Here is a 40,717-nt window from a genome sequence, read left to right on the forward strand (position 1 = left end):
TATCAGGCCGGCGCCTGGCAGAAGAACAACGGCATCCGCATCGACCACCTGCTGCTCTCGCCCGAAGCCGCCAACCGCTTCTCGTCGGCCTCGGTGGAAAAGCACGTCCGCGCCTGGGAAAAGCCGTCCGACCACGTGCCGGTCGCTATCGACCTGAGCCTGCAGCCCGCCTGAGACGTTGCCAGGCACCCGGACCCAGTATCGCCACAAATCCCGTCTTTGATGCGGCTTGCTGTGGGGGTTGAATGGCGATCCGATTTCTTTTCTGGCCAGCTGGCCTTGCCTTGGCGCTTGCCGCGCCGGCGCCGTTGCTGGCGGCGCCAACCTGTCTTGCCAACGGCAAATCCTTCAACGTCGGCGAGACGGCGTGCCTGACGCTGGCCGGCGAGAGTTACCTCGCCCGCTGCGACATGGTTCTCAACAACACGTCCTGGACCAGGATCAAGGACGAATGTCCGGGCGAAGCGCCAAAGCCGCACCCGACGTCGCTTTCCACCCCGACGCCCGGCCAGACGCCGACGGAGCCGACCGAGAATTGAGGCTTCGTTGATCTCCCCACCATCCAGGTTACGCTATGCACACATCTTCTGAGACTGGCGCGACTGATCAGGCCGAGGCTTGATTGCCAGGTGGTTCCCCCAATCCGTCGCTGCTTCGCAGCGCCACCTTCCCCCTCCGGAGGGAAAGGAAGGGAGCGTTGCTGGACGGACGTTGACGGCAAAGCTTGGCGCCTTTCCTCTACCCCGTCGATCGGGGGAGAGGTGGCTCGGCGAAGCCGAGACGGAGTGGGGGGTCGACCAGCGCTACATTAGCCAATGCATGCGCCAAGCTGCCATGCACGCTATCGCCAACCTGCGCTTACTGGTCGCCGTTGTTGCCCTTGGTCAGGATATCGTCGGCGAGCGAGATCGCGGTCCTGCGATCGGCCTCGCCGGCCGCGGCGAAAGCCTCTTCCTGCATGTTGCGGATCCAGGGCTGGTCGGCCGCCGGAGCCCGCGCCAGCGCCGCCGTCATCATCGCCAGGCCGCGCACGACCTTGCCGCTCTGGAACAGTAGATTGCCGAGCGTCGCCTGCGCGCCGGCATGGCCCTTCTCGGCCGCGAGTTGCAGCCAGCGGCCTGCCTGCTTGACGCTGGCTTTCACACCGCCCTCGCCCTTGAGGAACATCTGGCCGATCTCGAACTGGGCGTTCGGGTTGCGGTAGTTGGCGGCGGCGCGCATGTAATATTCCTGCGCCGCGACGTCGTTTTCCTCGACCGGGGTGCCGGGAATGCCCTTGCGAAGATAGTCGCCGAGCGCCACCAGCGCGTCCGACACATAGCTTTCTTCCGGCGAGCCGGGCTCGACATCCTGATCGACGATTTCCGAGAAGAACTTGAAAGCGGCGTAATCGTCGCGCGTCACGCCGTCGCCTTCGGCATACATGCGCGCAAGCTTCCAGGTGGCGCCGATCTGGCCGTTCTCGGCGGCGTATTTATAGGCCTCGACCGCCTGATCCTTATGGCCGCTCTTGTAGGCGGAGAACCCGAACTGGAACACCGCCCAGGGGCTCGACTGCGGCTTCACGCCGGTCTTGTCGTCGAACACCTTGTCGTCGAAGGCCATGGCCTGCCCGACGGCGCCCAGGGTCGCCAGAGCGACCAGTGCCGAAAAGACAGACGACCTCAACACCTCAGATGTCCGCATAGCAGTGCGTTTCTTTGGCGGCGCCCGGATGGGTCACCGCGCCGTCGCGGGCCGACCCTACGGCCTGCGCATATTTCCAGATCGCGCCGGACTGATAGTCGGTCTTGCGCGCCTTCCAGTTCTTTGCCCGGGTCGCCAGTTCGGCGTCCGACAGGGCCACCTCGATCGTGCCTTGCACGGCGTCGATCGAGATCACGTCGCCGTCCTGGATCAGCCCGATCGGCCCGCCGACCGCCGCTTCCGGCCCGACATGGCCGATGCAGAAGCCGCGCGTGGCGCCGGAGAAGCGCCCGTCGGTGATCAGCGCCACCTTCCCGCCCATGCCCTGGCCGTAGAGCGCCGCCGTCGTCGACAGCATCTCGCGCATGCCCGGACCGCCGCGCGGCCCCTCGTAGCGAATGACGAGAACCTCGCCTTCCCGGTAGTTGCGCTGCGTGACCGCCTCGAAGCACTCTTCTTCAGAATCGAAGCAGCGCGCCGGACCGGAGAATTTCAGTTCCGACATGCCCGCGACCTTCACGATCGCGCCTTCGGGGGCAAGGTTGCCCTTCAAGCCCACAACCCCGCCTGTCTTGGTGATTGGCCGATTGGCGGGACGCACAACATCCTGGCTTTCATTCCAGGAAACGTGCTCCATATTTTCGGCCAAAGTGCGGCCAGTGACCGTCAAGCAGTCGCCATGCAGATAGCCGTGGTCGAGCAGCGTCTTCATCAGAAGCGGAATGCCGCCGGCCTCGAACATATCCTTGGCGACATATTTGCCGCCCGGCTTGAGGTCGGCGATATAGGGCGTCTTCTCGAAGATCGCCGCCACGTCGAACAGGTCGAACTTGATGCCGGCCTCATGCGCGATCGCCGGCAGGTGCAGCGCCGCGTTGGTCGAGCCGCCGGTGGCCGACACCACGGTCGCCGCGTTCTCCAGCGCCTTGCGCGTGACGATGTCGCGCGGCCGGATGTTCCTGGCGATCAGTTCCATGACCTTTTCGCCCGAGGCGAAATTGAAGCGGTCGCGCATCTCGTATGGCGCCGGCGCGCCGCAGGAATAGGGCAGCGCAAGACCGATCGCCTCGGCAACGGTCGCCATGGTGTTGGCGGTGAACTGGGCGCCGCAGGAACCGGCCGAAGGACAGGCCGCCTGCTCGATCTCGAGCAATTCGGCGTCGCTGATCGATCCGACCGAATGCTGGCCGACCGCCTCGAACACGTCCTGCACGGTGATCTGCCGGCCGCGATAGCTGCCGGGCAGGATAGAGCCGCCATAGATGAAGATCGACGGCACGTTGAGGCGCACCATCGCCATCATCATGCCGGGCAGCGACTTGTCGCAGCCGGCGAGCCCGACCAGCGCATCGTAGCAATGGCCGCGCATGGTGAGCTCGACCGAATCGGCGATGACCTCGCGCGACACCAGCGACGACTTCATGCCCTGGTGGCCCATGGCGATGCCGTCGGTGACAGTGATGGTGCAGAACTCGCGCGGCGTGCCGTTGGCGGCCGCAACGCCCTTCTTGACCACTTGCGCCTGGCGCATCAGCGAGATGTTGCAGGGAGCCGCCTCGTTCCAGCAACTGGCGACGCCGACCAAAGGCTGCGCGATCTCGGCCGCCGACAGCCCCATGGCATAGAGATACGAACGATGCGGCGCCCGCGCCGGACCTTCGGTCACGTAGCGGCTGGGCAGCTTGGCCTTGGAGATTGCCTTGGCGTCCATCATCGTCCTTGCCGCACACCCCGCGGCCGGTCCCATCGCCGCGCCAACCTGGCACGCATCCCGGGACATATCTCGGGTGCTCCGGGTTTATGGCGGGAAATGGGCAGTTCCCTCGGCAAGTCTTTTAGCGCGGGGGTTGTTCATAAACTGTTGCCAAAACGTCACAATCGTACGAGGCGCCGGTTGTGACGCGAAACTGCAACAGCGAGCGGAGAGACCGGGTTCATCCGCCGTCAGCTCAACGAAAAAGGCCGGGGGATGCCCGGCCTTTTTCGTTGAATTTTCATAAACTTAGAACTTGATCTTGATTCCGCCCGAAATCGCCGTGATCAGATCGTTGCCGACGTCATAGGTAGCGTCTGGGCCTGCAACATAACCATTCTCGTCGCTAAGCGTCCCAGAATGGCCGCTGGTCATGACGCCGATAGCACCGGCCAAGCGAAGCTCGATATTTGGCTGAGGCGTATAGGCAACGCCGCCGCCGAGCGTCCAGGTATCGGTTTGGACACCATAGCCATGCGAAGTGCCGCGATCCCAAGAAAGCTGACCAGCAGCGCTCCATTCATCATTGAACTTGTGACCGATACCACCGGAAATGGTCCAACCGTCACGATACATCAGATCAAGAGAAGTAAGCCGAACCGGGAAGGGCGAAACCGTCGTGCACGCAGCCAGACCTTTGGTCTGCTCGGAACAAATCGGAACACTCTGCAGTACACTCCAGTTGACCCACTTGATCGAGCCGAACGCAAGCCAGCCGGGCGCGATACCCGACTGAAGCTTCAACTCCACAGAGTCCGGCATATGTTGCGTGCTGCCGTAGATCGCCGCAGAGCCCCCGGGTAATGACGCCGCAGTCAGTGTGCCGGAGATATTGTCAAGCTTAACTTGTGAATTGTAGACCAAGCTGGCCCGAAGTGCGATCTCGGGGATTTCGTAGGCAACGCCGGCGCGCCAGCCCCAACCACTTGCGTCCAGATCGACGCGACCAATCGGTCCCGTTCCGGTTAACGGGTTGAAACCAATCAAGCTTTCCTTGAAGCCTGAAATATCTTGGTAGAACAAGCCGCCGATAAAACGGAGCTGACCTTTACCTACATCGAACTTATAGGAGCAGGTTCCAGCGTAGTTATTGCTCTTGATATCCGTTTCAACATTGGAAAACGCGCCATTCCAGGACGCGCCCGGGGCTGTGTGGGCACCCCAAGGCTGCGAATAGTCAACCATGCAGTCGACGCCCTGAACGACTTGAGCCTTCACCCCGATGCGCGGCACCCAATAAGGCTCCGCCCCGTCGGCAGTAGAACTGAGAAAATTGAAGCCGGCCGGCCCCCTCGCGTTCTTGTACTTGCGATCCGGCATCACGTAGGTGGCTTCCGCCTCCGTCGCGACCGGCGCCGGATCGAACAGCAAATCGATATCGTAACCGCCGCGCTCCAGGCCGCCGGCATGCGCTGGGACGACTGCGGCGCCGACCAAAGCGATCGAAAAGCAGCCTGCCCCCAGCAGCGCTTTGACTCGCAAAATGTTCATGGAAATCCCTCCCCAAAATACAAGTGGCTCAAGCTAGAACCAATTCGGGTTAACGACGCAACAACGATTTCAGGAGCTGTACATGTACATCTGGACAGCACCTATTTTTGCCATGGTCATCGACGCCGCAATCGGCGCCCAAGTCGCGCGAACCGGCGTCAAAGGATCGAAAAAATCCGGGGAAACTGCCAAAAACGGGGCAAAAACAGCCGGTTTTGGGCTGACGGCCCCCATTGTTACATTATGGCAACAATGGGGCGCAAACTTTCCGTTTACGTCAAAATTAACGTAACGGCAGCCGCATTTTCGAGGCAGCTAACGTACCGGAAAGTCCCTCTCCGCCGACGCCGACTCTTGCCGTTCAGCCGGCGTCGCGCACCCTGGTCAAAGCCACCGAAAGCTTCTCCTGCGCCTCGCGATATTCGGCGAGTTTCTCGCGCTCTGCCTCGACCACTTCTTCCGGCGCGTTGGCGACGAACTTTTCGTTCGACAGCTTCTTGTGCAGGCGGGCGATCTCCTCGGTGACCTTCGCCAGTTCCTTCTGCAGCCGCGCGGCTTCGGCCTGGAGATCGATCAGGCTGCCGAGCGGCAGGCTTACCGTCGCCTCGTTGATCACGATCTGCGCCGAGCCTTGCGGCGGCGCATCGGCGAGCGCGATGTCGCCGACGCGCGCCAGCCGCTTGATCGCTTGGGCGTGGCGCTCCAGCCGCTCCTGCGTCAGCGTGTTGGCGCCGATCACCGTCAGCGGCGCGATTGCCGCCGGCGGCACATTCATCTCCGAGCGCACCGAGCGGACGCCCGAGACGAGATCGACCAGCCAGTTGATGTCGGCGGCGGCCTCCTCATCCTCGAAGTCGGGCGAAGGCCATGCGGCATGGCAAAGCAGCGACGAGCGCTCCTTGCCCTCGCCCGCGGTCTGCGCCCACAATTCCTCGGTCATGAACGGCATCATCGGATGCAGGAGCTTGTAGATTTCGTCCAGCACGAAGGCGACGCAGGCCCGGCTCTCGGCCTTGGCGGCCTCGTCCGTGCCCATGAACACCGGCTTCAACAGTTCCAGGTACCAGTCGCAGAACAGGTTCCAGACGAAGCGGTAGGCAGCGCCCGCCGCTTCATTGAAACGATAGCTGGTGATGCCTTCAGTGACGGCGCGCGCCGCCCGCGTCAGCTCGGTCAGGATCCAGCGGTTGACCGGCAGCTTGGCGTCGTTCAGCCAGAACTCGTCGTTGCGCGCGACGTCGTTCATCTCGGCGAAGCGCGTCGCGTTCCACAGCTTGGTGCCGAAATTGCGGTAGCCGGCGATGCGCGCCGGATCGAGCTTCACGTCGCGGCCTTGCGCCGCCATGACGGTCAGCGTGAAGCGCAGCGCATCGGCGCCATATTCGTCGATCAGGTCGAGCGGATCGATGACGTTGCCTTTCGACTTCGACATCTTCTGCCCGTTCTTGTCGCGCACCAGCGCGTGTACATAGACGGTGTGGAACGGCTCCTCGTCCATGAAGTGCAGGCCCATCATCATCATGCGGGCGACCCAGAAGAAGATGATGTCGAAGCCGGTCACCAGCACGTCGGTCTGGTAATAGGTCTTGAGCTCCGGCGTCTGGTCGGGCCAGCCGAGCGTCGAGAACGGCCACAGCGCCGACGAGAACCAGGTGTCGAGCACGTCCTCGTCGCGGGTCAGGATCTCGCCGGGCTGGAAGTTCTCGAGCTTGTCCTCGACCCAGGCCTTCCACGGCCCTTCCAGCGCCAGGTAATATTCGATTGCCGCAGCAAGCGCCTCTTCCTCGGTCTTCTCGACGAAGACGTGCCCGTCCGGTCCGTACCAGGCCGGGATCTGGTGACCCCACCAGAGCTGGCGCGAGATGCACCAGGGCTGGATGTTCTCCATCCAGTCGAAATAGGTCTTTTCCCAATTCTTCGGCACGAAGTTGGTACGGCCCTCGCGCACCGAGGCAATCGCCGGCTTGGCGAGCTCGGCGGCGTTCACGTACCACTGGTCGGTCAGGAACGGCTCGATCGGCACGCCGCCGCGGTCGCCATGCGGCACGGTGTGCCGGTGCGGCTCGATCTTGTCGAGGAAGCCGCCGGCCTCCATCAGCTCGACGATCTTCTTGCGGGCAGTGAAGCGGTCGAGCCCATCCAGCTCGTCCCATACCGCCTGGCGCCCCGGCGTGACCTCTAGGCCGGCCAGGAAGTCCTCATTGTCCTTCAGCTTGATGGCCGCTTCGACCGTCAGGATGTTGATCGCCGGCAGCTTGTGGCGCTTGCCGACCTCGAAGTCGTTGAAGTCATGCGCCGGCGTGATCTTGACCGCACCGGAGCCTTTTTCCGGATCGGAATACTCGTCGGCGACGATCGGTATCTTGCGGCCGACGATCGGCAGCACGACGTTGCGGCCGACCAGACCGGAGAAGCGCTCGTCATCGGGATGCACGGCCACGGCCGTGTCGCCGAGCATCGTCTCGGGACGCGTCGTGGCGACCGTGATGAAGGTCTTGGGGTTCTCGGGGTCGAACGCCTCGCCGTCAATCGGATAGCGGAAGTGCCAGAGATTGCCGTTCACCTCGTGCTGCTCGACCTCGAGGTCGGAAATGGCGGTGAGCAGCTTCGGGTCCCAGTTCACAAGGCGCTTGTCCTTGTAGATAAGGCCTTCCTTGTAGAGGGTGACGAAGACTTCGAGCACGGCCTTGGACAGGCCTTCGTCCATGGTGAAGCGTTCGCGCGACCAGTCGGCCGAAGCGCCGAGCCGCTTCAGCTGGTTGAAGATCGCGCCGCCGGATTCGGCCTTCCACTCCCAAACCTTCTCGATGAACTCTTCGCGCGTCAGATCGCGGCGGTGGATCTGCTTTTCCATGAGCTGACGCTCGACCACCATCTGCGTGGCGATGCCGGCGTGATCCATGCCGGGCTGCCAGAGCACGTTCTTGCCGCGCATGCGCTCGAAGCGCACCAGAATGTCCTGCAGCGTGTTGTTGAGCGCATGGCCCATATGCAGCGAGCCGGTGACGTTCGGCGGCGGGATGACGATGGTGAAGGCTTCGGCCCCTTCCTCCGCGCCGGCGCCCGCTCGAAAGGCATCGGCCTCTTCCCAGATTTTGGCGATCTTCGGCTCGACGGCTTTGGCGTCGTAGGTCTTATCAAGCATGGAGGAGATCCGAACTGTCGGGAACAAGCGTCCGGTGTAAATCGGAAGGTCTTGGCCGAGTCAACCGCGAGCGCTGCGATCGCTTCCACAGATAGGTCTGCCGCGGCCAGCGGCAATGCCGGCTAAGCCAGGACAGGCGCGTTCATCCAGGCACCTTAAACAAAAGCGCCGCCCCAAGGCGGCGCTTGTCAGCCTGCATGTTGCGGCGGTTACTGCGCCCCGCGCGCCACGCGCTCGATCTCCTCGCGTACCAGCCTTTCGACCAGCGTCGGCAGGTTGTTGTCGAGCCAATCCTGCAGCATCGGCCGCAGCATCTCCTCGGCCATCTCGTCGAAGCTTTTCTTGCCGCGGCTGGCAAAAGCATCGGAAAGCTCGCCAAAGGCTGCTGCGACCTGCCGGCCCGTATGCTCGGAAAGGATCGCGGGCCGGGCCGGCTGCGCCTCCGGTTCGGAGGCCCGGGAGCCGCCGGCTTGCGCGGAAGCTTCCGCCGCCGACCGGACCTCTTCCTTTTCGGCCTCGACCTTCTCGATCTCGACCCGCGGCGCGGCTTCCGGCGCCCGGGCGGTCGGCTTCGCGGTGACCGTGCTGCCGCCCGCCGCGGCGATTTCCCGCCGCCAATCGGTGACGATGGTCTCCGCGGTCTGCGGCGCGTTTGCCGCGGCGGGCTTGCTGGCCGCCGGCGACACACTCGGCTGAGCAGCGCTGCGGGCCCCGAGCTCCGACAAGGTCGTCGGCGTGGATGTCGCCCTGACCGGCTCGTGGCGAGCCTCGGCACGCGCCGACGCGGGATCGGTCGCCGCAAGCTGCGCCTGGACCTCCGCCAGCGTCGGCGGCTTGCGGACGTCGGCATGCAATTCGGAACGAAAGGCATCAACCTCGACAGCCGGCGCGCCAGCCGCGGCCGGCTCCAGATCCTGGCGCAGCTCGCCGGCCTCGGCCGGTTGCTTGCGCCCGGTGTCGCTGTCTTCGATGATCCTTCGGATGGAAGCCAGTATCTCTTCCATGGAAGGTTCGCGCTGCGCGCTGCTTGCCGTCGCCATCGTCACATCCGCCGCCCTAGTGACCTGTCCAAGAACTTGACCTGTTCCAGAACCGACCGTTCAAGAACTTGACCCGCCCAAGAATTCCGTCCTGCCCGGGCCGGAATTCGAATCAATGGAAACAGCGTAACCGACCGATCGTCATCCGAGAATCCCCAATCTGGGGACACGTTGGATTTCAACAGATTAGGCGGCGCGCAGCCGAATGAGTCTCCCGGAAAGACAAACGCCGCGCGTCCATCGGACACGCGGCGCTCGCAGGAAGCATGCTGTCGGCAATCAGCGCCCGTCGGGCGTGCGCAGTCCGATCCACTTGTCCTTGACGGCGTTGTAGTGCTCTTCCGGCCGGTATTTGGCGACTGCCAGGCCAAGACGGTCGACCGACAGCCGGCCCATCGCCGACAGGATGGCATAGCTCGCCACCACCACGTCGCGCTCGGAACTGGCCTGGTTGATCTTGGCAGTAATGACCGCGTTCTGCGCGTTCAACACGTCCAGCGTCGTGCGCTGCCCGACATTGCGCTCCTCGATGACGCCGTTGAGCGCCAGTTGCGCGGCATCGATCACCTGCCTGTTGGCATCCACGCTCTGGCGCGCGGCGACATATTGCGTCCAGGCCGAGACCACGGCCTGGCGCACCTGGTCGCGGCTGACATCGACCTGGATGCGGGCCTCGCCCAGTGATTCCTTGCTCTGCCGCACCAGCGCCGAGGTCCGGCCACCCGAATAGATCGGAATGGTGAGCGAAGCGCCGATATTGGCCGATGTCGAACTACCGTTAGGACTGGTGATGGAACTGGGAACGGTGTGGGTGTAGTTGTCCGAAACGCCGGCGGAAGCCGTAAGCTGCGGCAGCAGCGCGCCTTCCGATGACTTCACCGCAAAGGCCGCGGCATCGACGAGATGCTGTGTTGCAAGAATGGCGGGATGTTCGGCGGAAGCGATAGCCAAGGCGGAATCGACACTACCCGGCAACAGCTTGCCAAGCGGCGAGGCTGCCTTGAGCTTGCCCGGCTCGTCGCCGACGATCTGGTGATACGTGGCGGCGCTCGCCAGCGCCGTCGCGCGGGCGGCGCTCAGCTGCGCCACGGCCGTCGCGCGCGAGGCATCGGCCTGGGCCACGTCGGTGCGGGTGCCCTCGCCGACCTCGAAGCGCGAGCGGGCGGCGCGCGCCTGCTCGGTCAGGAACTGCAGGTTTTGCTCGGTCAACGCCGCGACCTGGCGGTCGCGAATCACGTCCATATAGGCGCTCGCCGCATTGAACAGGATATTCTCTTCGGTGTTGCGCAGGCTTTCGACCGAGGCCTTCACCTGCGATTCGGCGGCGGCGACATTGTTCTTGGTCTGAAACCCGTCGAACAGCGTCTGGTTGATCTGCACTCCGAAGCTGCCCGTCGTTAATCTCCGGCTGGTGCCAAAGCCATGTATGTTGGTGTAGTCGATGTTAGCCGAACCGGTGACGGTCGGGCGCCAGCCCGACTTGGCGATGGCCACGCCCTCATCGGTGACGCGAACGCCAGCGCGGGCCGCGTTGAGCTGTGAATTGTACTGATAGGCTTTGGCGAGCGCGCCCGTGATGGTTTCGGCGGAGGCGGCCAGCGGCGAAAGCGCGGTGGCCGAAACAAGGATAGCTACTAAAATACTCTTGCGTAGAGGCGGCACGTTATATCCCTCATTCGTTTTGCATGGGAACCACGCCACGCCAACCTACCCTTACGGATCGGCCAGCGCCGCGTTGTTGATCGTTCCCCCGCTGACGGCCTCCCAAAAACACCCGGTTAACCAAATCAGCAACGATTGTCAGGCGCAAGCGATCATGACAGCGCCTTCGCTGCAAGGCAAAAACGCTCAGAATTCAAATGCGTGAGCACGTTCGAAGCCCGGTAGTGGCTTAATTGCCGCATTAAAGGCACGCCTTCCGGTTACAACCCCCCCTGCCTTGACAAACAGCCGGGCCACGCCAGAGTTGCCACGCCCTTCGACCGCAACCAGGCGTCCATCTTCCGCGAGCTGGTCGAGCAATGCCTGCGGCACTTCCTCGACGCTGCCGCCGATGAAGATGACGTTGTAGGGCCCTTTGGCGGCCTGCCCTTGCGGCAGCGGCCCGGTAACGACCGTGACGTTTTGGCAGCCAAGGCTGGAAAGTGTTGATTTCGCGGCCTCCGCCAGCGCTGCATCGCTCTCCAGCGCGACGACGGAACGCGCGAGCCTGGACAGCAACGCGGCGGAATAGCCGGTGCCGCAACCGACATCGAGCACCGAATCGCTCGCGTCGATCTCGGCCAGCTGCAAAAGCTTGGCGAGCGGCGACGGCTCCATCAGGTAGCGTGCGCCGCTGCCATTGGCGCCGTCGGAAATGCGGATGTCTTCGTCGATATAGGCCAGATCCTGCTGTCCGGCGCCGACAAAGGCCTCGCGCGGAACGGTCAGCATCGCTTCGATGAGCGGCGCGCTGGTCACGTCTGTGGTGCGGATCTGGCCGTCGACCATCTTCACGCGGCGTTCGGAGAAATCAGCGTTCATGTCCCAACAATCCGCTCCCCGCGCCAGGCGCGCGGCCAAAACTTCAACCGGAACCCCGCTCCGGCGCGATTGCGCTGGAGCCCGCAAGCATCTGGAGGCCTCGCCCGGAATCGAACCGGGGTGCAAGGATTTGCAGTCCTCTGCGTAACCACTCCGCCACGAGGCCTCGCAATGCTCCCGGCGTTCCGAGCGAACTCATTATGTTGGCGCTCAAAGGTCGTCAAGCGCTCGCGCATCATTCCCGGCGCTTTCGCATCGAGCGCCAAAGTGGTGATTACCAATCGGTTTCATGGGTCCGGAATCACTGCGGCGGAGGCCGCCCCGTGCTCTCAGTCGGGCCGCCGCCGGCGTTCCCACCAGACGACGAAACGCCGCCGGTGGCGTCGGATCATCGCGAATTCATAGGATAGAACCAGGAGACCGAGCGGAATCATCCAGAAACCGAGAATCGGCAGAAAGCCCAGAAGCCCGCCGAGCGTAAGCAGCATGCCGATCGCGATTCGCCAGCCGCGCGAGCGCGGCATGGTGAACTCGCGGCCGAAGATCGAAATCTTCCGCGCCGGGGCGTTGTCATCATCCGCTGCGGTCATTCAAGCCAGATCCCATCTGCTGCCTAAGCCATATCAAGACGACAACCGGCCGCCTTGTTCCGCGCCGGTGTGAAGCCCTTCATATGTGGGCGCGCCGGACGATGGCACAAATAGCCGCATCAAAAACTGGAGAAAAATTGCGAAATGCTTCTTTGCAAAGCCGAAAGGTGTTTGCTATAGGCTGCGCCACTCACGTCAGAGCCTCCGTTCCCCGGTAGCTCAGTGGTAGAGCAACCGGCTGTTAACCGGTTGGTCGCTGGTTCGAATCCGGCCCGGGGAGCCAAGTTCCACTCGGAACGCCTTGTATCTCGACGTTTTCAAAGCCCGGCCTTCAACCTCAAGGTAATGTCCGTCAAGCGCATCCACGACTGTACCGAAACCGTCTGATTGTTGTCTGTTTCCAGATGCTGGCGATGCAGAATTGAGGGCAGGCGCCCGCCAAAAAAACCCGCCGCCCCATGGCAAGCCAGCGGGTTTTAAACGGCGGCCGCATCCATGCGGAATCGACCGCCTCAACCCGTCCACCCGAGCGCATTGGGATCATTCCCTAGCGGGAGAACGGTGTGATGTGCTCATAGAGGGGAGGCTTCAGCCTCCCATCTTCTTGGCCATCGCGCAGAAGTCCGCGTGCGCCTTGTTGATGGTTGCGTCGCCGCAGTCTTTCAAAATCGCTGTACGCTCATCCGGCTTCATGGCCATCCAGGCAGTCTTGAAATCCGCCTCGGTTCTCAATGTTTTCATGCCAGCGTCGGTGAAGAACGGCGACATCTTGGCCGGGTCGTCGAGCGCAGACGTGCCGGTGCTACTACCGGCCATCGCGGCACTACCCATCATTGCGAGCGCAACTGCACTCATGCAGAGCATCTTGATTTTCATTTGAATATCCTCCGGTTAGGTCCCAATGAAATGTGACCGTGACGAAAGAACGCGCAGTCATTCGAGACGTTCCCACGCGTTGCAAACAACCAAGGCGGTTGCGCCCGAATTACAGTGACGGTGCAGCCTCACATTGCTCCAGGAGCGCTGGCTCTGATCATTAGCCACCGTAATTCCGCCAAATCTGAAGCCTGGCATCTCGATTGCCCACCAATTGAACTAACGCAGACAACGACGTTAGGCCCAACGGAATGGGCATTCAGTCCAAATTGCTGGTCTTCACGAGGCCAAATAACCTTGCGAAGGAAAGGCAGGGGCAAATGGCCTGGAAACGAGCGATTGCTGTCAAAGACTGGTCTTGCGCCATGAGTGACGAGATTGGCCGCGTGGTCTTGGCCATAAACTCGACCGAAGGTGAAACGACCTACGTTCTGATGACAACCTTCCAGGCGGCGAAAATGGCTCAGGAGCTGCGGTCGCCGAAGATGGTCCCCCGATACGACATGTAGCCAGGCCAGCGGGGTTCCTAACGCATGATTGTTGAATTCGCAGGTCCGGCTGGGTCAGGCAAAACGACATTTGCGCATGCGCTTTATGAACAGTTGCGGGCTCACGGACACCCTGCACGGATCGTTCTCACTGACCGGCGGGTTGTTCACCGATCGATGCTGGACCCCGGCGGCATTGTCACTGCGATGTGTCGAGTCGCTCGCGCGGCTGCACGCTCGATTGGCATGGCCTGTCGCCCATCCGCAAATGCCGTCGACTTCAGAATTCGCGCAAACCTGGTGCACACACTGCCTCCCAGAAACGTGATCTGGCGCATCAGGCTAAGTCAATACGTTCTCCGCCTTGCCCGCGCATGGCGCCAATCTGCCGCCAGCGAGGAAATTCTTATTTTCGACGAAGCCTTCGTTCAGGCGGTTTCGATGCTCGCCTGCTTCAGTGGAACAGCAGATGAGACGTGCCTTGCACACGCGCTGGATTTCATCCCGGAGTCGGACGTGGTGGTTAGAATCGACGCCTGCGAGCAACTTCTCATCGAGCGGCTTGACCGGAGACAGAAGAGCCACACCTTTGCCGAGCGTTTGTTCGAAACCGGATTGGACAAAAGGCTTCAGTCGGCCACCGTCGTGGCGCGCGTATGCGGCTTGCTGACGGCACGCGGCCGGTCGATCATTGACGTCGACGCCAACAATCAACGTGCACTAACGCTGGCGATCGACGAAATCGAAGAGGAAATCTTGGCGAGGTACAAACGCAGCTTGCACTCAGCAGCCTATCCGCCAATCCCGTTGGATTGAGTGGCGGCCTACAACGGACTTCCATTCACCGTCGGCGAAGACGGCTGCAGCCGCCAAACGTCTACACCCGCACGGGCAGTTCGGTCACCGTAGTTCCAGGAACAACCGTCGATTTATTGGCAAGGCGGGTCTTGGTTCCCACTGGCTGGCTAGGCATCCTCCATTCGTATGGCAAGAATCTTGGGTCGGGCTGATAGGCTCGATCTCAGCCGGAGCGTTGCGAGCCTTGCTGGTCAGGCCCGGCCTGACTGGTTCTACCCCGCCAGCCTTGCCGGGCCGCTTCGCCGAGGTGACGACCCGCTGTCGTCGCCGGCTAGGCCTCGTCCTCTTCGATCCCAATGCTGTCCCCATCGCCATGGACCTTGTTCCGGTCCCATTCGTTGGTGCTGTCGGGCGGCAGCATTTCGGATTTCGCGTTGCTTGTCCTTGCACGGCTTGGGACCTGTCAGATCGCGCGATGATTTAGGGTCGATTGAGCTTATCCCCGCGGTCGAACAGAATGCCAACGGCAGGCGGGCTCGAATGTCCTGCTGTGGGATGCAGCCGCCTGACTTGTAAGCGTTCGCCGCTGCTTGCCAGGGCCGGCGGCCCCGGTGCGAGGCTAGCAAGCCAGGTGGCTTGGGAGCGCGGCGGTTCGCCGTCGATGTCCGTCGTTGCCTTCATTCAACAGTTCCAGCAGCGCGGTACAATCGATCAGATCGTGAAACTGGGCGCTTGGGTCAAGCCGAAGGCAGGAGCCGTAAGATCGCAGGCTTCGCAGCCCCTGCATTTTTTGCAGCCTGGCCCGACGTTCCGCTTCTCCCGGCAATGGCCGAGTTGAGCTTTTGTCCTTTTCCATCGGAGACTGCATGAGCAGCCCCTCCCTGAGGTTTCGGTCGCAGCGACGATCCTATTACTCGCGCAGCGACGCTGCCATCATCCATTTGCAGGCCAATGCCTCCGGCGGGACTGAGGTGAACCCGGCATCCGGCGACAGGAACCTTTGCGGAAAACACCCGTTGACCCTGCTGCGAGAGGGGTCGACGATATCTGGGATCCGTTGCCTTGGACGCAAAAACTGCCAGAAAAGAGCGCGAAACCGCTCCCGCCGAAGAATCGCGTGCTCAGCCGCGGTCCGATCGGCAGCAACGCCCGCCGGGCGACGACAAGCGCGTCGAAGACAGACCCGTAGAAGACAAGCGCGACGACGAGCAGGCGCAAGACAGGCAGGCGAATGACGGTTCGCCCGACGGCAACAAGCCCGGTCTCATCAAACGCCACCCCTACATAGCGACGCTCATCGCGATCCTCGTCTTGTTGGTCGTCGCGGCGGTGGTGATCTGGTGGATCAACGCACGGCACTATGAATGGACCGACGACGCCTTCATCGACGCGCGAACGGTAACGGTCGGCGCGGAAATTGCCGGGCGCATCACCGACGTTGCCGTGACCGACAACCAGCCGGTCGAGGCCGGCGCCGTGCTTCTGCGCATCGACGACAGCGACTACCAGGCCTCGCTCAAGCAGGCACAAGCCGGCGTGGCGGCGGCGCAGGCCGAGATCGCCAACGTCCAGGCCCAGACCCAGGCGCAGAACGCCAAGATCGATGTCGCCGGAAAGCAGGTGGCCCAGGCGCAGGCCGCGTTCGAATTCGCCAAATCCGAGGACCAGCGCAACCGCGAGCTGCTCGCCAAGGGCACGGCGACGCAACAACAGGCACAGCAGGCCGCTTCGACCTTGCGCCAGGACCAGGCAGCGCTCGATGCCGCCAACGCCAATGCCGAGGCGGCGAAAAGCCAGGTTGCGGTTCTGCAGGCACAAGGCAAGAGCGCCGAGGCCAAGCTTCGGCAGGCTGAAGCCACCGAGGATCAGGCCAGGACCACTCTCGCCCGCACGATGATCACGGCGCCCGTGGCGGGCCATGCCACCAACATCACGGCGGCGAAAGGCACCTATGCGCAGCCCGGCCAGGTGCTGATGATGTTCGTGCCCAAGGACGTCTGGGTGAAAGCGAATTTCAAGGAGACGCAGCTCGACCTGATGCGGCCGGGCCAGCCCGTCGACATCGCCATCGACGCCTATCCGGAAAAGACCTTCCATGGCCATGTCGACAGCGTCCAGGCCGGCAGCGGCACGGCGTTCAGCCTGCTCCCGGCCGAAAACGCCACCGGCAATTTCGTCAAGGTGGTGCAGCGCGTGCCGGTCAAGATCGTCTTCGACCAACCGCCGGGCGTCTATCTCGGTCCCGGCATGTCTGTGGTGCCGACGGTCAAGGTCAGATGAGCGATGCCGCAACAGTCCAGGGCGACCAAAGCCGGTCGGCGGCCGGCGGGCGCAACCCATGGCTCATCGCGATCGTCGTCTCGATCGCCACCTTCATGCTGGTGCTCGACACCTCGATCGCCAATGTCGCGCTGCGCAACATTGCCGGCAGCCTGGCCGCCGGCATGGATGAAAGCACATGGGTGATCACCACCTATCTCGTCGCCAACTCCGTCATCATTCCGGTCAGCGGCTGGCTCGCCAGCGTCATCGGCCGCAAGCGCTATTACATGATCTGCGTGGCGACCTTCACGCTCGCATCGCTGCTGTGCGGGCTGGCCCCCAATCTGCCGACGCTGATCGCCTTCCGCATCCTGCAGGGACTCGGCGGCGGCGGCATGGCGCCGAGCGAGCAGTCGATCCTCGCCGACACTTTTCCGCCGGAGAAGCGCTCCCAGGCTTTTGCCCTCTACGGCATTGCGGTCATCGTTGCGCCAACGGTCGGCCCGACCATCGGCGGCTGGCTGACGGACAATTTCTCGTGGCATTGGATCTTCTTCATCAATGTGCCGTTCGGCATCATGTCGCTGGCGCTCGTGCAATGGCTGGTGATCGAGCCCGACATTCTCGAGCGCGAGCGCCGCGAGCGGCTGAGCAAGGGGCTGAAGGTCGACTGGATCGGCTTCATCCTGGTGGCGATGGCGCTCGGTTGCCTCGAAGTCTTTCTCGATGAGGGCCAGCGCAACGACTGGTTCGCCTCGACCTTCATCACCATCTTCGCCGTGATCTCGGCGGTGTCGTTCCTGCTGCTTGTTCCTTGGGAGTGGACGAGGCGCGATCCGATCGTCGACATCCGCCTGCTTTTCAGCCGTCAGTTCGGCATGTCGTTCCTGGTCATGATGGCGGTGGGCGCGGTGCTCTTCAGCACCACCCAGCTTTTGCCGCAGCTGCAGCAGACGACCTTCGACTACACCGCCACCCTATCCGGCCTGTCGATGATGCCGGGCGGCATCGCCATGCTGATGCTGATGCCGATTTCGGGCTTTGCCGCCGGTATCGTTCAGCCGCGCTATCTCATCATGCTGGGCATGTCGGTGGTCGCGGTCGCGCTCTGGCACACGACTTCGCTGACGCCCGATGCCAGCTTCGGTTTCTTCGCCTATGCGCGCGTCTATATGATGATCGGCCTGCCGTTCCTGTTCATCCCGATCTCGACCGCCGCCTATGTCGGCCTGCCGCCGCAGAAGACCGATCAGGCGTCCTCGCTGATCAATGTCGCGCGCAACCTCGGCGGCAGCATCGGCGTGTCGCTGTCCAACACGGTGATTGCCCAGAACGCCCAGTTCCATCAGTCGGTGCTGGTCAGCCACACTGCACAGTCGAGCGACACCTATCAGCAGACGCTTCGCCAGGTAACCGACCATTTCGTCGCCGAAGGCTCGCCGCTGGCCGAGGCCAGGCAACAGGCCGTGGGTTGGATCGGCCAGGAGATCGGCCGCCAGGCTTCGCTGCTCGCCTATGTCGATGTCTTCTTCTATTGCGCGGTAGCGACGGCGCTGCTCGTGCCGCTCGCCCTGCTGCTGCGGCCGCCGAGGCCCGGGCAGCCAAACGGCAGGACAGTCCCGCCGTGTGACAGAGCCGCTTGCAAAAGGATGCTTGTGCGTCAATGTCGGGCGATGGTGCGGCAAATTTGGAGGGGACTATGCGCAACATCACAATATCGGCACTGCTGGCGATAGCCGCCGTCTACGCGACCGCGGCCAACGCTTTGGACAGCGGCAACACGCCGGTCGTGGTGACGCCGCTGGCGGCGAAGACGACGACCGCATCGGGCCAGCCGATCACGCTGCCGCAAAAGAATGTCGAGGTTCAAGTCTCGTCATACCAGATAGCCCCCGGCGCTACCCTGCCGGTGCACAAGCACCCCTTCCCGCGCTATGCCTATGTCGAGCAAGGCACGCTCAGGGTCGCCAATGTCGAGACCGGTGCCGCCAACACCTACAAGACCGGCGACTTCATCGTCGAGATGATCGGCCAGTGGCACCAGGCCACCAATATCGGCACCGATCCGGTAAAGCTGCTGGTGATCGATCAGGTCGAGCAAGGCGCCAAGAACACGATCCTGAAACAGTAGCCGGCGAGAGGCCCGCTTCGGAGCGGGCGCCCTCCTCCCACCTTATCCCCAGGCGCCCACGGGTTGCCGCGTGGTGGCGTTCAGGCGGTTGAACGCATTGATCAGCGCGATCTGGATCACCAGGGCGGCGAGCGCCTTGTCGTCATAGTGGCGCGCCGCTTCGTCCCAGACGTCGTCCGGCACCGCATCGGAACGGTCGGCCATGCGCGTCGCGGCTTCAGCAAGCGCAAGCGCCGCGCGTTCGGCTGCGGTGAAATAAGGCGTCTCCCGCCATGCCGACACGGCGAAGATCCGCTCGTCCTTCTCGCCGGCCTTCTTCAATTCACGCGCATGCATGTCGACGCAGACGGCACAGGCATTGATCTGGCTGGCACGCAGATGAACGAGCTTGCGCGTCACATAAGGCAAGCCGCCGGCTTCGGTCGACTTGTCGAGCGCCAGCAGCGCCTGCAGCGCGCCGGGAATGAGCATCACCGGATTCTTCAATCTTGCTTCCATCGTCGGTCTCCTCGGGTTCTTGCGGCCGGCAGGGCACGCAGAAATCAATAACCTTACAGTTATGAGTTATCCATAACTTTGCAGTTATGCATTGTCAAGCGGCTTCCATGGCTGGACCGATGGTTGCGGCTTTCGCGGCGGCGCGCCCGGTGCTAGGGCTGCCCATCTCATCGAAAGCACGGATGGAAGCCGGTGGCGGACACGCAAAGACCCCCCCTGATTGAAATCTGCGTCGAAGGCATTGACGGGCTGCTCGCCGCGCAGGCCGCCGGTGCCGACCGGGTCGAGCTCTGCGCCAGCCTGATCGAAGGCGGCATCACACCGAGCATGGGTACGGTGCGCGCCGCGCTCGAAAGCGCGACCATTCCCTTCCATGTCATCGTGCGCCCGCGCGGCGGCGATTTCCTTTACAGCGAGGCCGAATACCGCTCGATGCTTGCCGATGTCGAAACGCTGCGCGAGCTGGGCGTCGCCGGCGTCGTCGTCGGCTGCCTGACCGCCGACGGCGCCATCGACGAGGCGCGCATGAGCGCACTGGTTGAGGCTGCCGGCCCGCTCAACGTCACCTGTCACCGCGCCTTCGACATGACGCGCGATCCGGCCGAGGCGCTCGAAGCCCTGATCCGCTGCAAGGTCGGCCGCGTGCTGACCAGCGGCCAACGCGACACGGCGGTCGAAGGCGTCGGGCTTCTGGCGGAACTCGTTCGCCAGGCCGGCTCGCGCATCATCATACTCGGCTGTGGCGCACTCGCCCCCGACACGATTGGCGAGGTCCGCAGGCGTACGGGACTGACCGAGATGCATTTTGCAGCACTTGCGGACGTGCCGAGCGCCATGCGCTACCGCAACCCGAATGTCGGCATGGGCGGCACCGACCTCGACCGCGAATACCGCAACACGGTGACCGATCAAGCCAAGGTGGCTGCGACGATCGCGGCCGCGAGAGCTTGATGGCGCAAGTGATGAGCAAGGAATTGTTGCCGATCGAACGCGTCTCACCCGCCGACGAGCCCGCGATCCTCGCGCTCAACAACCAGCATGCGGCGGAGCTGTCCTGGCTCGAGCCGGAACGGCTTTCCTTCCTGCTCGGCGAGGCTTTCTACACCCGCCGGATCGGCGCGCTCGAAGCCTTCATCCTATGCTTCGACCAAGACGCAAGCTACGACAGTCCGAACTTCCTCTGGTTCCGCGAGCGCTATACGCGCTTTGTCTATGTCGACCGTGTGGTGGTTGCGGCCGGGGCGCGCGGCCGTGGCCACGCCCGACGACTTTACGAGGATCTGTTCGAGCATGCCCGGCGCGCCGGCCAAGCAATCGTCACCTGCGAGGTCAACGCTGATCCGCCCAATCCGGCTTCCGACGCCTTCCACGCAGCGCTCGGCTTCGCCGAAGTCGGCGATGCGGTGATCCACGGCGGCAAGAAGTCGGTGCGCTATTGGGCGAAGCCCGTCGCCTGAAGGAGAGCCTGCGTAGTGTCTCACGCGGGCAATGGCGGCTGGCGTTTCGCAGACGCTTTGGTCGATGGACGATCTGTGCGAGAAGATGGAAGCCATTGCGCCTAAGCCAGGAAAGCGTGGTCCCTATCAGAAGCAGGAACAGCGAGTTTCATGAAAGCGGAGTATAAGGGTCATAGGATTGTGGACGCCGATAAACTCGCGTTCGATCTCTCTACATGGCGTCCGTCCGATCCAACTGATTTTTCGGTCACCATTGATTTCTACGCGGGAGAAGAGGGCAAAGAAGGGTCGGATGCTTTCACGGCCACGGTGTGTTCGCCGACATGGTTTCTTCGGTCCCACACAGAAGCGGTATTTTCTGGTGAAAGCGTGATTTTCATGCGGACGTTCGATCACCTTCAACTGGAAAAATTTCTCGTCGCTCGATGTGCTTCGGCTAAGGGCAATAGCTGGAATGAGATAGCCTTTGAGCTTTCGCGGGTCGGGCTATGGGAATTCGAATACAAGCTCTGAATTTCAAACTGAGACACTACCAGAGCCTGAGCCCGCTGGTCAGCAAAACAAGCAACAGCTAATATAGCCGCTCCGCTGTTTGGGGACGACATCATGGCGAGCAATGTCTTCCGCTTCGACGAGAGCTGGGACATCCCGGAAGGCACCCCGCAGGAAGTGTGGGACGTGCTGTCGGACGCGCAGCTTCTGCCGCTCTGGTGGGGCGATGCCTATAAGGAGGTCGAGCCGCTCGACAGGAAGGGCAAGGGCGTCGTCGGTGCGCGCGCCAAAGCGAGAGCGCGGGGCGCCCTGCCCTATGAGCTGAACTTCATCATCGAGGCGGCCGAGCTCGACTCCGGCCGGCTGGTGGTGGTGAAGACCTTCGGCGATTTCGACGGCTTGTGGCGGGCGGAGCTGTCGCCGTCCGGAGGAGGCACCCATGTCGATCTTACCTGGCAGGTCACGGTCGAGCGGCCGCTCCTCAAGCTGCTGGCGCCGATTCTGAGACCAGCCTTCGCCTGGAATCATCGCTGGACCACGCCGCGCGGCGAAGCCGGGCTTCGCCGCTATCTCGCCGCGCAGAAGGCGGCCACGCCAGGCTGAGAGCGCTCACCAATTGCGGTTGAGCCACCCGCGCGCGGGCTTTTCAACGATGTAGTAGCTCGCGAGCGCGCAGGCGAACGCGGCCGCCAGCATCGGGATTGTCGCGCTGCCACGCTCATCGACGAATTTGTAGAAAGGCTGCTGCCACAGATAAAGCGAATAGGACCAGAGCCCCAGCATCACCATCGGCCGCGACGACAACGGCCCCGTCAGGTAGCCCCCCGCCAAGTCGAGCGTGTTGACGGCGAGCGCCAGCAGCGGCACGCCGACAATATAGTGGATCGTGGTCGGCACCGGATCGAGGAACAGCAACACGCCGCCAACCGCCGCCGCAAGCGCCACATGCTGGTTTTGCAGGAAAGCCGGCAGCCGCCCGTCGGCCTTGAGCAGGCAGATCGCGGCCGATAGCAGGATCGAGGCGATATGCACGTCCGTGCGCCAGTAGGTAGTCTCGTAGCCCATGCCGAGAACCCCGTACGAAATGGCGCCGTTGGCCATCGCCAGCAGCGCCAGCACCACCAGCAGCCGCACGACATTCGCCCGACCGGTAACCACCACGCTGATCAGCGCCAAAAGGATATAGGAATGCTCCTCGACGCAGAGCGACCAGATGTGGTCGAGCGCGCCGGCGCGGGTGATCAGGACGCCGGCGTAATTGTAGGTGAAGGTCAGCACCGTCAGCGCCGCTTTCCACTTGAAGGCGATGAAGGTTCCGGTCAGGCCGATCATGGCGGCAATCACGAAGATTAGCAGCGCTGGATAGATGCGCGAGAAGCGGCGCTTGAAGAATTTCTTCAGTGGAAAGCGCTCGATGAACAGGATTTCGCCCATCAGCCGGCCGCTCAGCACGAAGAAGAACTCGACGCCGAGCACGCCGAGATTGAGCCCTGGGACCGGAAAGAAATGGCCGACCAGCACCATGGCGATCGACAGGCCTCGCCAACCGTCGAGATAGGCCAGTCTTGCCCTGGCTTCCCTGTCGGTCGCGGCCCGCGGCAAGACAACGGACGCTGCGGAGATGTCGGTCATACCGTGCCTTCGCGACTCGAGGTCCGCATGCGAGACATTGCCCGCAGCCTGGACCATCTGGTATTCCCGCCGGATTTATTTTGCAGTGCGGGATAACTTTGTGCAAGTGCGAAGCCGCAATTCGACAGGCGTTTGCGCCTAAACCATTGCCGCGGCGAAAGAAAAAGGGGCCGCGAGGCCCCTTCTTTCATGCATGGCGTCGCCGTTCAGGCGTTGGCTGCGGCCACGGCGCGCTTGGCCATCACCGCGATCAAATTGGCGCGGTAATCGGCGGAAGCATGGATATCGCTCATCAGCCCCTTTGCCGACACTTTGAGGCCGCCGAGCGCCGCGACATCGAAATTCTTCGCCAGCGCTGCCTCGATTTCCTTGGAGCGGAAGACGCCGTCCTCGCCGGCGCCTGTCACTGCCGCCCTCACCCCGTCCTTGCCCTTGGTCACGAACACGCCGACGATGGCGTAGCGCGAAGCCGGGTTGCGGAATTTCTGGTAGGCCGCCTTGGCGGGAGCGGTAAAGCTCACCGCCGTGACGATCTCGCCGTCCTTCAGCGCTGTCTCGAACAGGCCCTTGAAGAATTTGTCCGCCACGATCTCGCGCTTGTTGGTGACGATCGTCGCGCCCAGCGCCAGCAATGCCGCCGGATAGTCGGCCGCCGGATCGTTGTTGGCGATCGAGCCGCCGATCGTGCCCTTGTAACGCACCGCCGGGTCGCCGATCAGCGATGCCATATGTGCAAGCGCCGGGCAGGCCTTCCTCAGCTTCTCGTCGGTGGAGACGTCGTAATGCGTCGTCGCGGCACCTATGGTCACGGTCTTGCCGGACACCTTGACGCCCTGCAGGTCCTTCAGCCGCGAGACGTCGACGAGGTCCGACGGTGCCGCGAGCCGCGTCTTCATCGCCGGGATCAGCGTCATGCCGCCGGAGAGCAGCTTGGCGTCGCCGTTCTTCAGCAGCCTTGCGGCGTCGGCGACGGAGGAAGCGCGATGGTAGTTGACGGAATACATGTCTCTTTTCTCCCTTCGGGGAAAAAGCGAATAGGGAGTAGCGAATAGCGAGTAGGATTACTTATTCGCCGCATCGCTCTCCTCTTCCCTGTTCGCTACTCCCTATTCGCTATTCGCTTTTCAATGCTTCGCCCGAATGGCCGACCACACCGTGGCGGGCGACGCCGGCATGGCGATGTCGACGACGCCGAGCGCATCGGTGATGGCGTTGATGACCGCCGGCGGCGAACCGATGGCGCCGGCCTCGCCGCAGCCTTTGACGCCGAGCGGATTGCCCGGGCACGGTGTGTTCGAGGTCGAGACCTTGAAGGACGGCAGGTCGGCCGCACGCGGCATGGTGTAGTCCATGTAGCTTGCCGTCAGGAGTTGGCCGCTGGCGTCGTAATGCGCGCCTTCCAGCAACGCCTGGCCGACGCCCTGGGCGATGCCGCCATGCACCTGCCCTTCGACGATCATCGGATTGATGATGTTGCCGAAATCGTCGGCCGCGACGAACTGGATGATCTCCGTCATACCGGTTTCCGGATCGATCTCGACCTCGCAGATGTAGCAGCCAGCCGGGAAGGTGAAGTTGGACGGATCGTAGAAGGCCGTCTCCTTTAGCCCTGGCTCCATGCCCGCCGGCAAATTGTGGGCGGTGTAGGAGGCAAGCGCCACCTGGAACCAGGGCAGGCTCTTGTCGGTGCCCGCGACCTTGACCTCGCCATTCTCGATGACGATGTCGCCCTCGTCAGCCTCCAGCAGATGCGCGGCGATCTTCTTGGCCTTGGCCTCGACCTTGTCGAGCGCCTTGACGATGGCCGACATGCCGACGGCGCCGGAACGCGAGCCGTAAGTGCCCATGCCCATCTGCACCTTGTCGGTGTCGCCATGCACGATCGAGACGGAGTCGATCGGCACGCCGAAGCGCTGGGTGACCAGTTGCGCGAATGTCGTCTCATGGCCCTGGCCATGGCTGTGCGAGCCGGTGAGCACCTCGATCGTGCCGGCGGCATTGACGCGCACCTCCGCCGATTCCCAGAGGCCGACGCCGGCGCCGAGCGAGCCGACCGCCGATGACGGCGCCAGGCCGCAGGCCTCGATATAGCAGCTCATGCCGATGCCGCGCAGCTTGCCCTGGTTGGCGGCGTCGGCGCGACGCTTGGTGAAGCCGGCATAGTCGGCGGCTTTCATCGCCGCATCGAGCGAAGCGTTATAATCGCCGGCGTCATAGTTCATGATCACCGGCGTCTGGTGCGGGAAGGACGTGATGAAGTTGCGGCGTCGGAGTTCCGCCGGCGACACGCCAAGCTCGCGCGCCGCGGTCTCCATCGTGCGCTCGAGCACATAGGTGGCCTCCGGCCGCCCAGCTCCGCGATAGGCATCGACGGGCGCCGTGTTGGTGTAGACGGCGCGCACATTGGCGTGGATCGCCGGGATGTCGTACTGGCCCGACAGCAGCGTCGCGTAGAGATAGGTCGGCACGCAGGACGAGAACAGCGACATATAGGCGCCGAGATTGGCTATCGTATCGACCTTGAGAGCGGTGATGCGGTTGTCCTTGTCGAAGGCCATCTCCACCGTCGAGACATGGTCGCGGCCATGCGCATCCGAAAGGAAGCTTTCGGTGCGGTCGGCCACCCATTTGACCGGGACACCGGTCCTCTTCGATGCCCACAGGCAGACGATCTCTTCCGGATAGATGTAGATCTTGGAGCCGAAGCCGCCGCCGACATCGGGCGCGATCACGCGCAGCTTGTTTTCCGGCGCGACGTTGTAGAAGGCGCTCATCACCAGCCGCGCGACATGCGGGTTCTGCGACGTCGTCCAGCAGGTATAGTGGTCCTCGGCCTTGTCGTAGTGCCCTAGCGCCGCGCGCGGCTCCATCGCATTCGGCACCAGCCGGTTGTTGACGATCTTCATGCGCGTGACATGGGCCGCCGACTTGATCGCCGCGTCGGTCGCCTTGCCGTCGCCGAGCTCCCAGTCGAAGATCAGGTTGTTCTCTGCCTCGGCATGGATCTGCGGCGCGCCGGGTTGGATCGCCTTCGTGGCATCGACCACGGCCTTCAGTTCCTTATAGGTGATCTCGACCGCTTCGGCCGCGTCGCGCGCCTGGCCTTTGGTCTCAGCGACGACGACCACCACGGCGTCGCCGACATAGCGCACCTTGTCGACAGCGAGCGGCGACCACGCGCCCATCTTCATCGGCGTTCCGTCCTTGGAGTGGATCATCCAGCCGCAGATCAGATTGCCGATGCCGTCGGCCTTGAGCTCCTTGCCCGTCAGGACGCCGACGACGCCCGGCATGGCCTGCGCCTTCTTCACGTCGATTTTCTTGATCTGCGCATGCGCGTGCGGGCTGCGCACGAACACGGCATGCTTCATGCCGGGGACCACCATGTCGTCGACATAGCGGCCGCCGCCGGTGATGAACCTCTTGTCTTCCTTGCGCGCCACGCGGGCGCCGACGCCTTCGATACCCATTGCGGAAATTCCTCCGGAATTTAGGGGAGTAGTGAGTAGCGAATAGTGAGTAGGAAAAGATTGCAGTAGGGGTCGGTCACCGAGACGCCGACCATTCGCTACTCACTATTCGCTACCCACCTACTCACTCATCTCACGCTGCCTGCTTCGCCTTGCCCTTGGCGCCCTTCGCCATCGTCTCCGATGCGGCGAGGATCGCCTTCACGATGTTGTGGTAGCCCGTGCAGCGGCAGATATTGCCGTCGAGCTCGGCGCGCACAATCGCTTCGTCGAGGCCTTGCGGGTGGCGCGCGATCATATCGGTCGCGGCCATGATCATGCCCGGCGTGCAGAAGCCGCATTGCAGCCCGTGATGCTCCTTGAACGCGGCCTGAACCGGATGCAGCTCGGCACCGTCGGCCAGCCCTTCGATGGTGACGATGCTCGAGCCCGAAGCCTGAACGGCGAGCATGGTGCAGGACTTCACCGCCCGGCCGTCGACATGCACGACGCAGGCGCCGCATTGCGAGGTATCGCAGCCGACATGCGTTCCGGTGAGGCCGAGATGTTCTCGTAGGAAATGCACCAGCAACGTTCGGTCTTCGGTACTACCGCTGACCCGTTTCCCATTCACAGTCAACGACACGTCCGACATGCAGCCTCCCTGGGTATTGACCTTGGTCCTCGCCTTGCCGATGCCGTGCCTGTGCTTCGGCAGCGCGCTATTTGCGTACCGTACAACGGGCAAAACAGTGCTGCCAGCGCTGCGCCCCTTGTACTTTCGGTCATGGCCGACAAGCTGTTGAGCGTGCCACCCGGCCCATTGCCAAATCAGGGATTGAGGGCAAAGATGCCCTCGACGCGAAGCGTGCCTGACACGCATAAGAAAAGACACGCATAATCAGCGTTGGAGGAAATTGCGGAGAAGGCGGCTGGCCAGTTCTAGCACACGCTATGCATCGGGCCTTTCGGCGCTCACCACGGATGAGCCCGACCCGAATGTTTTTGCTCGGGCCATCGCGGCCGAAGCCGCGATCGTCGACGCCGGCTTCGCGCTTTTGTTCTTCTCCCAGAGCCTGGTCGACGCGGCGGCGCTCGCGCAGGCGTTGAAGGTACACGCACCGTCGCTTGCCTATGCCGGCTGCTCGACCGCCGGCGAGATCACGCCGCAGGGGCTGGAGGAAGGACATGTCCTTGCCCTGCTTCTGCCGTCGGCATCGTTTTCGACCGTCGCCACCATGGTCGAGAACCTCTCCTCGTCGGGCATGGACCGGATCACCGGCGAGGTCGCCTCGCTGCGGCGCCTGCTGCGCGGGCGCGTCGGCCAGGATCGGGCCAAGAACATTTTCGCGCTCTGCTTCATCGACGGACTGTCCTATGCGGAGGAAGCGGTAACCTCGGCCATCCACTGGGGGCTGGACGACATTCCGCTGATCGGCGGCTCGGCCGGCGACGACCTGAAATTCGAGACGACCAGGCTGATCGCCAACGGCACGGTCGCGTCCGACAGCGCCATCGTCGTGCTGATCGCGACCGAGATCCCCTTCCACGTCTTCAAGACCGACAATTTCATTCCGACCGACGAGAAGCTGGTGGTGACGGCGTCCGACCCGGACCATCGTGTCGTGCGCGAGTTCAATGCCACCAACGCGGCGGAAGAATATGCCGCCTCCGTCGGCATCGTGCCGCAGACGCTGACGCCGCTGAGCTTTGCCTCGCACCCCGTGGTGGTGAAGGTCGGCGGCGAATATTATTGCCGCTCGATCCAGCGCATGCACCCTGACGGCTCGCTGTCCTTCTTCTGCGCCATCGACGACGGCGTGGTGCTTTCCATCGCCCAGCCCAAGAACATGGTGGAAGCGACGCGCACCGCTCTCCAGGACGTCGAGCACCGGCTTGGCGGCATCGACATGATCCTCGGTTTCGACTGCGTGCTGCGCCGGCTCGACGCGCGCAACCGCCAGGTTTTTCGCGACATCTCCGAGCTCTACCGGACCAACAAGGTCATCGGCTTCGGCACCTATGGCGAGCAGTATCGCTCGATGCACCTCAACCAGACCTTTACCGGCATCGCCTTCGGCGAGCGCCAGGCGGCCGAGTGAGCGCCGATGCCGCTTCGCGACATCGACGACCTCGAAAGGCTGAAGAAGATCAACGTCGCGCTGGTCAGCCGCGTCGAGCGCTCGATGGACCAGCAGGGCAACGCCTTCTCGCTGTTCCAGACCGCGATCTCGCTGGAAAACCGGGTGCGCAACCGCACCGAGGAACTGCACGCGACGCTGCGCCGGCTCGAGCAGTCGAACATCGACCTCAGCGCGGCGAAGGAGAGCGCCGAGCTGGCGAACCTCTCCAAGACCAGGTTTCTCGCCGCCGCCAGCCACGATGTGCTGCAGCCGCTGAATGCCGCGCATCTGTCGGTCTCGGCGCTGGCAGAGGTCCAGGCCAGCGATGAAGGCAGGAAGCTGGTGCGCCAGGTCGAGCGCTCGCTGGAGACGATGGAAGACCTGCTGCGCACGCTGCTCGACATCTCCAAGCTCGACGCCGGCGTGGTGCAGCCCGAGATCGGCGACGTCAGCCTGGAGGCGCTGTTTTCCTCGCTGCGCTCGGATTTCCTTCCCGAGGCGGCAAAGAAAGGCCTGTCGCTTAAATTCCGGCCCGTCAATGTCGCGGTGCGTTCCGACCGCACGCTGCTCAGGCGTATCCTGCAGAACATCCTCTCCAACGCGCTGCGCTACACCCGCTCTGGCGGTGTGCTGGTCGGCACAAGGCATCGCGGCGACACCATCCGCATCGACGTCGCCGACACTGGCTGCGGCATCCCCGAGGACCAGCGCGAGGCGGTGTTCGAGGAATTCCACCGCGGCACCTCCACGCTTGCCGACGCCGGGCTCGCCGGCGGGCTTGGGCTCGGCCTCGCGATCGTGCGCCGCATGGCGGCCGCCCTCGGCCATCCGGTGACCTTTTCCTCCAAGGTTGGGCGCGGCACCATCTTCCATATCGATGTGCCTGTCGGCATGGCCGCGGCTGAACCGGCGGTGGCCGCCGCCGACATGGAGCGGCCGCGCGGCTACGGCCTGTTCGGCACCAAGGTGCTGTTGGTCGAGAACGACGCCGACGTGCTCTCGGCAATGACCTCTCTGCTCGAGCGCTGGCAATGCCTGGTGCGCGCCGCCACATCGACCGATGATGCGCTCGACCTGCTCGGCGACACCGCCTGGGTGCCCGACATCGTCATCGCCGACCAGCATCTCGACGGCGGCGACCTCGGCACGTCAACGATAGCCGAAGTGCGCGACTATCTCGGCCGGACCGTGCCAGCGCTGATCGTCACCGCCGACGGCTCCGAGCCCGTCGCCAAAGCCGCCCGCGCCGCCGGCATAGAGCTGATGCGCAAGCCGCTGAAGCCGGCGCAATTGCGTGCGCTGCTGGCGCATTTGCTGGCTTAAAGACGGGCTCAACCCAGCCGAAGCCACCGTCTGAAAGAAATGCCAATCAGAATGACCAACGAAACCAAATGAGGATACAATTCTATGGCATCACCTTGGACCTTCCCGACGAATGGGAAGATATAACTGACGATCTTCCCAACAAGGGGCCACCTACCTTGGCCAAAACATCAGGTGTCGGCGCGCTTCAATTTACTATTGCCAGATACAGTGGCGGCGAGAAACCAAACGCAGATTTCGACGTTCTTAGATCGTTTATGATTCAATTTTGTCAAAATAACCACATAGCTGCCGATCATATTTCTACGCAGAAATTCGGCAACATAATGTGCGCCGGAGTACTATCAACGACAATTGATAAAATATTATCGGTATGGTACTTATCGAATGGAAATGACTTTGCGTTAGCGACATACTTGGCTTTAGAAAGCGACCTTGTAAGCAAAGAATTAGAGGAAGCGAGAGCAATAATCTCATCTATATCTTTTTAGCGTCATGATAGAGATCAGGATTGCGCAGGGATTACGGCGACAGTTCACTTTTCAGCCAGCGTTCAAAACCCCGCCTGATCCCGAAACAGTTCCGCATTGTCGAGCTTCGACACCTCGATCACCGCCTGCGTGCGGCTGTAGACGTTGAGCTTGCGCAAAATCTCCGAGACATGCGCCTTCACCGTGGTCTCGCCCACCTGCAACTCGTAGGCGATCTGCTTGTTGAGCATGCCTTGGCGCAGCATCTGCAGGACCCTCAGCTGCTGCGGCGTCAGCCTGGCCAGGCGCTGCACCATGTCGGCGCGGTCGGTGCTGTCGGGGTCCGGCGGCTGGCCCTCGTAATTTTCCGGCACGTAGACGGCGCCATCCATCACCGAGCGGATAGCGGCGGCGAGATCGCTCTTCCGGGCCGATTTCGGGATGAAGCCGGCGGCGCCGTAGGACAGCGCCTCGGAGATGATCTTCGGCTCCTCATAGCCCGACACGATCACCACCGGCAGGCGCGGATAGCGCGTCCTCAGTTGCAACAGCCCCTCGAAGCCATGCACGTCGGGCATGCTCAAATCGAGCAGCGCGAGGTCGAACGGCTTGGCGTCGGCAAGAAGCTCGATCGCTTCCCCGATCGAACGAGCCTCGACCGTATCGACGTCCGGATAGGCCATCTGCACGGCGCTGTGCAGAGCCTCGCGAAACAGCGGGTGGTCGTCGATGATCAGGAAGCGGGCGCGATCGTTGACGGCGGTCATTGCTCAGGATCAGGCATCGGTTCGATTTCGGCTGGCACAGGATAGTCTCGTGACCATGGCCAGATTATTGGCAAATAGTATATCGCCCAATGGTATACGGCATTGTTGGTGAAGCGACAGGGCCAACATGTTCGCGGCCATAGAGCCTTGCTCGCCCGTCGAAATCGGCTGAAGGTGCGGACGATTCATGCCAGCACGGAGACCGCCCATGCCCGAATTCGTCCTTACGCCCCCGGCGATTGCCTCGGTTGCCGTCGCAGGCTCGGCGGAGCGGTTCGCCGTGCGCCGCATCTTCTGCGTTGGGCGCAATTACGCTGCGCATGCGCGCGAGCTCGGCAATGACGAGCGCGACCCGCCCTTCTTCTTCACCAAGCCGGCCGACGCGGTGGTCGACAGCGGCGCCGAGATCCACTACCCGCCTTTGACCTCGAACCTGCACCACGAGATCGAGCTGGTCGCGGCCGTCGGCAAGGCCGGCTTCCGTATTGCGCGCGGCGATGCGCTCGCCCATGTCTGGGGTTATGGTGTCGGCGTCGACCTGACCCGCCGCGACCTGCAGGACCAGGCGAAGAAGGCGGCGCGTCCCTGGGACTGGTCGAAGGCCTTCGACCAGTCCGCGCCTTGCGGACCGCTGGTCCCGGCCGCGAAATCGGGACATCCGGGGAAAGGCCGCATCTGGCTCGCCGTCAACGGCGCGGTGAAGCAGGACGGCGACCTGGCCGAGCTGATCTGGCCGATCGCCGACATCGTCTCGATCTGCAGCGAGGCGGTCGAGTTGCAACCCGGCGACCTGATCTTCACCGGCACGCCGGCCGGCGTCGGCGCGGTCCAGGCCGGCGACAGGATCACCGGCGGCGTCGACGGCATCGGCGAGATCGCGGTGACCATCGGGCAGCCGAGGCCATGAGCGACCTCGTCCTTCATAACTACTACCGCTCCTCCACCTCCTACCGGGTGCGGATCGCGCTGGAGATGAAGGGCCTGAGCTACACTTATGTGCCGCACCACTTGCGCCATGGCGAGCATCTCGAGCCCGCCTATCGCGCCGTCAACCCGCAAGGGCTGGTGCCGGCGCTGGTTCTGGACGGCGGCACGCTTTTGACCCAGTCGCTGGCGATCATCGAATATCTCGACGAGATCCAGCCCGAGCCGCCGCTGCTGCCGAAGGATGCGCTGGGTCGGGCCCGCGTCAGGATGCTGGCGCAGATGATCGCCTGCGACATCCACCCGGTGAACAATCTGCGCGTGCTGACCTCGCTGCGCAGTTTGTTCGGCGCCGGCGACGAGGATGTCGTCAACTGGTTCCGGCACTGGGTGAACGAAGGTTTCCAGCCGCTTGAGAAGATTCTGGCTTCGTCGCCTGAGACCGGCACCTTCTGCCACGGCGATGCGCCGGGCCTCGCAGACATCTGCCTTACCGCCCAGGTCACCAACAATGCCCGCTTCGGCGTCGACATGGCGCCCTACCCGGTGATTGCGCGCATCAACGCCGTCTGCATGGCGCTGCCGGCGTTCCAGAGGGCTGCCCCGCAGAACCAGATTGACGCCGAGTAACGAACTGAAGGCCCCCACATGAAAGCTGTCGTCTTTGAAAAGTTCGGCGAGGCGCCGACGGTCCAGACCGTTCCCGATCCGAAGCCCGCCCCGGACGGCGTGGTCATCAAGGTCGAGGCTACGGGTCTTTGCCGCAGCGACTGGCATGGCTGGATGGGCCATGATGACGGCATCACGCTGCCGCACGTCCCCGGACACGAACTGGCTGGCGTCGTCGTCGCCGCCGGCAAGCAGGTCGGCCGCTGGAAGGCCGGCGATCGCGTCACGGTCCCCTTCGCCGTCGGCTGCGGCCGCTGCTTCGAATGCACGTCTGGCAACCATCAGGTCTGCGAGCACCAGACGCAGCCGGGCTTCACCGGCTGGGGCTCATTCGCCGAATATGTCGGCATCGAGCACGCCGACACCAATCTGGTGCGCCTGCCCGAAGAGATGGAATTCGCCACCGCAGCCAGCCTCGGCTGCCGTTTCGTCACCTCCTTCCGCGCCATCGTCGACCAGGGCCGGGTGACGCCGGGCGAATGGGTGGCGGTGCATGGCTGCGGCGGCGTCGGCCTCTCGGCGATCATGATCGCCAGCGCCATGGGCGCCAATGTGATCGCCATCGACCTCACCGACGAGAAGCTGGAATTCGCTAAAAAGATCGGCGCGGTCGCGACCATCAATGCCTCGACGACGCCGAACGTCGTCAAGGCCGTCAAGCAGATCACCAATGGCGGCGCGCATATGTCGATGGACGCGCTCGGACACCCGACCACCTCGTTCAACTCGATCGCCAATCTGCGCCGCCGCGGCCGTCATGTTCAGGTCGGCTTGATGCTGGGCGAGCATGCCCGGCCGCAGGTGCCGATGGACAAGGTGATCGCCTTCGAGCTCGAAATCCTCGGCAGCCACGGCATGCAGGCCTACCGCTACAACGCGATGATGGAGATGATCCGCACCGGCAAGCTGAAGCCCGAATTGCTGGTCGGCAAGAAGATCAGTCTAGATGAAGCGCCCGCCGCCCTGATGGCGATGGGCGGCTTCGAGGGCATCGGCATCGGGGTGGTGACGAGGTTTTAGCAGGCGTCGCGGCGAATATTCGCGCTTATTATGCTTGCAGTATTTTTTTAGGAACATAAAGTGAACAAGAGATTGGGATAAGCCAACGAATGTCGGGTTGAGGGCAATGAGGCTTGCTTCGTACTTATTTTTGTTTGCGTTGCTGGTTTCTACGGCTGATGCGGCTGCTGCAGAGCAAGTAAGCCATGGGGCCACTCCAGATTGGCCACCCGCCCCTGCAGCATCGCCAGGGTGGGATGCTCCGCGCTTTGAGAAATATCTCGCAAAGCTTAGCCCTGAGGGCTCTAGAGCGAAGCCTCGCTTCAACGGATCAAACTGGACGCCGGAAACCAAGGCCAGGATTAGGGAGGCGGTGAAATCCGGCTACAATTTCGCCGGACATTATACGATCGTCGAAATGGGGATGCGGTACTGAATGTAAATCAGCTTGGATTGTCGACGGACGAAGCGGCGCGATCCACGCCTTCCCATTGGGTGGCGAAGGCACAAGCAGCCTGAAACTGGTCTATAATGTGAAAAGCCGATTGATAAAGTCCGCATGGCTTAACAGCGAAAAGGTTCTGTGCAGGCAGCAAGATTTCGATTGGGACGGCAAGGATTTCAATAACATTGTTGGCATGGACCATACCGACAAAGGCACCTTCTTTCGATGCGACGTTCTCGATTCGAGCGTATCGATGGAGTGGCCGTCCGATGAGGCGAAGACATCACCAAGCGAAGAATTGCGCTTCGAAACCTTTCCGGCGAGGGTTTTTCAAAACGGACCCGTTAAGTTGCCTCAGTTTGACGGCAGAGACCGCGGGGCGCGGGAATACCGCACAAGGATATCAGATGCGATGAAATCCGGTGCTAATTTTGCTGGGCACTACAGGATTGTCGAAATCGGATGTGGTACGGGTTATTCATGCGTTTATATCGCAGACACAAATAGTGGAAAAGTTTGGGATTTCCCACTGGGCGGCATGGAATACTTGAATTTAGATTTGAAATACTCGCCGGATAGTCGCCTGATAAAGGCCCGGTGGATAGACGGACTAAATGGCGATCAGGCTGACTGTGCGGAGTCGGTCGCTGAATGGGATGGTCGCAGCTTCAACAGCTTCGGTAAGACGCACCGCGGAGTGGCCGACGAAACCTATTGTTCGTTTGAACCACCCCAAAACGAGTAGGATCGAGCAAGAACCAATCGCACTCGCCTCCCCTACCGCGCGAACTTCTTCGCTCCGAACACACAGGCCACGACGCCAAGCGTCACGACCACCATCATCGGGCTGACCTTTTCGTGCAGCAGGCTCGCCGCCAGCGCCAGGCCGAAGAAGGGCTGCAGCAGCTGCATCTGCCCGACGGCGGCGATGCCGCCTTGCGCGAGGCCGCGGTACCAGAAGACAAAGCCGATCAGCATGCTGAACAGCGAGACATAGCCGAGGCCGATCCACGCGCCCGAACCGATGGCGGCGAAGGATGGCGGCAGCGTCGCGAAGCTCAACGCCAGCATGACCGGCAGCGACAGCGCCAAGGCCCAGCAGATCACCTGCCAGCCGCCGAGCTTGCGCGACAGCTTGGCGCCTTCCGCGTAGCCCAGCCCGCAGGCGATGATGGCGCCGAGCATCAGGCCGTCGCCGACCGGCGACGCGGTCACGCCTTGCGCCAGGGCGAAGCCTGCGACCAAAGCGCTTCCCAGGCACGAGAACAGCCAGAAGGCCGGGCGCGGACGGTCGCCGCCGCGCAGCACGCCAAAAATCGCGGTGGCCAGCGGCAGCAGGCCGACAAAGATGATGGAATGCGCCGAGGTGACATGTTTCAGCGCCAGCGCCGTCAGCAACGGGAATCCGACCACGACCCCCAGCGCAACGACGACGAGCGAGATCAAGTCGCTGCGCTCCGGACGCTTCTCGCGAAACAGCAGCAGCATCGCAATCCCGAGCAGACCGGCGATCGCCGCCCGGGCCGCCGTCAGGAAGGTCGGGTCGAAATCCATCACCGCCACCCGCGTCGCCGGCAGCGACCCGCTGAAGATCAGCACCCCAATGAAGCCGCTGAGCCAGCCGTCGAAACTCTTTTCCATGATCCGCTCCGTTTGCGCTTCCGTACCGGCGCGGGCCATGGTGTTGCCAGGTACAATGGAGTACAATTTGACAAAACTGTAATGGCCTACAGAGAAGTACAGATGGACGCATCAGGCCCAAATGCCAGTGGCGCCACCCTCGTCGAAACCGTCATGGCGGCAATCCGCCAGCGGATCGCGGCGCGCATGCTGACGCCCGGAGCCCGCCTGCCGTCGATACGGGCCATGGCCAGATCCATGCAGGTTTCAAAATCGACCGTGGTCGAAGCCTATGAGCGCCTTGCGGCGGAAGGCACGATCCGTTCGCGGCCTGGCTCCGGCTTCTACGCCGCCGGCCAGCTCGCGCCATTGTCGCTCGCCGAGATCGGCCCACGGCTGGACCGAGCCGTCGACCCGCTCTGGGTGTCGCGGCAATCGCTCGAAGCGGGCGAGGAGATGCTGAAACCCGGCTGCGGCTGGCTGCCGGCGTCCTGGATGCCGCAGGCCGCCTTGCGCCGGGCGCTGCGCACCGCTGCCCGTGCTGACGACGTGGCGCTTGCCGATTACGGCACGCCGCTCGGCCTGCCGTCGCTGCGCCAATTGCTGGCAAGGCGCATGGCCGACCATGGCGTCGAGGCCTCGCCGGACCAGATCATGCTGACCGACTGCGGCACCCAGGCGATCGACCTTCTGTGCCGCTTCCTGATCGAGCCCGGCGATGCGGTCCTGGTCGACGATCCCTGCTATTTCAACTTCCATGCGCTGCTGCGCGCGCATCAGGCCAAGGTTGTCGGCGTGCCTTACACGCCTTCGGGGCCGGACATCGAGCTTTTCGCCGAGGCGCTCGCCGAGCACCGGCCACGCCTCTACATCACCAATTCCGGCATCCACAACCCGACCGGCGCGATCCTGTCGCCGGTCACCGCGCATCGGCTTTTGAAGCTCGCCGACCAGGCGGACCTCACCATTGTCGAGGACGATATCTTCGCCGACTTCGAGCATAGCCCTGCTCCGAGGCTCGCGGCCTTCGACGGGCTGCAGCGCGTCGTCCAGATCGGCTCCTTCTCCAAGACGCTGTCGGCCTCGGTGCGCTGCGGCTTCATCGCCGCGCCCCGCGACTGGATGGAGGGGCTTACCGATCTCAAGATCGCCACGACATTCGGCGGCGCGCGGCTATCCGCCGAGCTGGTGCTGACCCTGTTGAAGGACGGCAGCTACCGCAAGCATGTCGAGCAGTTGCGCACGCGCCTGTCGCGCGCCATGGCCGAGACCGCCGGCAGGCTGAAGGCGATGGGCATCGTTCCCTGGATCGACCAGCCGGCCGGCATGTTCCTATGGTGCCGGCTGCCCGACGGCATCGACGCTGCCGATATCGCCCGCCATGCGCTCTCGGACAATGTCGTGCTGGCGCCCGGCAATGCCTTCAGCCTGTCGCACACCGCCGGCCACTTCATGCGCTTCAACGTGGCCCAGTGTGCCGACGAACGCATTTTCCAGGTGCTCGAAAAGGCGATAGCCGCGTCTCGTCGCAAGGCCGCGTAGTCCAGTCTCGGCAGGCCTTACGCCCCTGCCCGCTTGCGGCGCTCATACATCATCACCAGCGTTTCGGCGGTCAGCGCCGGCTTCTGCTCGCCTTCGATCTCGACGGTGTTGGCCGCCTTCATCAGATACTGGCCGGGACCGCGGTCCTCCATGGAAAGCAGCGTGGTGCGCAGCCTGATGCGCGCGCCGGCCTTGACCGGCGCCAGGAAGCGCACCTTGTCGAAGCCGTAGTTGAAGGCGGCCTGGGTGTTTTCCGGCACGATGCCCATCTCCAGCGCCAGCGCGCCGATGATCGACAAGGTCAGATAGCCATGCGCGATCGTGGTGCGGAACGGGCTCTGCCGTTTCGCCCTTTCGGGATCGACATGGATCCACTGGTGGTCGCCCGTGCATTCGGCGAACTGGTCGATGCGCTGCTGGTCGACCGTCGTCCAGTCGGACACGCCGAGCTCCTGCCCGGACATCATGCGCAACTGCTCGAAGGTCGGCGGCGTTCTCGGCCGTGTTTCCGTCATTCCGGCTTTCCCATCACTCTTGCCTGTCTCCCGACCATGAAGCGGCGGCCTCTGTCAATTCGCCGCCCCGCGATTTTCGCCGGTAGAGTTGATGCTTTGGGGCAGGCCGAGAACGCTCGGACACCTGCGCCGGTTGCATCGCATGTCGGTCGGTGATGAGGTCCGAAATCGCCAGGTAGCCTATTTCTTTTCGTAGCCGGCGCGGATTTCCGCCATCGCATCCCGGATCCGGTCGCGCAGGATCTCGACCGATTCGGTGCTGGATTTGCGCACAAGGTCGGCCACTTCGCTGGCATTCTTCAGCGTCGTCTCGAACGACCTGCGGGCAAACTCCGCCTGCTTGCTCATCAGGTCCTGCGGATTGCCGGGCGTCTGATAGGTCTGCGCCATCCGCGTGATCTCATGCATGGCATTCTGGACCATCTCATGCTGCCTCGCCAGCACCGAGGATGCGCCGGCCGCACTTGCCCTCGCCGATTTTTCCAGGGCTTCGAGGTTTTTGCGGTGATGGTCGAGGATCGCCTGGACGTCGACATTCGGCAGCTTGAGGTCGCGGCCGAACCTGCTGAACATGTCGAGGAACGAGTCCGGTTCCGGTTGTCTTGCCATGCTCTGCCTCCCTGCCGGCCGCCATGCGGCGCCCTTGAAGGAGAATAGTGCTCCTTGGGCCGGCGTCAATTGACGAGGAACAGCCGCTCCGCCGTGTGGAGCGCCAGCCCGGCAAGCCCGCCGACGATCATGCCGTTGAAGCGGATATATTGCAGGTCCCTGCCGATGTTCAGCTCGATCAGCCGCGTCAGTTGCGCCAGGTCCCAGCGCTTGACCTGGTCGGCGATGAATGTCGACACCCCGCTCTTCTGACTCTCGACGAACGAAGCCAGCGCCACGACAAAACCCTGGTTCATATCGGCCCTGATCTGGGCGTCGTCGGCCAGATGCCTGCCGATTTCGACGAACATGTTGGCGAGGTGCTCGCGGATCGTCGAATTCGGCGCATTGACGTCCTGCTCGATGAACAGGCGCAGGCTAGTCCATGCATCGCCGGCCAGCGCCCGCACCTCCGGACGTCCGAGGAAATCGCGCTTCAGCTTCTCGGCGCGCCTGGCATATTGCTTCGAAGTCCTGAGCCGCTCGATAAAGCCAAGTACGAAGCCGTCGAATTCGGCACGCATCGGATGGTTGGGATCGGCCCGCACCTCATCGAGCAGCGAACCCGCCGACGCGACGATCTTCTTCAGAAGATAGGCGTCGGCGCGAAACAGGTTGAACAGCGACGGCAGTTCCTCGCGGATCTTTTCACGCATCGTCGCCAGCGCCTGCTCGTCGTTGAGGAAACGCCCGACGACCCGGATGAATTCGTCGAAAAGCTTCTGGTGGCGGCGATCGTCGGTCAGCGCTGACAAAAGCTCCGCCGCGAGCGGCGCCAGCGGCACCTTTTCGATCTGCTCCAGCATGCGGCTGGTGACGAAGTCACGGAGACCTGATTGTTCCACCGCCGTCAATGTCTGTGGCACCAGGCGTACGACGAATCGCGACAGATCGGAGGCGCGTTCGGCGTCGGCCAGCCAGTCGGCGACCAAAGCGGCGAAATCGACCTCGGCGAGCTTCTCGCGCACCGGCTCCGGTGCCAGGAAATTGGCCTCGATGAAGCGGCCGAGATTGTCGGCGATCCGGTGCTGGTTCTCCGGAATGATGGCCGTGTGCGGGATCGGCAGCCCGAGCGGCCGCCGGAACAGCGCCACCACGGCATACCAGTCGGCGAGGCCGCCGATGGTCGCCGCCTCGGCGAAGGCCGCGACGAAGCCGAGCCACGGATGGCCGCCCTCGAAGGACTTGGCGAGCGCAAAGACGAGGATGCACAGCGCGAGCGCCGCGGCAGCGACGAACTTGGTCCGCCGCAACGCCGAGAGCTTCGCCTTGGCATCGGCGTCGAATCGAACCGGCGCGAGGGCCGAAGCTGACTGTGGCATGGAAAAGCCGTTTCCTGTTTGCACCCGCTTCTATCTAGTGGCTGCGCCGGCAAAACGCTCGTTCGAAGCGCGGGAGCACCAATCTGCGCCGGCATGCACAAAAAGTTGACACGATTATTCAGCTATGTGCCGGTCCAGTCTGGAATTGTTCCAAACTATGGGCCATATTCGGCTTCAAGCTAATATTTCGCGAGGATATCATGCGGCTCACGCGCCAGACCAATTATGCGATGCGCATTCTGATGTACTGCGCCGCTAACACCGAAAGGCTGAGCCGCATCCCCGAGATCGCCGCCGCCTATTCGGTGTCCGAGCTGTTCCTCTTCAAGATCCTGCAGCCGCTGGTCGAGGCCGGCCTGGTCGAGACCGTGCGCGGCCGCAACGGCGGGGTGCGGCTCGGCCGCGCGGCGGAACAGATCAACCTGTTCGATGTCGTGCGCGTCACCGAAGAGAGTTTCGCCATGGCCGAATGCTTCGAGAACGACGCAGCCGAATGCCCGCTGGTCGACAGCTGCGCCCTGAATTCGGCGCTGCGCGAGGCGCTCAACGCCTTCTTCGCCGTGCTTTCCCGCTACACGATCGCCGACCTCGTCGCCGCGCGCCCGAATGTGCGCAGCCTGCTCGGCATCGACCTTCTCGAGCAGCGCGCCCCAGCGGCGTGATCGGGCCCTGGCGGCTTGGTTCTCGAGGAAGGCTCGTCAACTTCGTCATCCACGGGCAGAGCGAGAGCGAAGCGGACGCGGCGACCCGAGGATCCATTCCGTTACATCGAACAAAGAATACAGCGATCCAGAAGAGGCACTGGCTCTTTAGGGTCGCTATTTCTGCATCGTCGCGGCGCACGAAGGTCACGGCATGGCAACTGTGTTCATGCGAATGCGGTTTTGTCGCGAATGATAGCGTTGAGGACGACCAGGAGCTTCCTTGCGACGGCGATGATAGCGAGCTTTTTGGACCCTGAGCGGGCAGCAAGTGCGGTGTAGAAGGTCTTGAAGCGCTCACAGGTTCGAATGGCAGTGAGGGCTGCCATGTAGAGGGC

40 protein-coding genes and 2 tRNA genes (1 of these 42 running past the window's edge) are annotated in these 40,717 nt (G+C 63.0%); 22 read left to right on the top strand and 20 right to left on the bottom strand.

Annotated elements, in window-relative coordinates; genetic code table 11:
- Positions 1 to 174: the end of an exodeoxyribonuclease III gene (gene xth / locus LB523_RS11485; RefSeq protein ID WP_224602774.1), read on the top strand. Its footprint begins 621 nt before the window's first position; 174 of the gene's 795 nt are visible here — the last part of the coding sequence; its start codon lies beyond the left edge, outside the window; the stop codon is at positions 172 to 174.
- 71 nt (positions 175 to 245) lie between these two features.
- Positions 246 to 539: a hypothetical protein gene (locus tag LB523_RS11490; protein WP_095765009.1), complete on the top strand. Its 294-nt coding sequence runs from the start codon at positions 246 to 248 to the stop codon at positions 537 to 539.
- Positions 540 to 858: 319 nt separating this feature from the next.
- Here LB523_RS11490 and LB523_RS11495 read toward each other — a convergent pair whose 3' ends face one another.
- The 3 genes from LB523_RS11495 to LB523_RS11505 all read right to left on the bottom strand — a co-directional run bounded on the left by LB523_RS11495 (position 859) and on the right by LB523_RS11505 (position 4,930).
- On the bottom strand, positions 859 to 1,686 hold the full coding sequence (locus tag LB523_RS11495; RefSeq protein WP_095765008.1) for a tetratricopeptide repeat protein: 828 nt from the start codon (positions 1,684 to 1,686) through the stop codon (positions 859 to 861).
- Entirely contained in the window at positions 1,673 to 3,397 is a 1,725-nt protein-coding gene (gene ilvD, locus LB523_RS11500) for a dihydroxy-acid dehydratase (protein ID WP_224602827.1), read from the bottom strand. Before ilvD ends, LB523_RS11495 begins: the two co-directional genes overlap by 14 nt.
- Positions 3,398 to 3,688: 291 nt before the next feature.
- Entirely contained in the window at positions 3,689 to 4,930 is a 1,242-nt protein-coding gene (locus LB523_RS11505; RefSeq protein ID WP_224602775.1) for an OmpP1/FadL family transporter, read from the bottom strand.
- Positions 4,931 to 5,012: 82 nt separating this feature from the next.
- On the opposite strand from LB523_RS11505, the gene LB523_RS11510 reads away from it, so the two are divergent.
- Positions 5,013 to 5,222: a hypothetical protein gene (locus LB523_RS11510; protein WP_224602776.1), complete on the top strand. Its 210-nt coding sequence runs from the start codon at positions 5,013 to 5,015 to the stop codon at positions 5,220 to 5,222.
- Positions 5,223 to 5,291: 69 nt separating this feature from the next.
- Here LB523_RS11510 and LB523_RS11515 read toward each other — a convergent pair whose 3' ends face one another.
- The 6 genes from LB523_RS11515 to LB523_RS11540 all read right to left on the bottom strand — a co-directional run bounded on the left by LB523_RS11515 (position 5,292) and on the right by LB523_RS11540 (position 12,228).
- Positions 5,292 to 8,075, bottom strand: coding sequence for a valine--tRNA ligase (locus LB523_RS11515; RefSeq protein WP_224602777.1), 2,784 nt, complete (start codon positions 8,073 to 8,075; stop codon positions 5,292 to 5,294).
- A gap of 209 nt (positions 8,076 to 8,284) precedes the next feature.
- On the bottom strand, positions 8,285 to 9,115 hold the full coding sequence (locus LB523_RS11520; protein WP_224602779.1) for a PopZ family protein: 831 nt from the start codon (positions 9,113 to 9,115) through the stop codon (positions 8,285 to 8,287).
- A gap of 279 nt (positions 9,116 to 9,394) precedes the next feature.
- Positions 9,395 to 10,777: a TolC family outer membrane protein gene (locus tag LB523_RS11525; RefSeq protein ID WP_095765004.1), complete on the bottom strand. Its 1,383-nt coding sequence runs from the start codon at positions 10,775 to 10,777 to the stop codon at positions 9,395 to 9,397.
- A gap of 186 nt (positions 10,778 to 10,963) precedes the next feature.
- The gene (locus LB523_RS11530) at positions 10,964 to 11,638 is read right to left on the bottom strand and encodes a protein-L-isoaspartate O-methyltransferase family protein (RefSeq protein WP_224602781.1); all 675 of its coding nucleotides are present in this window, start codon (positions 11,636 to 11,638) and stop codon (positions 10,964 to 10,966) included.
- 92 nt (positions 11,639 to 11,730) lie between these two features.
- Positions 11,731 to 11,804, bottom strand: a tRNA-Cys gene (locus LB523_RS11535).
- Between the two features lie 163 nt (positions 11,805 to 11,967).
- A complete protein-coding gene (locus LB523_RS11540; RefSeq protein ID WP_095765002.1) occupies positions 11,968 to 12,228 on the bottom strand; it encodes a hypothetical protein in 261 nt (86 codons plus the stop codon).
- 208 nt (positions 12,229 to 12,436) lie between these two features.
- Between LB523_RS11540 and LB523_RS11545 the strand changes: the two genes are divergently transcribed.
- A tRNA-Asn gene (locus LB523_RS11545) sits at positions 12,437 to 12,511 on the top strand.
- Positions 12,512 to 12,816: 305 nt separating this feature from the next.
- Here the strand turns inward: LB523_RS11545 and LB523_RS11550 are convergent.
- Positions 12,817 to 13,104, bottom strand: coding sequence for a hypothetical protein (locus tag LB523_RS11550; protein ID WP_095765001.1), 288 nt, complete (start codon positions 13,102 to 13,104; stop codon positions 12,817 to 12,819).
- 251 nt (positions 13,105 to 13,355) lie between these two features.
- Between LB523_RS11550 and LB523_RS11555 the strand changes: the two genes are divergently transcribed.
- From LB523_RS11555 to LB523_RS11575, 5 genes are all read left to right on the top strand, one after another.
- The gene (locus LB523_RS11555) at positions 13,356 to 13,613 is read left to right on the top strand and encodes a hypothetical protein (protein WP_176476901.1); all 258 of its coding nucleotides are present in this window, start codon (positions 13,356 to 13,358) and stop codon (positions 13,611 to 13,613) included.
- 24 nt (positions 13,614 to 13,637) lie between these two features.
- Positions 13,638 to 14,408 carry a hypothetical protein gene (locus LB523_RS11560; protein ID WP_140840505.1) on the top strand — a complete coding sequence of 257 codons (771 nt, stop codon included), beginning with the start codon at positions 13,638 to 13,640 and terminating at the stop codon, positions 14,406 to 14,408.
- Positions 14,409 to 15,452: 1,044 nt separating this feature from the next.
- A complete protein-coding gene (locus tag LB523_RS11565; protein ID WP_224602783.1) occupies positions 15,453 to 16,670 on the top strand; it encodes an HlyD family secretion protein in 1,218 nt (405 codons plus the stop codon).
- Positions 16,667 to 18,388: a DHA2 family efflux MFS transporter permease subunit gene (locus LB523_RS11570; RefSeq protein WP_224602785.1), complete on the top strand. Its 1,722-nt coding sequence runs from the start codon at positions 16,667 to 16,669 to the stop codon at positions 18,386 to 18,388. Before LB523_RS11565 ends, LB523_RS11570 begins: the two co-directional genes overlap by 4 nt.
- Positions 18,352 to 18,783 (top strand): cupin domain-containing protein, encoded by a 432-nt coding sequence (locus LB523_RS11575; protein ID WP_140840507.1) that lies wholly within the window; start codon positions 18,352 to 18,354, stop codon positions 18,781 to 18,783. The genes LB523_RS11570 and LB523_RS11575 overlap by 37 nt, the downstream gene beginning before the upstream one ends.
- A 42-nt stretch (positions 18,784 to 18,825) precedes the next feature.
- Here LB523_RS11575 and LB523_RS11580 read toward each other — a convergent pair whose 3' ends face one another.
- Complete coding sequence (locus LB523_RS11580; protein WP_095764997.1) at positions 18,826 to 19,281, bottom strand: carboxymuconolactone decarboxylase family protein; 456 nt, start codon at positions 19,279 to 19,281, stop codon at positions 18,826 to 18,828.
- Between the two features lie 192 nt (positions 19,282 to 19,473).
- Here LB523_RS11580 and LB523_RS11585 point away from each other — a divergent pair, with 192 nt between their 5' ends.
- From LB523_RS11585 to LB523_RS11600, 4 genes are all read left to right on the top strand, one after another.
- On the top strand, positions 19,474 to 20,232 hold the full coding sequence (locus tag LB523_RS11585) for a copper homeostasis protein CutC (protein WP_224602787.1): 759 nt from the start codon (positions 19,474 to 19,476) through the stop codon (positions 20,230 to 20,232).
- A complete protein-coding gene (locus tag LB523_RS11590; protein ID WP_224522633.1) occupies positions 20,232 to 20,738 on the top strand; it encodes a GNAT family N-acetyltransferase in 507 nt (168 codons plus the stop codon). The genes LB523_RS11585 and LB523_RS11590 overlap by 1 nt, the downstream gene beginning before the upstream one ends.
- A gap of 150 nt (positions 20,739 to 20,888) precedes the next feature.
- Positions 20,889 to 21,251 carry an Imm8 family immunity protein gene (locus LB523_RS11595; protein ID WP_140840510.1) on the top strand — a complete coding sequence of 121 codons (363 nt, stop codon included), beginning with the start codon at positions 20,889 to 20,891 and terminating at the stop codon, positions 21,249 to 21,251.
- Between the two features lie 93 nt (positions 21,252 to 21,344).
- A complete protein-coding gene (locus tag LB523_RS11600; RefSeq protein ID WP_140840512.1) occupies positions 21,345 to 21,833 on the top strand; it encodes an SRPBCC family protein in 489 nt (162 codons plus the stop codon).
- 6 nt (positions 21,834 to 21,839) lie between these two features.
- Here the strand turns inward: LB523_RS11600 and LB523_RS11605 are convergent, their stop codons facing one another.
- The 4 genes from LB523_RS11605 to LB523_RS11620 form a co-directional block, all read right to left on the bottom strand.
- Positions 21,840 to 22,862, bottom strand: a complete 1,023-nt coding sequence (locus LB523_RS11605; protein WP_224602789.1) for an acyltransferase family protein — start codon at positions 22,860 to 22,862, stop codon at positions 21,840 to 21,842.
- A gap of 206 nt (positions 22,863 to 23,068) precedes the next feature.
- Positions 23,069 to 23,866, bottom strand: a complete 798-nt coding sequence (locus LB523_RS11610; RefSeq protein WP_224602791.1) for an FAD binding domain-containing protein — start codon at positions 23,864 to 23,866, stop codon at positions 23,069 to 23,071.
- A gap of 120 nt (positions 23,867 to 23,986) precedes the next feature.
- A complete protein-coding gene (locus tag LB523_RS11615) occupies positions 23,987 to 26,332 on the bottom strand; it encodes a xanthine dehydrogenase family protein molybdopterin-binding subunit (protein ID WP_224602793.1) in 2,346 nt (781 codons plus the stop codon).
- A 133-nt stretch (positions 26,333 to 26,465) separates the two neighbouring features.
- The gene (locus LB523_RS11620) at positions 26,466 to 26,966 is read right to left on the bottom strand and encodes a (2Fe-2S)-binding protein (RefSeq protein WP_224602795.1); all 501 of its coding nucleotides are present in this window, start codon (positions 26,964 to 26,966) and stop codon (positions 26,466 to 26,468) included.
- Positions 26,967 to 27,228: 262 nt separating this feature from the next.
- Here LB523_RS11620 and LB523_RS11625 point away from each other — a divergent pair, with 262 nt between their 5' ends.
- From LB523_RS11625 to LB523_RS11635, 3 genes are all read left to right on the top strand, one after another.
- Positions 27,229 to 28,413, top strand: coding sequence for an FIST signal transduction protein (locus LB523_RS11625; protein ID WP_224602796.1), 1,185 nt, complete (start codon positions 27,229 to 27,231; stop codon positions 28,411 to 28,413).
- Between the two features lie 6 nt (positions 28,414 to 28,419).
- A complete protein-coding gene (locus LB523_RS11630; RefSeq protein ID WP_224602798.1) occupies positions 28,420 to 29,757 on the top strand; it encodes a hybrid sensor histidine kinase/response regulator in 1,338 nt (445 codons plus the stop codon).
- A 68-nt stretch (positions 29,758 to 29,825) separates the two neighbouring features.
- The gene (locus LB523_RS11635) at positions 29,826 to 30,248 is read left to right on the top strand and encodes a hypothetical protein (RefSeq protein ID WP_224602799.1); all 423 of its coding nucleotides are present in this window, start codon (positions 29,826 to 29,828) and stop codon (positions 30,246 to 30,248) included.
- Between the two features lie 62 nt (positions 30,249 to 30,310).
- On the opposite strand, the gene LB523_RS11640 is transcribed toward LB523_RS11635, so the two are convergent.
- Positions 30,311 to 30,994 carry a response regulator gene (locus LB523_RS11640; RefSeq protein ID WP_140846130.1) on the bottom strand — a complete coding sequence of 228 codons (684 nt, stop codon included), beginning with the start codon at positions 30,992 to 30,994 and terminating at the stop codon, positions 30,311 to 30,313.
- A 208-nt stretch (positions 30,995 to 31,202) separates the two neighbouring features.
- Here LB523_RS11640 and LB523_RS11645 point away from each other — a divergent pair, with 208 nt between their 5' ends.
- The 4 genes from LB523_RS11645 (at position 31,203) to LB523_RS11660 (ending at position 34,776) form a co-directional block, all read left to right on the top strand.
- Entirely contained in the window at positions 31,203 to 31,901 is a 699-nt protein-coding gene (locus LB523_RS11645; protein ID WP_224602800.1) for a fumarylacetoacetate hydrolase family protein, read from the top strand.
- A complete protein-coding gene (gene maiA / locus LB523_RS11650) occupies positions 31,898 to 32,548 on the top strand; it encodes a maleylacetoacetate isomerase (protein ID WP_224602801.1) in 651 nt (216 codons plus the stop codon). The genes LB523_RS11645 and maiA overlap by 4 nt, the downstream gene beginning before the upstream one ends.
- A gap of 18 nt (positions 32,549 to 32,566) precedes the next feature.
- On the top strand, positions 32,567 to 33,607 hold the full coding sequence (locus tag LB523_RS11655) for a zinc-dependent alcohol dehydrogenase family protein (protein ID WP_224602802.1): 1,041 nt from the start codon (positions 32,567 to 32,569) through the stop codon (positions 33,605 to 33,607).
- Between the two features lie 470 nt (positions 33,608 to 34,077).
- A complete protein-coding gene (locus tag LB523_RS11660; RefSeq protein ID WP_224602803.1) occupies positions 34,078 to 34,776 on the top strand; it encodes a hypothetical protein in 699 nt (232 codons plus the stop codon).
- 32 nt (positions 34,777 to 34,808) lie between these two features.
- Here LB523_RS11660 and LB523_RS11665 read toward each other — a convergent pair whose 3' ends face one another.
- Positions 34,809 to 35,672, bottom strand: coding sequence for a DMT family transporter (locus LB523_RS11665; RefSeq protein WP_224602804.1), 864 nt, complete (start codon positions 35,670 to 35,672; stop codon positions 34,809 to 34,811).
- A 102-nt stretch (positions 35,673 to 35,774) separates the two neighbouring features.
- Between LB523_RS11665 and LB523_RS11670 the strand changes: the two genes are divergently transcribed.
- The gene (locus LB523_RS11670; RefSeq protein ID WP_224602805.1) at positions 35,775 to 37,193 is read left to right on the top strand and encodes a PLP-dependent aminotransferase family protein; all 1,419 of its coding nucleotides are present in this window, start codon (positions 35,775 to 35,777) and stop codon (positions 37,191 to 37,193) included.
- Positions 37,194 to 37,210: 17 nt separating this feature from the next.
- On the opposite strand, the gene LB523_RS11675 is transcribed toward LB523_RS11670, so the two are convergent.
- From LB523_RS11675 to LB523_RS11685, 3 genes are all read right to left on the bottom strand, one after another.
- Positions 37,211 to 37,708: a MaoC family dehydratase gene (locus tag LB523_RS11675; protein ID WP_140627184.1), complete on the bottom strand. Its 498-nt coding sequence runs from the start codon at positions 37,706 to 37,708 to the stop codon at positions 37,211 to 37,213.
- 180 nt (positions 37,709 to 37,888) lie between these two features.
- Entirely contained in the window at positions 37,889 to 38,317 is a 429-nt protein-coding gene (locus tag LB523_RS11680) for a phasin family protein (RefSeq protein ID WP_224602806.1), read from the bottom strand.
- Positions 38,318 to 38,382: 65 nt separating this feature from the next.
- Positions 38,383 to 39,678, bottom strand: coding sequence for a DUF445 domain-containing protein (locus tag LB523_RS11685; protein WP_224602807.1), 1,296 nt, complete (start codon positions 39,676 to 39,678; stop codon positions 38,383 to 38,385).
- A 200-nt stretch (positions 39,679 to 39,878) separates the two neighbouring features.
- Between LB523_RS11685 and rirA the strand changes: the two genes are divergently transcribed.
- A complete protein-coding gene (gene rirA, locus LB523_RS11690; RefSeq protein WP_140543679.1) occupies positions 39,879 to 40,340 on the top strand; it encodes an iron-responsive transcriptional regulator RirA in 462 nt (153 codons plus the stop codon).
- Positions 40,341 to 40,717 lie beyond the last annotated feature (377 nt).

The organism is Mesorhizobium sp. ESP-6-4, assembly GCF_020164735.1.
In the GTDB taxonomy this organism is placed as follows: domain Bacteria; phylum Pseudomonadota; class Alphaproteobacteria; order Rhizobiales; family Rhizobiaceae; genus Mesorhizobium.

What these genes read in the sequence shown, in the direction of transcription:
- LB523_RS11490 (WP_095765009.1), top strand. Translation starts at nt 246, where the DNA reads ATGGCGATCCGATTTCTTTTCTGGCCAGCTGGCCTTGCCTTGGCGCTT.
- LB523_RS11495 (WP_095765008.1), bottom strand. Translation starts at nt 1,686, where the DNA reads ATGCGGACATCTGAGGTGTTGAGGTCGTCTGTCTTTTCGGCACTGGTC.
- ilvD (WP_224602827.1), bottom strand. Translation starts at nt 3,397, where the DNA reads ATGGACGCCAAGGCAATCTCCAAGGCCAAGCTGCCCAGCCGCTACGTG.
- LB523_RS11505 (WP_224602775.1), bottom strand. Translation starts at nt 4,930, where the DNA reads ATGAACATTTTGCGAGTCAAAGCGCTGCTGGGGGCAGGCTGCTTTTCG.
- LB523_RS11510 (WP_224602776.1), top strand. Translation starts at nt 5,013, where the DNA reads ATGTACATCTGGACAGCACCTATTTTTGCCATGGTCATCGACGCCGCA.
- LB523_RS11515 (WP_224602777.1), bottom strand. Translation starts at nt 8,075, where the DNA reads ATGCTTGATAAGACCTACGACGCCAAAGCCGTCGAGCCGAAGATCGCC.
- LB523_RS11520 (WP_224602779.1), bottom strand. Translation starts at nt 9,115, where the DNA reads ATGGCGACGGCAAGCAGCGCGCAGCGCGAACCTTCCATGGAAGAGATA.
- LB523_RS11530 (WP_224602781.1), bottom strand. Translation starts at nt 11,638, where the DNA reads ATGAACGCTGATTTCTCCGAACGCCGCGTGAAGATGGTCGACGGCCAG.
- LB523_RS11540 (WP_095765002.1), bottom strand. Translation starts at nt 12,228, where the DNA reads ATGACCGCAGCGGATGATGACAACGCCCCGGCGCGGAAGATTTCGATC.
- LB523_RS11550 (WP_095765001.1), bottom strand. Translation starts at nt 13,104, where the DNA reads ATGAAAATCAAGATGCTCTGCATGAGTGCAGTTGCGCTCGCAATGATG.
- LB523_RS11555 (WP_176476901.1), top strand. Translation starts at nt 13,356, where the DNA reads ATGGGCATTCAGTCCAAATTGCTGGTCTTCACGAGGCCAAATAACCTT.
- LB523_RS11560 (WP_140840505.1), top strand. Translation starts at nt 13,638, where the DNA reads ATGATTGTTGAATTCGCAGGTCCGGCTGGGTCAGGCAAAACGACATTT.
- LB523_RS11570 (WP_224602785.1), top strand. Translation starts at nt 16,667, where the DNA reads ATGAGCGATGCCGCAACAGTCCAGGGCGACCAAAGCCGGTCGGCGGCC.
- LB523_RS11575 (WP_140840507.1), top strand. Translation starts at nt 18,352, where the DNA reads ATGCGCAACATCACAATATCGGCACTGCTGGCGATAGCCGCCGTCTAC.
- LB523_RS11580 (WP_095764997.1), bottom strand. Translation starts at nt 19,281, where the DNA reads ATGGAAGCAAGATTGAAGAATCCGGTGATGCTCATTCCCGGCGCGCTG.
- LB523_RS11590 (WP_224522633.1), top strand. Translation starts at nt 20,232, where the DNA reads ATGGCGCAAGTGATGAGCAAGGAATTGTTGCCGATCGAACGCGTCTCA.
- LB523_RS11595 (WP_140840510.1), top strand. Translation starts at nt 20,889, where the DNA reads ATGAAAGCGGAGTATAAGGGTCATAGGATTGTGGACGCCGATAAACTC.
- LB523_RS11600 (WP_140840512.1), top strand. Translation starts at nt 21,345, where the DNA reads ATGGCGAGCAATGTCTTCCGCTTCGACGAGAGCTGGGACATCCCGGAA.
- LB523_RS11605 (WP_224602789.1), bottom strand. Translation starts at nt 22,862, where the DNA reads ATGACCGACATCTCCGCAGCGTCCGTTGTCTTGCCGCGGGCCGCGACC.
- LB523_RS11610 (WP_224602791.1), bottom strand. Translation starts at nt 23,866, where the DNA reads ATGTATTCCGTCAACTACCATCGCGCTTCCTCCGTCGCCGACGCCGCA.
- LB523_RS11615 (WP_224602793.1), bottom strand. Translation starts at nt 26,332, where the DNA reads ATGGGTATCGAAGGCGTCGGCGCCCGCGTGGCGCGCAAGGAAGACAAG.
- LB523_RS11620 (WP_224602795.1), bottom strand. Translation starts at nt 26,966, where the DNA reads ATGTCGGACGTGTCGTTGACTGTGAATGGGAAACGGGTCAGCGGTAGT.
- LB523_RS11630 (WP_224602798.1), top strand. Translation starts at nt 28,420, where the DNA reads ATGCCGCTTCGCGACATCGACGACCTCGAAAGGCTGAAGAAGATCAAC.
- LB523_RS11635 (WP_224602799.1), top strand. Translation starts at nt 29,826, where the DNA reads ATGAGGATACAATTCTATGGCATCACCTTGGACCTTCCCGACGAATGG.
- LB523_RS11640 (WP_140846130.1), bottom strand. Translation starts at nt 30,994, where the DNA reads ATGACCGCCGTCAACGATCGCGCCCGCTTCCTGATCATCGACGACCAC.
- LB523_RS11645 (WP_224602800.1), top strand. Translation starts at nt 31,203, where the DNA reads ATGCCCGAATTCGTCCTTACGCCCCCGGCGATTGCCTCGGTTGCCGTC.
- maiA (WP_224602801.1), top strand. Translation starts at nt 31,898, where the DNA reads ATGAGCGACCTCGTCCTTCATAACTACTACCGCTCCTCCACCTCCTAC.
- LB523_RS11655 (WP_224602802.1), top strand. Translation starts at nt 32,567, where the DNA reads ATGAAAGCTGTCGTCTTTGAAAAGTTCGGCGAGGCGCCGACGGTCCAG.
- LB523_RS11665 (WP_224602804.1), bottom strand. Translation starts at nt 35,672, where the DNA reads ATGGAAAAGAGTTTCGACGGCTGGCTCAGCGGCTTCATTGGGGTGCTG.
- LB523_RS11670 (WP_224602805.1), top strand. Translation starts at nt 35,775, where the DNA reads ATGGACGCATCAGGCCCAAATGCCAGTGGCGCCACCCTCGTCGAAACC.
- LB523_RS11675 (WP_140627184.1), bottom strand. Translation starts at nt 37,708, where the DNA reads ATGACGGAAACACGGCCGAGAACGCCGCCGACCTTCGAGCAGTTGCGC.
- LB523_RS11680 (WP_224602806.1), bottom strand. Translation starts at nt 38,317, where the DNA reads ATGGCAAGACAACCGGAACCGGACTCGTTCCTCGACATGTTCAGCAGG.
- LB523_RS11685 (WP_224602807.1), bottom strand. Translation starts at nt 39,678, where the DNA reads ATGCCACAGTCAGCTTCGGCCCTCGCGCCGGTTCGATTCGACGCCGAT.
- rirA (WP_140543679.1), top strand. Translation starts at nt 39,879, where the DNA reads ATGCGGCTCACGCGCCAGACCAATTATGCGATGCGCATTCTGATGTAC.